Below are 56,028 nucleotides of genomic sequence, written 5' to 3' on the forward strand. Positions count from 1 at the left end.
GCCAGCACCTCACCGACGATCCTGAAGGCCATGGAAGGGGCGTAGCCCTTCCGTGCCAGCATCGACGCCAGACGACGGGTGTACTTGTCCCGTTCCGCGCGATCAGCCAGATCGACGCCGGGACGCAGCTTGCGTTGAACAAGCTCACGGGCCGCCAATTCTTCATCCTGATCGCTGAGCTGCGACAGTGCTTCTTCGGCCGCGTCCAGTTCGATTCCCTTGTCCGCCAGTTCGCGACGAAGTGCGCCTTTGGCAAGCTTCTTGCTCTGCGAACGGCTACGGACCCACATCCTCGCAAACTCAGCGTCATCAATCAGCTGAACCTCTTCGAATCGGTCCAGGACTGCCTCGGCGACGTCCTCGGGCACATTGCGTTCCGCAAGCTTGCGGGAAAGCTGGAGCCGGCTCCGCGGCGCCATCGTCAACTGCCTCAGGACGATGGCACGCGCCACGGACTCCGGATCAGGCTCGGGATCGGCGGATACGGACGACTCCGGATCCGGCCCTCTCCTAACCGTCAACGGCCTTCAGCTTTGGGGAGTCTTCCTCCGGCTTGACGCCAACGCCAAGCTTCTCCTTGATCAAGCGCTCCAGCTCCTGGGCGAGCTCAGGGTTATCCCGGAGGAACCGCCGCGAGTTCTCCATGCCCTGGCCCAGCTGATCGCCATCATAGGTGAACCAAGAGCCCGATTTCTTGATGATGCCGTGCTCGACGCCCATATCAATGATGCCGCCCTCACGGGAGATGCCCTGGCCGTAGATAATGTCGAATTCCGCAATCTTGAAGGGCGGCGCCATCTTGTTCTTGACGATCTTGGCCTTGGTGCGGTTACCTACGGAGTCCGCGCCTTCCTTCAAGGTCTGGATACGACGGACATCGATACGTACCGAAGCGTAGAACTTCAGGGCCTTACCACCGGTGGTGGTTTCCGGGGAGCCGAAGAAGACACCGATCTTCTCACGCAACTGGTTGATGAAGATCGCTGTGGTTTTGGTCTGGCTGAGCCGGCCGGTGATCTTACGCAGGGCCTGGCTCATCAGGCGGGCCTGCAGACCCACGTGGGAGTCACCCATTTCGCCTTCGATTTCAGCACGGGGTACCAGAGCGGCCACGGAGTCGATGACGACGATGTCCAGGGAGCCGGAACCCACCAACATGTCCATGATCTCCAAAGCCTGTTCGCCGGTATCCGGCTGCGAGACCAAGAGCGCATCCGTATCCACTCCGAGCTTGGCAGCGTAGTCCGGGTCCAGGGCGTGCTCAGCGTCGATGAAGGCCGCAATGCCGCCGGCGCGCTGGGCACTTGCAACGGCGTGCAGCGCAACGGTGGTCTTACCCGAGGATTCCGGTCCGTAGATTTCCACCACGCGACCACGGGGCAGGCCCCCAATACCAAGGGCGATGTCCAGGGCAATGGAGCCGGTAGGAATGACCTCGATGGGAGCCCGGGTGTCATCACCCAGGCGCATGATGGATCCTTTGCCGAACTGCTTGTCGATCTGGGCAAGCGCTGCTTCGAGCGCCTTTTCACGATCCGGGGTTGCCGCCATGGTTCACACCTCTGATGCTTTCTCGCTGTGGAGTGGCCCTAAGAGCCGCTTTCCTGTCATGTCAGACGCTATTACGACGTGCTGACATTTTTATGAGCCGAATCCGGCTATGTGGACAACCGGGCAATCCGGATGCTCGGGAATGCGGCCTTCGGGATCAATTTTCCTCTCAAAGGAGCATATCCCCATCCGAACAGATATTCGAACAATGGTCCGGCGTGTCCCCTGTCGAGGCAGCAGTGCAACCCTCAGTTGGAGGCCGGTTTGATGTCCCGCCCCAGCCTGCGTTCGGCCGGAACATCCTGGACTTCGCACACAGCCAGCCACACCTCGCGGGGGTGGTATCCGGAGGCCAGGGCCTCAACGGCAGTCCGCCCGCCCACGCCTGCGAGTACCAAGGAGCCGGCGAGGACCCGGGAATAGCCTGCCCCGAACTCATCGTCCATCAATCGCCAAAAGTCACTTGCCCTCACGGATAGAGTCTCTCACGGAGCCGGACTCTAGAATGGTTGCCATGAGCAATCCTCTCCAGAGCACGCCCGGTCAGGCCGTGCCAGGCGACGCCGTAGACGACGCCCTCCAGCAGGTGGAACACCAGCTGAGCCTGCTCTGGCGCCGGGCCCGGTCAATCTCCCATCAGTTGTCGCGCCAGGTGCATCCGGACATGGAACCGGCCGCCTACGGGCTGCTGACCGTCATCCGGAGGGAAGGACCCATCAGGCTGACCGACCTGGCTACGTGCATTGGCGTGGGCAAGCCGTCGGTGAGCCGGCAGATCGCTTTCCTGGAAAGCATTGGCCTGGTCTACAAGGAAGCGGACCCACAGGACGGACGGGCACAATCCATCCGCCTGACGGACAAGGGCGAGGACAAGATGCACCAGGTCCAGGATGCCCGGCGGCAGGTATTCCGCGAACGCCTGGGCGAATGGCCGCTTGAAGACGTCCAGATCCTGGCCGACTACATGGGCCGGCTCAATGCGATCTACGGCGACGGCGTCCTCAAGGACGTGACCCTGCGGGAACCGGACACTGCCGCCGACCCCGGCAAGCCTGACGACGCCTGATCCGCCAGGGCTCCCGTCCCTCCGTCCATTTCAACGAACACCAAAAGAAGGTCCCCAGCCGATGGCTGGGGACCTTCTTCCAATTCTGGTGGAACGGTTACCGGGCTCCGGAGAGCATTCCCTGCGGGAAGTCGTCCGTGAGGTCCAGATCGCGACCGTAACGCTGGGAGAATTCCTGCGGAACGGTGTCCGGCACGGCCACTCCCTCAGCAACGGCCACACGGTCGCTGACTTCGCGGAGCATGTGGGACAACGGAACATCCAGGGCTGTGCAGATAGAAGACAGGAGCTCGGAAGAAGCCTCCTTCTGGCCGCGTTCAACTTCACTCAAGTAACCAAGTGAGACGCGGGCGCTGTGCGAAACCTCGCGGAGGGTACGGCCCTGACGCTGGCGGACATCGCGCAGTACATCACCGATCTCGTGGCGTAGTACAACCATTTTGCGCTCCTTCTGTTCGCTCTGTGCCTGATCAGCCAAGCCCACATCCTTCCAGCGGACAACGCCGTTTACGGATACGGGCTGCTTTACCATCTGTATCGCCTTGCTCCCTCAGTCATCCGGTTCGCTGGTGGGCGGACCGGGTTGGTTTCTACATCCTAGGCGCCCCGGCTCTTCCGAAGCGACTCAATGACACAACTATTGGCAATCAGTTTTTGTTCCCGGCTACTTTACGAGCGGTAACCATGCCCCTCCAGCACGGCAAGCAGACGCCCCAGGGCCGCCTCGCAGGCCTGCTCGCGAATGGACCGGCGGTCCCCCGTGAAGCTGAATTCGAAGGCTTGGGTTCCGGCATCGGCAGCGATTCCAATGAACACTGTGCCTACGGCTTTGCCATCGTGGGGATCAGGTCCGGCCACTCCGGTAGTGGATACTCCTATGCTGGCACCGCAAGCACGCCGGGCACCGTCGGCCATGGCTTCCGCAACAGCACCGTCAACGGAGCCGACGTCGGCAAGCAGCTCTTCCGGGACGCCCAGGACACCGGCCTTGACGGAGTTCTGATACGCAACGACTCCACCCTGAAGCATCCCTGAAGCGCCGGGAGTATTGGCCAGGGCGGCCGCCACCATCCCAGCGGTCAGCGACTCGGCCGTGGCCACCGTGAGGTTCTTGGCGATCGCTGCGGCGACCACCGTCGTCGACGTCCCTGCTGCGGCGTTGACGACGTCACCGGAGGTCATGCGCGACGCCCCGCTGCCCGCAGCTTGAGGGCTTGGATGACGTATTCGACGCCGGTCCACAGGGTGATGGCAAGCGCCAGCATCATGACCCAGAAGGCAACGTCGCCCAGCCAGGGGGCGATCGCTTTGAGGGGAAGGACGTACAGGAAAATGGCCACGGTCTGGACCACCGTCTTCAGCTTTCCGCCCTTGGAGGCGGGCATGACCCCGTACCGGATCACGACAAACCGAAGGGCGGTAATCCCCCACTCGCGAACGAGGATGAGGATGGTGACCCACCACGGCAGTTCCCCCAGGATGGACAGGAGCACCAGCGCGGAGCCGATCAGCAATTTGTCGGCGATGGGATCGGCGATCTTACCGAAGTTGGTGATCAGGCCGCGCGCCCTGGCGATGTCGCCGTCGAGCTTGTCCGTGTAGATGGCTACCGCGAAGGCCACTACGGCTGCCCAGCGCCACAGACCGTACTCGCCGTTGTCGGCCAGCAGGAACCAGATGAAAAAAGGGACCAGGACGATGCGGAGCATCGTGAGGATGTTGGGCAGGTTCCAGACATCGGAGTTGCTGGACGTCGCGTTATCACCCTCGGCTGTAGTCACCCCTCTAGGCTACCGTCTTTGGGCTGACGCCTTTGAAGCTAGCGCCCCGTCAGCGACCAGGCGTCTTCGCCGCCTTCGTCGTCGTCATCGGGACCGTCAGCGCCATCGTGATACTCAATGGCCTGTGTCCGGTTGTCCAGGTCTGCCTGCACCAGGTCCTCCGCATAACCGCCGACGGCGATATTCGAGTTCGCGTTGTCGCTCAGTGCCGCCGTGTGGGCGTCGGGGGAAGCAGGCGATTCCTGGCCCTTCATCGCCGCCAGGACGGCCGCGAGGTCGTCCGGCTTGACCAGGACATCGCGGGCCTTCGAGCCCTCCGAGGGCCCCACCACGCCGCGGGATTCGAGGAGGTCCATCAGCCGCCCGGCCTTGGCGAAGCCCACCCTGAGCTTGCGCTGCAGCATCGACGTGGAGCCGAACTGGGTGGTCACCACCAACTCGGTGGCCTGCAACAGGACCTCGAGGTCGTCTCCGATGTCGTCGTCGATCTGCTTCTTGGGGGCTTCGGCAGCAACGTCGTCGCGATAGACAGCCTGGAGCTGGCCCTTGACGTGCTCCACCACCTTGTGGATCTCGGATTCCGTCACCCAGGCACCCTGGACACGCATTGCTTTGGACGCACCCATCGGCAGGAAGAGCGCGTCACCCTGGCCAATCAGCTTCTCCGCACCCGGTTGGTCCAGCACAACACGGGAGTCCGTCACGGACGAGGTTGCGAAAGCCATGCGGGAAGGCACGTTCGCCTTGATCAGGCCCGTGACTACATCTACGGACGGGCGCTGGGTGGCCAGGACCAGGTGGATGCCGGCAGCACGCGCGAGCTGGGTGATGCGGACGATCGAGTCTTCGACGTCGCGCGGAGCCACCATCATGAGGTCGGCGAGCTCATCCACGATCACCAGAAGGTAAGGGTAGGGCTTGATGACCCGTTTGGAGTCCACGGGCGGCACCACTTTGCCGGCACGGACAGCCTTGTTGAAGTCATCGATGTGCTTGTAACCGTAGTTGGCGAGGTCGTCGTAGCGGGCGTCCATCTCCCGGACCACCCACTGCAGGGCCTCCGCGGCCTTTTTGGGATTGGTGATGATGGGCGTGATGAGGTGCGGGACGCCTTCGTAGGCGGTGAGCTCCACGCGCTTGGGGTCCACCATGACCATGCGGACTTCATCCGGAGTGGCCCGCATGAGGATGGAGGTGATCATGGAGTTCACGAAGCTCGACTTACCAGCACCAGTGGCCCCGGCCACCAGCAAGTGGGGCATCTTTGCCAGGTTGGCCACCACGTAGCCGCCCTCGACGTCCTTGCCAACGCCCATGACCATGGGGTGGTCGGTCCGGCGGGCGTTCTGGCTCCGCAGCACGTCGCCCAGGGAAACCGTTTCGCGGTCCGTGTTGGGAATCTCGATGCCAATCGCGGATTTGCCGGGAATGGGGCTCAGGATGCGGACATCGCTCGATGCGACCGCATAGGAAATGTTCTTGGACAGCGCCGTAACGCGCTCCACCTTGGTACCGGGAGACAACTCGATCTCATAGCGCGTCACAGTGGGACCACGGCTGAAGCCAGTCACGGCAGCGTCCACATTGAACTGTGTCAGGGTGTCCGTCAGGGCGGCGACGACGGCGTCATTGGCCTCCGTGCGCTCCTTCGGAATGGAGCCCGGCGTCAGGTAATCCGAGGCCGGCAGTGTGTAGGTGACATCCCCGGCGAGAGACAACTGCTCCGTGCGCTGTGGGATGGGCGTTTGCGGGAGCGGCGCACCGGCAGGCTTCGCGGGGACCTGGGCAACGGTGGGCGCGGGCACGGTCATGTCGGGAGTGATGACCGGAATGGCTTCGGTGGGGTTGTCGATGCCGGGCGCAGCACCCAGGCCCTGGGCGGCCTTGATCTTCCCGACGGCGATCTCCGCCTGGGTCGGGCGACGCACCCCCGGCGGAATGCGCGGTTCGGACGCGGCGGGAGTTTCGTCGTCGTCGACTATTGCATGTTCGAACGCTTCGTCCCCGACGTAGCCCTCCAGGCCTGTCTCGGGTTCCTCGTCCTTGCCAAAGAAGCGCATGCGCTTCTTCTTGGGCTTGGCAGGTGCGTCGTTCTCATAGAGATAACTGCGGTCATGGGCGTCCTTGGCGGAACCGTCCATGAGGTCCACGCCCATAAGGTGCTCATAGGCACCCCGGATCCGCGAGGGAATGGCACCGAACGGGGTGGCGGTGACGATCAGGAAAGAGACGAACGCCAACAGGCTGTAGAGGACCACCGGCACTGCGACGTGGAGTGCGGCCAGAGGGGCGGCGGCGAGGAATCCCAGCATGCCGCCTGCCCTGCGCAGGCCATCGAACCCATCGGCCACGGTGGGCAGGCCGCCAATGACGTGGGCCAAACCCGAGCCGGCAAGGGTCATGATCATAAAGCCAATGCCCACACGGTTGTTGCCGCGGCCGTCCTGGGGTTTCCGGAACAACCGGAAGGCACAAACAAACAGCATGAAAGGCAGGATCAGGCTCATCCAGCCAAACGTCCCGTTGACCACGCTGTAGACAACGTCCGGCAGCCACCCTGTCAGGCCCCACCAGGCGAAGGTGGCAATCGCGATGCCCAGCACCAAATTGAACAGGGCTGCGCCGTCACGGCGATCCGCGGGGTCGAGGTCGCTGACGTCGTAACCAATGCGGCGGACCCCGGCACCGACCACATGCCCGATCCCCTGCCAAAAACCCGAAAGCATGCGCAGGGGCAGCGGAGCCTGGGGCACGACGGCGGCTGCCTGCTTGGTGCGGGCAGTACTGCCACGCCCGCTTTTGCCCGCGGCGGCACTGGTTTTGGATGTGGCTGCGCTCCGGCCTGTGCCGCCGGATTTACTGCTGGAGCTGCCACGTGGCGTGGAGGTAGTACGGGTCGCCATAAGTGCCACGGTACCGCAAGGGGGCCTGAAATCCGCGGATTTCAGGCCCCCTTGGGTGTGTATGTTGCCCCCAGGGCTACGCCTCCAGGACCACCGGAATGATCATGGGACGGCGGCGGAGCTTGCGGTTGACCCACGTGCCGATGATCCTGCGCACCACCTGCTGCAACTGGTGGTTGGTGTGGTCTGCGTGGTTAAGCACAGCGTCTTCCAGCGCGGCGTTGATCTTGGGGATGATCTCGTCGAAGACTGAATCATCCTCAGCAACACCGCGGGCATGGATTTCCGGGCCGGACACGATCTTGCCGGTAGTGCGGTTGATGACCGTGATGATGGAAATGAAGCCCTCGTCCCCGAGGATGCGACGGTCCTTCAGGTCTGCGTCAGTGATCTCACCCACGCTGGAGCCGTCCACGTAGACGAAACCTACCTCCACCTGGCCAACGACGTTGGCTTTGTGATCCTTAAGGTCGATCACTGTGCCGTTGTCGCTCAGGATGATGCCCTCGGACGGAACACCGGACTCCCGTGCGATGTTGCCGTTGGCAATAAGGTGACGGGTTTCGCCGTGCACAGGCATGGCGTTGAGCGGCTCCAGGATGTTGTAGCAGTACAGGAGCTCCCCTGCCGCTGCGTGCCCGGAGACGTGGACCTTCGCAGTGCCTTTGTGGATCACGTCCGCGCCGAGCTTGAGGAGTCCGTTGATGATCCGGAACACGGCATTCTCGTTGCCCGGAATCAGGCTGGAGGCCAGAATGACGGTGTCGCCGGGTCCAACCACTACGCGGTGGTCGCCGTTGGCCATCCGTGACAGCGCCGCCATCGGCTCGCCCTGGGAACCGGTGGACATGAGGACCACGCGGTCATCGGGCATGTTGTCGATGTTCTTGATGTCCACCAAAATGCCGGCCGGCACATCGAGATACCCCAGTTTGGAGGCGATGGCCATGTTGCGCACCATGGAGCGTCCCACGAAAGCGACCTTGCGGCCATGCTTCTCTGCGGCATCAAGGACCTGTTGGACACGGTGAACGTGGGACGAGAACGACGCGACGATGAGGCGTTTCCTGGCTTGGCCGAACAGGCGGTCCAGAGTGGGACCAATCTCCTTTTCGGCCGTGGTGAACCCAGGGACATCCGCGTTGGTGGAGTCGGCCATGAAAAGGTCCACGCCCTCTTCGCCCAACCGGGCGAAGTGGCGGAGGTCGGTGATGCGGCCATCCAGCGGCAACTGGTCCATCTTGAAGTCGCCTGTGTGCAGGACCGTGCCACCCTCGGTCCGGATGAAAACGGCCAAGGCATCAGGGATGGAGTGGTTGACGGCGATGAACTCGCACTCGAACGGGCCGAATTGCTCCACTTGGCCCTCGGTAACGGTGAGGGTGTACGGCTTGATCCGGTGTTCCTGAAGCTTCGCTTCCACCAAGGCCAGGGTGAGCTGGGATCCGATCAGCGGAATGTCGGCCTTAAGGCGCAACAAGTAGGGAACCGCACCGATGTGGTCCTCGTGGCCGTGGGTCAGCACGACGCCAACTACGTCCTGCAGCCTGTCTTCGATGTAGGAGAAATCGGGCAGGATGAGGTCTACGCCGGGCTGTGTCTCTTCGGGGAAGAGCACGCCACAGTCAACGACCAGCAGCTTGCCGTCGATTTCGAAGACGGCCATGTTGCGGCCGATCTCTCCCAGGCCACCGAGCGGAACAATCCGCAGCGTGCCTTTCGGCAGTTTCGGCGGCGTAACCAGTCCGGGAAGGGCGGTTTGGGTCATATTGTGCTTCTTTCCGGCGGAACCGGCCTAGACGTTGAAGTCCATTCCGGCTTCCGCCAAATCCCCGCGGATGATGTCGATCTCGGCTGCGTCCGGCTCCACGAGGGGCAAACGGACAACCGAGTTGGGCAGGACTCCCTGCCACTTGAGAATCTGCTTGGCGGCTACTGCGCCTTGGACCCGCGTCATGGTTGCGCGAATGACGGGTTCCAGTTCAAAGTTGATGGCCCTCGCAGTGGCGAGGTCGCTGGCGTTCACGGCGTCGATCAGTTCGCGGAAGCGACGCGTGGCCACGTGGGTGGTGACGCCCACCAGGCCGACGGCGCCGAGCGCCATCCACTGGAGGGTCAATCCGTCATCACCGGAATAGAAGACCAGGTCGGTCTCAGCCATGACCCGGGTCGCGGCGGCAAAATCTGCCTTGGCGTCCTTGACCGCCACGATGTTCTGGTGCTTGGCCAGGCCGATCATGGTCTCAGGAGCAATCGCAATGGAGGAGCGGCCCGGGATGTCATAGAGCATGACGGGCAGATCCGTTGACGAGGCAATGGTCTCGAAGTGCGCCCGGACGCCTGCCTGGCTGGGCTTGTTGTAGTAGGGCGTGACGATCAGGAGACCGTCCACGCCAACCTCAGCCGCGCGCTGGGAAAGGTGCACCGAGTGTGCGGTGTCGTTGGTGCCGGTTCCGGCAATGATGGCAGCCTTGCCGCCCACGGCTTCTTTGACCGCCCGGAACATACCAAGGTTTTCGTCGTCTGTAAGGGTTGAGGTCTCCCCGGTGGTGCCGGTAACCACAAGCCCATCGCAACCATCCTGGACAAGCTTCTCTGCCAGTACAGCGGCTTGGTCGTAGTCCACCTTGCCGTCCTCGGTGAACGGGGTGACCATCGCGGTCAGGAGGGTACCAAGGGCGGGAGTGTGGGCGCGCAAGTCAGACATAAGAAAAACGTTACCCTGTCACGGGCTTGTTACAAGAATGGGTTCCGCGTGATGGTCCTCATGCCCCTGCTGTGGATCTGTAGGCGGCAAGGCGGGACCGGTCCAATGACACCATGGCGACTTCCGTCCCGGTGCCGGCAACCCGGACCAGGGCAGTACCATCGGGACCCCACCCTCCGCTGAGACCGCAGGAGGGGCCCAAGGGCGTTTCTCCTCCAAGGTTCGCCAATAATCCGAACATCCGGTGGTCCATGGAGCGTGCGCCCAAATGCAGTCCAAGCCTGAGTTCCTCGCCCCGCGTGTACAGCGCAGACACTGCATACACATCGGCCCCCGCTTCCGCCGCAGCACCGGCGTGGGCAGGATGCGCGGCGTCAGCACAGACGGCAAAGGCAACCCGCCATCCGTCAACATCAACCACTACCGGGCCGCTGCCAGAGACAAAAAGCTCCCGCTCCGGCCCGTGCAAGTGAGTTTTGAAGACCGGTTTCACGGAACCGTCCGGGCCAACGACGAGCGAGGCCAGCCGGGGCGTCTGGTCCGCCTCCCGCCAACCCGCCCCAACAACAGCAACCGTCCCGGTGCGGGCACAGACGTCCTGGAGGGGTTGGAGCCGAGGGTCACCGGCGGTCAACCACGGCGAAGGCTGACTGCCCGGGGAAGGCTGTATGGCTTGCGAAAGCCATCGGGCTCCGCCGGGGACTTCGAAGGCAGTCAGCTCATAGCCCGTCAAGGACAGCTCGGGAAAAAGCACCAGGCGTGCGCCACGGCTGTGGGCCAGCTCCACCAGCTCCACATGGGCCGCGACATTTGCCTCCACAGCCACTCCCCCTGCACCGGGCAGCAACGCTTCATACTGAACGACGGCGGCGCGAAGCATCGCCGGGCCATCCGGTTCTTCCCCTGGACGCGGCCCGGCGACCACGCACGCGGGCCCAGCGGACGCGGTGTCAGCGAGCCGGCTCTCGACGGACGGACTCACCTGAGACATGGCATCCAGCGGTTGGGCCGGCCTTTGGGTGGGGACCTGCGGGGGTGTCGGAGTCACCAGCCCATCCTATTCCGGAGCAACTGCGGAATGTTGCAGGTCAGGCCGAGAAGCCAAACGGGCCTTCTCTCTCAGTCCGGGCAGGCCCCGGTTGGCTAGGCCGGCCCAGGCGTCCGCGCGGGTTGATCCGAACAATAGTGCGCCACGGCCCGCTCCTTGAGGTGTTCGGCCCAGGTCACCAGCCGCTGGGAAGCGCGAACGTACTCGAACAGTTCCAGCGGCGTCAGGGAATCCAGGTCCGCTTCGGATAGCCGCCGGGCCAGTTCAGCCCCTGGCGGCTGCTCGGCCAACACTGTTCCTTCGCGGCGCCACTGGGTGTCTTCGGGGGGTTCGCCCGCCACGAGTTGCCTGAACAGGAAGTCGACGACGCCGGGGCTCATCGCTTTCATGGGTCCGGCGAGACCTTCGGGTGGCGTGGGAACATCGTTCATCCTGCCATGCTATTCGAACATATATTCGAAGACAAGGGCCGGGCCCGCGTCGGCCGCCGGCCGCAGCACCCCAGATGCCCGGTCAGCCGTGCGCGTTGGCGACAGCCGCCAGCTGTGGGCCCAGCCTCTCAGCCATGAGCCGGTAGCCGGCATTGTTGGGATGCAAGGTATCAGGCATCAGCGCCGCAGCCTCCGCCGGGGTGAACACCCCTTCGCCATCGAGCAGGTGAGTGCGCGTATCCCCCCGCTCGCGGACTAACCGCACCACATCTGCCACGGCCTTCCTGTAGTCCGCGAGCGTCCACCCGGCCGCATTGGGCGCCTCCTCGCGGGGAAGGGAAAGAACCGGAGAGATGACCGCGATGGGCACCTCCGGGTGTGCCCGCCGGATAGCGCTGAGGAAGCCCAACACCTGGCTCGTGAAGGTCCGGCCCGAGAAGGCGGCCACGTTGTAGGTGTTGATTCCCAGGCATAAGGAGATGAAGTCTGCCGGCAGCTGGCAAATGGTGCTCTCCGCCGCCGGGTCCAAGTGGCATTCACCGCCGAAACCCAAGGACTGTAATTGCCAGCCGTATTGCCTGGCCACCACAGCAGGCCACGCCTCCGATGGACCATCGGCCTGCCTGCATTGGGTGATGGAGCTGCCGTAGGTGATCCATCGTTTGCCCGATCCCCCGGCAACGTGAACGTCCTCGCCCTTCAGCGACACCTCCAGCACCCTGAGGAAACCATACTGTGGCAGCCATAGCTGAACAGTTGATTGCGGCGGCATGGAGCCAAGATCGAGGTCATGACTGACACGGCCGGCGCCCGACACGCGATGCCGGAGGACGCCGTTCACCAGGACATCGAAAGGCGATCCGTCCTCGGGGCCTTCGGCTTCGATGACCAAATGCCCGGACGTTGCCAACCAGCCCGCATGGATCCCTGCGCACATCCTGGCCCGCTCTTCCAGGCCATCTGTGGCGGGCGGCATGAAGAGTTCGCCGTCAAGGCGTCGGAACTGCTGCCAGCCATCGGCGTCGTTGATGATGGTGAATGCTCCGGCCCATTGGGCGTTGACGGATTCCATGGCATAGGACTCTACCGTCGGCCCAGCTCACAGTTGGCTGTGAGACCATCGCAGCATGACTTCGCAAGAGACTGCCCCTCCGCGGAAAGCGCGCGACGGCGGCCAGGTCTCCTCCCGGCTCACAGGGATCGACGCCGCCAGGGGTGCAGCGTTGCTTGGCATGATGTCCACGCACCTCCTGCCAACGTTTGGGCCCTCCCCGTCGTGGGAGCCGACCTTCGTGGGACTGGTATTTTCGGGCCGTTCTGCTGCGCTCTTCGCTGTCCTTGCCGGCATTGGACTGGCGCTGGGTACGGGTAAGCAGGAACCCCGCACAGGCAACGATCTTTGGTCCGCCAGGGGCGGTGTGGCCATGCGCGCGTTGGTGATTGCCGTCGTCGGCCTCAGCCTGGGAGGGCTGGACGTCAACGTCGCCGTCATCCTGGTGCATTACGCCGTACTTTTCCTGTGCGTCCTGCCGTTCCTTGGCCTTCGGCTCAAGGCACTGTGTTTCTGGGCGGCGGGCTGGGTTCTTCTATCTCCACTGCTGGCCTACCTGGTCCGGCCCTTGATGCTGGACGCCGTCCCTCCCCTGCAACTGGGCCACAACCCCAACGGCGAGGACCTTGGGACGCCGTCCCGCCTCCTCGCAGACCTCTTCTTCACTGGTTACTACCCGGTGTTCCAGTGGATCTCCTATCTGCTGATAGGACTGGTGATCGGCCGGTTGGCGCTCACGACGGCGAAGGTGCAGTTGCTGCTGTTAAGCGGCGGAATCGCTGTGGCTGCGGCGGCGAAGCTGGGTGGGTTCCTTGCGATGGAAGCATGGGGCGGCCGGGCCGCTCTGGAGGCGCTCCCCGGAACGCGCGGGTACCCTCTGGAAAACATGCTTCAGGTTAATCTGACCGGGTTGGAGCAGACCGGCTCGTGGTGGTGGTTGGCCACGGCATCCCCCCATGCTGGAACTACGCTGGACCTGCTGCACAGCAGTGGAACAGCTGCCGCAGCAGTGGGTTTCTTCCTGCTGCTGGGCACGGTGGCTGAACGCATCAAGGTCAATTTCCTGATAGTGCTCAGCGGGCCGGGAGCCATGACGCTCAGCCTCTACTCTGCCCATGTGTGGGTGGTTTCGGGGTTCACCAACCAACCGCTGCCTGCAGGATGGACGGAAGAGGGCATGTACTGGACCCAGGCACTGTGTGCCGTGGCAATCGGCGTGTGCTTCGCCTTGCTCAGGCGCCGCGGACCGCTGGAGTGGGTGGCCCATACGGCGTCGAAGCTGGGCAGCTACCGACCCGCAGCGGTGGGCTGAGAGCGGAACAACTTCACGGCGTCGCGCATTGATGCCCGGGCGCGCTTGCGGTCCCCCGAGGCGTCATAGGCGCAACTCAGCCGGAACCAGGAACGCCAATCCTCCGGTGCGGCCTCTGCCTCGGCCCGGTACTTCTCGAACTCCGCATCCGCGGCGGCCCGGACGATCCGCCCACCTGGCGTACGGGGCAGTGTGTCTTCGGGCAAACCGCCTTCAGCTTCCAGGACCTTGGCCATCTGCTCGGTGCGGGCGCCAAACAGCAGCTCGCGGATCAGCGCCCAGGCACCGACGATCGGCAGGACCAGATAGGCCGCTCCAATGCCCTTCGCTACCAGGTTGGGGTCACCGAGGAGGAGGAACGAGCGTTGGACGGATACCACCAGGTAGAGCACCAACAGCAGGGTGATCGCGCCGACCCAGATCTTGGTGCGGTTCTTCTTCAAGGAAGTCCAGAAATTTCCCATGTACCTAGAGCCCCAGGTCCAGGTAGCCGTCCAGGCCAACCGTGAGGCCGGGGTGCCCTGCGACCTTGCGCAATCCGAGCAGGACGCCAGGCATAAAGGAGGCCCGGTCAAAGGAGTCATGGCGCAACGTCAGCTGCTCACCCGGACCGCCGAAAAGGACTTCCTGGTGGGCTACCAGACCGCGGAGCCGGACACTGTGGACGCGGACACCCTCCACGTCACAGCCCCTGGCTCCGTCCAACGACGTTTCAGTGGCGTCCGGACTTGCTGGAACTCCGGCTGCCTGCCGTGCATCAGCGATCAGCTGCGCCGTACGCACAGCGGTGCCGGAGGGTGCGTCCACCTTGTTCGGGTGGTGCAGCTCGATGATCTCAACGGACTCAAAGTACTGTGAGGCTTTGGCCGCGAAAGCGGAGGCCAGCACCGACCCCAGGGCAAAGTTCGGGGCGATCAGGACGCCGGTGTCCGGTTTCTGCTCCAGCAATGCACGGAGGGACTCCAGCCTGTCGGCATTCCAGCCGGTGGTACCCACAACAGCGTGGATGCCATGCTCCACGGCGAACCGGACGTTGGTCTCGGTAGTGTCCGGGACGGTGAGGTCAACAACATACTGTGCGCCGGCGTCGAGCAGTGTTTCCAGGGAATCGCCGCGACCCAAGGCGGCTACAAGCTTCATGTCATCAGCTGCTTCCACAGCTTTCACGGCTTCAATTCCCATGCGCCCGTGGGCGCCCAGCACTGCAACAGCAAGTTGTTCGGTCATGCCGTTAACCCTACCGCCGGGCCGGGGCACGGCAGGAACCGTGACTCAGGCCTACTCCCCCGCGCCAACCCACTCGACAGTGCCGTCGGAGAAGAACTGTTCCTTCCAAATGGGAACCTGCGCTTTGACCCTGTCCACCAGCTCGGAACAAACAGCAAAGGCCTGTCCCCGGTGGGCCGCCGCGACGGCACAGACCAGCGCCGGGTCACCGATCTCCAGCATCCCGATCCGGTGCGCCGCCCAGATGCGGACGGGCTGATCGGCTTCGCCTGAGTGCTCAGCGACCAGCTGGGCCACGACGTCTGACATGACCTGGTGCGCCGTGGGATGGGCGCTGTAACTGAGCCGGTCCACAGCCTTGCCGGAATCATGGTTCCGGACCACGCCACTGAAGCTGACCACAGCCCCGGCAGTGTCCGATTCGACCGCAGCGATGGCCTGGTCCACCGAGATGGGTTCCGCGCTGAGGACGGCGCTGACTACTTCGAAATCTGTTTCAGTGCCCATGGCTACCTTCCATTTGTTCGCACAAGTGCCCGATCACGGGGTCCAGGACAGCCAATCCATCCATAACGCCCTTCGGGGATCCCGGCAGGTTGATGATGAACGTCTTTCCCGCAGCTCCCGCGTGGCCGCGGCTCAACATGGCCATGGGGGTTTTCGCAGCGCCCGCGCGCCGGATTCCTTCCATGATGCCCGGTATTTCGCGGTCCAGGAGCGGAAGCGTCATCTCCGGTGTCTTGTCATCCGGGCTCAGGCCCGTTCCGCCGCTGGTGATGACGACGGCGGGGTCCTGGGTCAGGAGCGCCCTGAGGGCAGCGCCCACCGGCTCTCCGTCCGGCACCACCATGGTGGGGAACGTCTCGAAGCCGTGCTCATTGAGCCAGTCGAGGATGATGGGCCCCGTCTCATCGGCGTAGATTCCGGCAGCTGCCCGGGTGGAGGCGATCACGACACCGGCCTTGCGAACACTGTTCGGCTCGCAAGCACTCATTTGCCGGCCTCCTGGACTGGTTCCCCGGAGACGTCCCAGTCCCCGCTCTTGCCGCCACTCTTGGCCAGCACACGGATGTCGGTCAGCACGGCATGCTTGTCCACGGCCTTGATCATGTCGTAGACACTCAGCGCCGCTACGGAGGCCGCCGTCAGGGCTTCCATTTCGACGCCGGTCACGCCCTTGGTCTTGACGGTCGCCTGAATGTCAACTGAGCCGGCGCGCAAGTGGAAATCCACGGTGACTTTGGAAATCGGCAACGGATGGCACAAAGGGATGAGCTCGGGTGTCTTCTTTGCCGCCATAATGCCTGCCACCCGGGCCACGGCGAGCGCGTCGCCTTTGGGCAACTCACCGGCGCCCAAGAGGGCCATCACGTCCGGGGTTGTGAGGACGGTTGCCGTGGCGGTGGCCTCGCGTGTGGTCACCGCTTTCGCGGAGACGTCCACCATCTGCGCAGTGCCGTCGTGCCTGAGGTGTGTCAGGCCGCCGGCATGTTCTGTTGTCCCGGGAGTTTCATTCACAGCATCCATACTTCCACCTCGGCTCCTGCGGTGAGTTCCGTGACGTCCCCTGGGATCTGGACCAACGCGTTGGCACGGGCCAGGGCATGGACCAGATGTGATCCGGCGCCGCCTTCCATACGAAGGATGCCGTCCCCGGCCACAGTGCCCCGCCGGACCTGGTGCTTGCCGTCAGGGGAGGAAAGTGGTTCAGCCAGGTGTACCTTCTGCACGAGCCGTGGCGCAGGGGTTCCCATGACCTCCGACAGGGCAGGCCTGAGGAACATCTCGAAGGAGACGAGGCAGCTGACTGGATTTCCGGGAAATCCGAGAAACGGAACGCCATTGAAGGTCCCCAGCCCCTGCGGCCCGCCTGGCTGCATTGCCACGGGGAGGAAATCAACGGGCTGGCCGGCCATCGCCTGGCGCACCACCTCGTAGGCGCCCTTGCTCACTCCCCCGGTGGTGACAATGACGTCCACGGGATGGTCTGCCTCCCGGGTGAAAGAGTCAAGGACGGCCAGGAGTTCCGCGGGATCGTCGTCCGAGATACCCGTACGAACAACATCCAGGCCTGCCTGGATCATGGACGCTTCAAGCAGCGTTCCATTGGAGTCGAAAATCTTGCCGGGCGTGAGTTCTTCCCCCGGTTCCACCACCTCGTCTCCCGTGGTGACCAGGAGGACACGCAGCGGTTCAGGGACCTCGACTGTTGCCAGGCCCAGGGCAGCCAGCAGGCCGAGCTGGGCCGGTCCCAGCAGGGTACCTGCTGCCAGGGCCAGGGCACCCTTGTGGATGTCGCTTCCGGTGTTGCGCACGTAGGTACCGGGTGCCACCGCGGGAAGGTCGACGACGGCATCCCTGGCGGTGGGGTCGGGGAAGGTACCGGGGCTCGCCTTCTCGATGGGTACGACGGCGTCGGCCCCCTCTGGAATCATGGCCCCGGTCATGATCGGGGCTGCGTAGCCGGCCTTCAGCGCTGTTGGTGTCGCACCTGCCGGGACGGGCGCCGCCACCCGGAGCTGCCCGCCGTCGTCGGGGATGTCTTGTGACCGGACGGCAAAGCCGTCCATCTGGGAGTTGGCGAACGGCGGCAGGGAGAGGGGCGCATGGACATCGACGGCCAGCGGCTTTCCCAGTGCGTCGAGCAACGGCACACGGCGGTTTCCCTTGATGGTGGCAGCGCCTGCCAGCAGTTCCACCACTGCCTGGCGATGGTTTGCAACTGATCTGGGCACGGACAACCTCCTGTTGTGGCACGCTGGCTTCCGGGAATTTCTCGGACGTACCCAGACTAGGGCCTTAGCCCACCTTGACGCTGATGGTGTGATAGCCCGTGGCGCCGTCCGGAGCCACCGGGGCTTTGTCCTCGGTCTGCGGCTGGCCGGTGGAGTCGGTGGCCCGCACTTGGACCTCGTAGTCGCCGGGGGTGAGGTCCACGCCCAGCTGCCACTGATACCAGGTGTCGGTGGAAATCCCGTCCGCCAGGTCAGCCGGCTGCCAGGACCCGCGGTTGACACGAATCTCCACCTTGCTGATGCCCCGGTGCTGGGCCCATGCCACTCCCCCGAAGTGCACCGTGCCCGCCCGGACTGTCCTGCCGCTGCGGGGTACGTCGATGCGTGACTGCGTCTTGATGGGTCCGTGATCGCTCCAGCCCCGGGGAGTCCAATAGGCGGTGTCGTCTGCGAAGCGTGTAACTTTCAGTTCGGTCAGCCATTTGGTGGCCGAGACGAAGCCGTAGAGCCCGGGAACGATCATGCGGACCGGGAAGCCGTGCTCCAACGGGAGCGGTTCGCCGTTCATGCCGACAGCCAGGAGGGCGTCGCGATCGTCGGTCAAGGCCTCCAACGGCGTGCTTGCCGTCCAACCGTCGTTACTGGTGGACAGCACCATGTCTGCGCCGGCTTTGGGACCGGCCATGGCAAGAAGTTCGCGGATGGGCCAGCCCAGCCAGAGAGCATTGCCGATGAGGTCGCCGCCGACGTTGTTGGACACGCAGGCGATGGTGATATGCCGTTCGATCATGGGTTTGGCGAGGAGCGTGACGAAGTCGACCTCGATTTCCCGCTCCACCATTCCGGTGACCTTCAGCTTCCACGCCGGCGGGTCGATGGCAGGTACCGTCAGTGCCGTGTCGATTCTGTAGAAATCCGAGTTCGGGGTCACCAAGGGGCTGATGCCATCCACGGCCAGCGAAGCCCCGGCGGGTATGACCTGTGGTGGCGTAACGGGTTCCGGGAGCGTCATGGAACCGCGGAAACCTGACGCCACGGCGGTTGCCCGGGTGAGTACCGCAGTGACGGTTCCGACCACGACCGCGGCGAGGGAAGTGCCGCCGAGTGCATTCAGGAAAGTTCGCCGTGCCAGGGGTGCGGGATCATGCCCCTGCAGTTCCTCATGCGTGGCCATGGGCGCCCAGGTGATGAGTCGCCGAATGAGGGTACGCAACAGCAGCATCGTGACGATCGCAGCGACGATCGGGGCCAGGGCCGCCTGCGGGCTTGCCTGGGCACGCGTTACGACGGCGGTCAGGCCTGCAGCTCCAGCCAGCCCGGCCAGCGCCAGCCCCCAGCCGGTGCGGCGATGCTCCAGAACGCCGGCCAGCGCTGCCAACAACCCCGCGACGAGCCCGATGCTTGCAATCAACACGATCTTGTCCGCTGTGCCGAACAACTGCACGGCCAGGTCCTTCACTCCGGGAGGCACTGCATCAATCACAGCGCCGCCCAGGGCCGTGACAGGGGAAACCAACGGGCTCAGCAAGCCGGCGGACAGTTCACCGGCTGCGATCCCCGCACCGCCCGCCGCTACACCGGCCGCGGCAGCCCACAGACGCGGGCTGAGCTGAAGCCGGCCGTGTGATGGCGTGGAGGCCCGGATTTCCGGCGTGTCCACCCTGCTGTGCGTGCTCATGATGCGCCTCCTGCGCGTTCGTCGGCTGACGTCCCGGATGTGGCCGGGAAAGAAGATGGCTGGAGAACGTCTGCCGGACCGGACGCCGCCTGCCCGGACTCAGCCGGGACCGGTCCCGCCGGAAGGGACAGCGCAAACCGGCAGCCGCCGTCGACGTTTTCCACGGTGACCGATCCCCCGTGGGCCTTGACGATGCCGGCCACCATGCTCAGTCCGATGCCCGCGCCACTGTAAGTGCCCTGCAGTCCCTCAGTGGTGCCCCGGGCGGGGTCTTTCTGCCAGCCCGTCTCGAACAGATGCGGCAGGTCCTCGCTGCGGATGCCCCCGCACTGGTCCTGCACTGCGACCACGGCGTTTCCGCTGTGCTGCCCCAAGCCGTCGCGTCCGACGCTGACGTGGACCTCAGTATCGGGCCGGCTGTAGATAATGGCGTTGAGCAGGATGTTCCGCACGGCCCGGGCGAGGCTGGGTCCATCGGCGACGGCCATGCACTCACGGTCCCCGCCGCCGTCGAGCGTGATGCCGCGTTGAGCGGCCAACGGTGCGAGGTCCGATAACGCATCGCTGACAAGGTCGTAAAGGTCCAGGGGTTCGGCACGGAGACGGAGAGTGCCGGCCTGGATCTTGGACAACTCCAGGAGGTCATTGACCATGGCGGTCATCTGCTCCGTCTGTCCGATGATCTTCCGGTAATAGCCCGGCACATCGGACGCCATACCGTCTTCAAGGGCCTCGGTCATCGCGCGCATGCTGGCCAACGGGGTCCGGAGATCATGCGAAATCCACGACACCAATTCCCGCCGGGCAGTCTCAATGGCGGCTTCACGTTCCCGTGACTCGGCGAGGCTGCGGCTGCTGGCCTCAAGTTCCTTGGCCAGTTCGGCAAGTTCGGACGTCATGGCGGGGGCTCTGCCCCGCCCTTCCGCGTCGTCCAAGGTCTCACCACGGCCCAGGCGCCGCGCGGCAACCACCAACCGCGCAGCGTTACGGGACACGCCCGCGCCCAGCATGAGTGACAAGGCAACGGCCACCGCTGATGCCACGGCCAGGATGTACCACATGACTTCCAGGTCCCTGGCAGAGATGAACATGGCATTGAACGCACTGACCATGCCGGCCACAAGGACCGCAACCGTAGCTACCACCACCAGGCAGATCTGCGCCAGGACCGAGGCCCGCCGCAGGAGTCGCAGGCCTAACAAAGTTGCGGCGCCGATGAGGACAGCCCAGGACAGGACCCAGGCCAGGATGGTCCACAGCTCACTGCCCTCCATGGCCACTCTCACCGCCGTCGGAGTGCTCCGGCGCGTTGCCGGCGGCGGAATCGAAGCGGTACCCCACGCCCCAGACCGTCTTGAGCAACTCCGGCTTGGTGGGGTTGGCTTCAATCTTTTCCCGCAGGCGACGCACGTGCACTGTGACTGTTGAGAGATCGCCGAAGTCCCAGCCCCACACGGCCTTGATGAGTTCCTCGCGGCTGAAAACCTGGTGGGGCCGCCGCATCAGGAAAGCCAGCAGGTCAAATTCGCGCACCGTCAAGGCCAACGGAACTCCATGATGCGTCACTGTCCGGGACCCGGGATCGAGTTCGAGGCCCGCGGCCTCCACCGGTGGTTCCGGCGTGAACTCCTTGATGCTTCGCCGGAGCACCGATTTCACCCGGAGAACCAGCTCCCGCGGGGAAAAGGGCTTGGTGACGTAGTCGTCGGCGCCCATTTCCAGGCCCAGGATCCGGTCATCTTCGGTTCCCAATGCCGTGACCATGATCACCGGTACGCTCATGGTTCGACGCAGCCGGCGGCACACCTCCACGCCGTCCAATCCAGGCAGCATGCGGTCCAGGATCACCAGGTCGGGTTGGCGGGCCGCTGCCAACTGCAGGGCGGTAAATCCATCACCGGCCATGTCCACCTGGAAGCCCGCTTGCAGCAGGTAGTCGCGGACCACATCGGCGATGGTCTGTTCGTCTTCCACCAGGAGGATGCGGCGATTCCCTGGTTCCGTTGATGATGCCGTAGGTGTGGTCACGCTTTCAGCATAGGTTTGCCGGCGGTCCCCGGCACCCGATTCAGGCATCCGCGGTGCAAGTGTATGGAATCCGTAAGAACTGTTTGACTGTAATGGGTGTCACTGATCCTGCCACGGTGGCGTAGCCTGAATTTATGAGTGTTCAGCTGGGAATGCCGGTGCCCCCTTCGGGTGGTGCCGCAGGCAGCAAGGAAAGTGGCGTCGCGGTACCGCCGCCGCGCCCCGCAGGAACGCCTGCGGGCCTGTGGGACCGCTATGGCCGGCGGGCTACGGACATGCGGCTGTCCCTGACGGACAAGTGCAACCTGCGCTGTACCTACTGCATGCCGGCCGAGGGTTTGGAATGGCTCTCGAAACAAGCCGTGATGACCAGAGACGAAATTGTCCGGATTGTCCGCATCGGGGTCACCGCCCTGGGCGTGCGGGAACTGCGCCTCACCGGCGGCGAACCCTTGGTCCGCGCCGACCTGGTGGACATCATCTCCGGCATCCGCAGCGACCACCCGGACCTGCCGATCTCCATGACCACCAACGGTGTTGGCCTGGACAAGAAGGCGGCGTCGCTGAAGGCTGCGGGCCTCACCCGCATCAACGTCTCGCTCGACTCACTGCATGAGGAAACCTTTACCAAACTCACGCGCCGGCCGTTCCTGGATCGCGTCCTGGCCGGCGTTGATGCCGCCTGGGCTGCGGGCCTGGGGCCGGTCAAGTTGAATGCCGTGCTGATGCGCGGGATCAACGACGCCGAATCGCCGGACTTGCTCGCCTGGGCACTGGGCCGTGGCTACGAGCTTCGCTTCATCGAACAAATGCCACTGGACGCCGATCACGGGTGGACCCGCCGCAATATGATCACGGCCGCGGAAATCCGGGATCTGCTCTCCCGCGACTTCGTGCTGGCGCACGACCCACGGGAACGGGACGGTGCCCCGGCCGAACGCTTTGAAGTACGACGCCGGGACACGGCTTCCGGGGAAGCTGAAGGTCCGGTCCTCGGAACAGTCGGCATCATCGCCTCGGTCACCGAACCGTTCTGCGCCGACTGCCGACGAACGCGCATCACGGCCGAGGGAAAGATCATGAGCTGCCTCTTCTCCCGCGAAGAATTCGACCTTCTGGGCCTGCTTCGTGACGGGGCCACAGATGATGAACTGGCATCGCGGTGGCAGGACGCCATGTGGGTCAAACCCAAGGCCCACGGCATGGACCACACAGGTCTCGGCGCAGCGGATTTCGTCCAGCCGGACCGCAGCATGAGCGCAATCGGAGGCTGAACCCTTGCTTGTCCGTTACTTCGCTGCCGCACGCGCGGCGGCCGGTGTCGAAGAAGAACGTCACGTCCTCCCGGAAGGCACCAGCCTCGAAGCGCTGCTGGAAGCCGCCCTCGCCGTCGAACGTCCACTGCCTCCAGAAGGCACTCCGACGCTGGAACGGATCGTGGCACGGAGCAGTTTCCTCCGCAACGAGGTAGCTGTGCGGGACCGTTCAGCGCCGCTTGGAGCCCAGGACGTCATCGATGTCCTGCCGCCCTTCGCCGGAGGCTGAATCTGAGTCCAAGGCTAAGGCTCAGGCCTTACGGAAGACGCTCTTCAGCAACGGGCTGAAGTCCGGTGTCCCTTCCAGCCGAAGATCGGCCGTGTGCACCAGGACGCCGTCCTCGACGCGGAAGGTGTGCCTGGCGACGCCGTCGGCAGTCCTCCTGTCCAAGGTCAGGGTGCCTGCATTCCACGCTCCCCTGACCGGGCTGGCCGGCGACCTCCCCAGGCTGTCCACGTAGTACCACAGGGTGTCCCCGTGATCCCGGTCCACAGTGAACATGCCATGCCCTTCAAAGTGCGTGCCGTCCGCCTCGCGGTGCCGGTAGCTCTGGACAACGGCATACCCGCCGGCAGCCTTGGTGAAAACCACTTCCGCTTCAGCCGTCCGGGCGCTCCCCCACGGCGACGTGGCAATCTCCGTGATACCCCGCCAGTGACCGATGAAGTCCTGCAGCAGCTCCGCGGCCTGGCCGCTCGAGGGCAGATCCATCACGTCTCCAAAATCGTCAGGGCAGCATCATCACCGTGTGATCATGCTGCCCTGTTGACAGTGCGTGAGTAAAGAGGCCTAGAGGCCGAAAGTCTCGGTTTCCTCGAAAGGACCCACGACAGTGATGGTTCGGGGTGCTGCTGCGAGTTCGCGGGCCAGGTCCTGCACTTCTTCCACCGTGACAGCCTGGATGCGGGCAAGGGTTTCGTCAATGTCCTGGAATTCTCCGGAAACCAACTCTGCCCGGCCCAACCGTGACATCCGTGATCCCGTGTCTTCCAGGGCAAGGACGATTCCACCGCTGAGCTGTCCGACGGCCTTTCGGAGTTCTTCCTCCGTGATGCCCTCCTTGGCAAGCTTCTCCAGCTCGACGCCCAGGAGGTCCAGCACCTGGCGGACCTTGGACGGCGTGCAGCCTGCGTACATTCCGAAATAGCCGGCGTCAGCGTAAGCCGCGGTGAAGGAGTACGTGGAGTACACCAGGCCCCGCTTCTCGCGGATTTCCTGGAACAGCCTGGAGGACATACCGCCACCCAGGACAGCGTTGAGCACGCTCATGACGAATCGTCGGTCATCGGTTGCCACAATCGTTGGGCAACCCATGATGATGTTGGCCTGCTCCACGGGGCGCTTGACCACGTGGAGCCCGGACGTTCCGCTGATGACGGCGCGGTCCGTCCCACGGCGGTTGACCGGGTTTGCCTGGGGGTCGAGCTTCCAGCCCGCGGCCGTCAGCGCGTCGAGGACAAGGTCGCAGACGACGTCGTGGTCCAGGCCGCCTGCAGCGGTGATGACCAGTTCCTCCGGGCGGTAGTAGCGCTGATAGTGCGCCCAGACCGCGTCCCTAGCCACAGCCTTGATGGCCTCAGGGGTTCCACCAATGGGACGGGCCAGGGGGTGGTGGCCGAGGACGGCCTCCACAAATTTCTCGTGGGCGACATCCGTGGGGTCATCGCTGTCCATTGCGATTTCCTCAAGGATGACGTCGCGCTCCTGCTCCAATTCAGCAGGATCGAGGACGGCGCCGGTGATCATGTCTGCAATGACATCGATGGCCATGGGCAGGTCTGTGTCCAGGACCCTGGCGAAGTAACAGGTGCTTTCCTTCGCGGTGGCGGCGTTCGATTCGCCGCCTACTTCGTCAAAAGCCGACGCGATCTCCAAGGCGGTGCGGCGCTTGGTGCCTTTGAACAGCAAGTGCTCAAGGAAGTGCGTTGAACCGTGCTGGCCGTCCGCTTCATCGCGCGAACCCACTGCCACCCAGAACCCTATGGTGGCCGAACGCTGGCCGGGCATTGCCTCGGTCAGGACGCGCACGCCGCCGGGAAGGACCGAGCGCCGTACGACGGAACCGCCCTCGGCACCATGGATCAATTCGCCGCCGGGAAGAGTTTGCTCCAGCGGCAAGGGTACGACAGTCATCAAGGCCTTTCAGGTTTTCGGGTTAAGGCCGGAAGGGCCGGTGGTGCTTTTTCAAGCCCACCGGCCCCGCCGGGTGTACTGCTTACAGACTACTCTGCGGACTCTTCAGCGGCCTCAGCCGGAGCGTCCCCGGCAGCTGCGCCGTCTTCCTCGGCGACAACCGGGGAGAGGGAAAGCTTGCCGCGGTCGTCGATCTTGGTGATCTCGACCTGGACCTTCTGACCCACGGAGACTACGTCATCAACGTTGTCCACGCGCTTGCCGTTGGCGAGCTTGCGGAGCTCGGAGATGTGCAGCAGGCCGTCCTTGCCCGGGGTCAAGGAAACGAAGGCGCCGAAGGTGGTGGTCTTGACGACCGTACCCAGGTAGCGCTCACCGATTTCCGGGACCTGCGGGTTGGCGATGGCGTTGATGGCGGAACGTGCTGCATCTGCAGACGGACCGTTGGTAGCGCCGATGTAGACCGTGCCGTCATCTTCGATGGAGATGTCCGCGCCCGTGTCTTCCTGGATCTGGTTGATCATCTTGCCCTTGGGGCCAATGACCTCGCCGATCTTGTCCACGGGGATCTTCACGGCGATGACGCGCGGAGCGAACTCGGAGAGCTCATCCGGGGTGTCGATCGCTGTGTTGATGACCTCGAGGATGTGGAGGCGGGCTTCGCGGGCCTGCTTCAGTGCCGCTGCCAGCACGGAAGCGGGGATGCCGTCGAGCTTGGTGTCCAGCTGGATGGCCGTGACGAACTCGGACGTACCGGCAACCTTGAAGTCCATGTCGCCGAAAGCGTCTTCGGCGCCGAGGATGTCAGTCAGCGCTGCGTAGCGGGTCTGGCCGTCAACCTGGTCGGAAACCAGGCCCATGGCGATACCGGCAACTGCTGCCTTCAACGGCACACCGGCGTTGAGCATGGAAAGCGTCGAAGCACAGACCGAGCCCATGGACGTCGAGCCGTTGGAGCTGAGGGCCTCGGATACCTGGCGGATGGCGTACGGGAACTCTTCACGCGTCGGCAGAACCGGAACCAGGGCGCGCTCTGCAAGAGCACCGTGGCCGATTTCGCGGCGCTTCGGGGAACCGACGCGGCCGGTCTCACCGGTGGAGTACGGCGGGAAGTTGTAGTTGTGCATGTAGCGCTTGCGCGTTACCGGCGACAACGAGTCGATCTGCTGCTCCATCTTGAGCATGTTCAGCGTGGTGACACCCATGATCTGGGTCTCGCCGCGCTCGAAGATGGCCGAACCGTGGACGCGGGGAAGAACCTCTACCTCGGCGGTGAGCTGGCGGATGTCCGTCAGGCCACGGCCGTCGATGCGGATCTGGTCCTTGAGGATGCGCTGGCGCACAACCTGCTTGGTGACAGAGCGGAAAGCTGCGGAGAGTTCCTTCTCGCGGCCTTCGAAGTTACCGGCAAGCGCGCCCAGGACTTCGTCCTTGAGCTCGTCGGAGGCGGTATCGCGGTCCTGCTTGTCAGCGATCTGGAAGACAGCAGCCAGTTTGTCGGCAGCTGCAGCTTCAACAGCGGCGTAAACATCGTCCTGGTAGTCCAGGAACACGGGGAACTCGACGGTGGGCTTGGCAGCGCGTGCAGCCAGGTCCGCCTGTGCTTCACAGAGTGCCTTGATGAACGGCTTTGCAGCCTCGAGGCCCTCGGAGACAACCTCTTCGGTGGGAGCCGTGGCGCCCTGTTCCTTGATGAGGTTCCAGGAGTTGTCTGTGGCTTCGGCTTCAACCATCATGATGGCGACGTCGTCACCCGTGATGCGGCCGGCTACAACCATGTTGAAGACGGCGTTCTCAAGCTGGGAGTGCTTGGGGAAAGCAACCCACTGCGAACCCTGTTCGTCGGCGATGAGGGCGACGCGGACGCCACCGATCGGGCCGGAGAACGGGAGGCCGGAAAGCTGGGTGGACATCGAGGACGCGTTGATGGCGACGACGTCGTAGAGCTCATCGGGGTTGATCGCCAGGACGGTGACCACGATCTGGACCTCGTTGCGCAGGCCCTTGACGAACGCGGGGCGCAGGGGACGGTCCATGAGGCGGCAGGCCAGGATGGCCTCGGTGGACGGGCGGCCTTCGCGGCGGAAGAACGAGCCCGGGATACGGCCGGCAGCGTACATGCGCTCTTCAACATCAACCGTCAGCGGGAAGAAGTCGAAACCTTCGCGCGGCTGCTTGCCTGCGGTGGTTGCGGAAAGCAATGCGGTGTCTTCGTCGATGTAGACCATCGAAGCGCCGGCTGCCTGCTTGGCAAGGCGGCCGGTTTCGAAGCGAATGACGCGCTTGCCGAAACGACCGTTGTCGATAATGGCTTCGGAGAACTGGATTTCGGGACCCTCCATAGAGAGTCACCTCCGTTTCTGTTAGCGGAAGTCCGCCGCATCAACCCAGGCCTCTTCTTTATTCCTGGCCTGTACGACACCCGGTCATCGATCGAGATCCACGGGGCAATCGTCGCCGATTGTTCCCGGGAATCACTACCGAGGACCGCGAATGCGCGATGCGGTTGATTCCTGTTTTTAGTTGTTGGTGAAGAAGACGGCCCGTTCCACGAGGGACCGGGCCGCCCCCAAAGTCAGACTAGCGACGCAGGCCGAGGCGCTCGATGAGCGCACGGTAGCGGGCAATGTCGGTGTTCTTCAGGTAGGAAAGCATGCGCTTGCGACGACCAACCATGGCCAGCAGACCGCGCTGGGTGTGGAAGTCGTGCTTGTGCTCCTTCATGTGCTCAGTCAGATCCTTGATCCGCTGGGTCAGGACTGCAACCTGCACCTCGGGCGAACCGGTGTCGCCTTCAGAGGTTGCGTATTCCTTGATGATGGACTGCTTTACAGCGGCTTCAAGTGCCACGTGAACTCCTAGAGTTGTGCCGTGCCTCCCGGTGCAGCGCCTCGCTGACGGGTTGCCTTTGGTGCGTCGCCGCACACAAAAACAGGTCCAGCCGCCACGGACTGCAGCCGGATCCACTGACCAGTTTACCGGCAGGCCGGCAGTGTTGTCGAAATGCGCCTAGCTCCGGCCCAGGAGCTCGTGCGCCTGGGCGACATCCAGGCACATTTGCTCGACCAATGCCTCGGGTCCCCGGTACGCCACCATGCCCCGAAGACGCTGGGTGAATTCAACGGCTACGGTTTGGCCGTAGAGGTCGAAGTCCTCCACATTTTCCTCGGGACGATCGATCACATGGGCTTCCACCTGACGGCTGACGCCATCGAACGTGGGGTTGGAACCCACGGATATGGCAGCAGGCCACCGGGTTCCGGACTGGTCGATCAACCAGCCGGCATAAATTCCGTCCGCAGGAACATAGCCGGTGGAATCGTGGGAAAGGTTGGCAGTGGGGAATCCGAGGTCACGGCCACGGGCAGCGCCATGGACAACTTCCCCGCGCATGCGGTGAGGGCGCCCCAACACTGCGGCGGCAGTCACTACGTCTCCCTCGGACAACGCTTCCCGCACCCAGGTGGAGGAACAGCGGCGGTCTGCATCGCCGTCGTCGTGGACCGGGAAGCCTCCCGCGCCGTACTCATTGACCACCTGAACACTGAAACCGAGCTGGTCGCCCAGCTCCTGCATGGTGACGACATCACCGGCATTGCCGGCACCGAAACGGAGGTCATGCCCCACCACCAGGTGCGCGGCGTGCAGTCCGTCCAGGAGGATCCCGCGCACAAACTCCAGCGGCGTCATGGCCGCCAGATCCAGGGTGTACTTCATGACCAGCACGGCATCGACGCCGGTGTCCGCCAAGGCATCCAGCTTGTCCTGGAGCCCCATGATCAGTTCCGGGGCAGAATCCGGCCTGTGGACCAGGGCGGGATGCGGATCAAAGGTCACTGCTACCGACGGGATGTTGTGCCGCTTGGCGGTATCAGTCAGTTGCGCCAGGACATGCTGATGTCCGCGATGGACACCGTCAAAGTTTCCGATGGTGACGACAGTAGCTCCGAAGTCCTTGGGGACTTCAGTGGGATCGTTCCAGATGTGGACCATCAACCTCGCCTTTTACTGCAGATATTCGTTCCGCCCGGCAACCTTCCGGCGCCGGAACATTCTAAGGTTACCCGTCAGGGCAGCTGGCTCAGGACGGCCTGCGTTTGTTGAGCCACAGGAGTCCGAGGATCGGCAGGACCAGGGGGACGAATCCGTAACCGCGTCCGAACAGCGACCAGACGGTGTCATGCGGGAAGGCGACGGGATCGAAGAGGCTGATGGCCCCCACCACCAGCACGCCCACAAGCTCCGTCAGCACGGCGGCGAGGGAAACCTTGAACCACGTGCGGCCAGGCTTGGCCAACGAAATGGTGGCCACGATGTACACGACGGCGGCGAAGGCCGAAAGGATGTGCGCCAAGGGAGCTTCGGCAAACTTGGTGGCGATCTGGTAGCCCGCACGTGCCGTTGCCGACAATGCGAAGACTGCGTAGACCGCGATCAGCAGGCGGCCCGGACCAGTGTTGCGGGTGTCCTTCTGCTGCGGGTTTGCCGGGTTGGTCTCGGTTCCAGTCACGTCGTGTTCTTCCTTCAAGGTCAGTACCAGATCTGGTTCATGCGGGCACCCATGACGAGCACGGTAACGCCCACTGCAGCCAGGACGAAGTTGCTCCAGCGGGTTCGTTCAAGGATGGCCCAGTAAACAGCACCCAACGGGATCATCAGGGCCGTCACCAGGTAGCCCCAGAACTCCCAGGCCTCACCGGCAATCTGCTCGCCCATGGCCACCCGGACGATCGAACCGACCAAATACACCAGGAGGACCAGCTCAACGGCGAGCACGGAGAAGATGGTGGGATCGTCGGGTGCTTTCTTCATCAGGCCTGCCACGAGGCACATGATGGTGGACACCAATCCGACGATCAGGATGGCATAGAAGTATCCGTCCATGGTTACTGCGCCTGCCCGGTTCCGGGCCCTGTTCCCGGAGCGAAAACCAACACCGGTTTCGCGAAGCTGCCGGCATCGGCCAGCAGTGCAACCAGCTCCCCCGTCGGCGAGAACGCAGCTGCGGGGTTCTCAGCCGTAGCGGCCGAGGGCGTCCCTGCTCCGGGGCCGGCAGCAATACGGCGGCCGAAGGAGATCTCGGTGGTTTCTTCCTCACTGAGCTCCCGGTTGGGCATCAGGGCCCTGGCCGCCAGGGACATCTCCAGCACGTTGAGTTCTTCTGCCTGCTCTTCCAAGGTGCGGGCCTGGTCAAGGCTGTACGGACCAACCTGGGTCCTGCGCAGGGCAGTAAGGTGGCCACCAACGCCCAGGCCATTGCCGAGGTCGCGGGCCAACGCCCTGATGTATGTGCCCGAAGAACATTCCACGGTGACGTCAACGTCAACTACCCTGCCGCCGTCGACCCTTGTGATGGCGTGGACATCGAAACGATGGATGGTGACCGGGCGTGCGGCGAGCTTGACTTCCTCGCCGGAACGGACGCGGGCGTAGGAACGTTCGCCGTTGACTTTGATGGCACTGACGCTGCTGGGAACCTGCTGGATGGGTCCTGTCAGCGCGGCCACCCCGGCGGCGATGGCGTCATCGGTGACCTCCGCGGCGGTGCGGGTTTCGGTGACCTCGCCCTCGGCATCATCGGTGATGGTGGTCTCGCCCAACCTGATGGTGGCGGTGTAGGTCTTGGAAGTGCCCACAATGTAGGTCAACAGGCGCGTAGCCTTGTTGATGCCGAGCACCAGCACGCCGGTGGCCATGGGATCCAGCGTTCCCGCATGCCCCACTTTCCGGGTACCAGCCAGCCGCCGCATCCGGCCAACCACATCATGGCTGGTCCATCCCTGCGGTTTGTCAACGATTACCAGTCCAGAAAGCACGCTTACCAGTATATGGGTGGCTAGGATGGCTCCCATGCCTGAGCTTGCCGCACATGTCCGCGACGTCCCCGTGAACCAGATCCGCGAAATCACTGAAGCCGCCTGGGCTACCCCCGGAGCGATCGTGCTCAGCATCGGCGAGCCGGGCTTTGCACTGCCGCGGCACGTCTTGGACGCCGGCATTGCCTGCCTGGACCGGGATGAGACCAATTACACACCGAACGCCGGGATTCCCGCGCTCCGTGAAGCCTTCGCAGCGCGCTTCCGCGCGCAGCAGCACGTGCAAATCGGCGCGGAGCGGGTCTATGTGGTGGACGGCGCGCAGCAGGGCCTGCACTTCGCGATGAGCCTCCTGCTGGCTCCCGGCGACGAGATCCTGATCCCCAATCCCGGCTACCCGACATTCGCCATGACAAGCCGTCTCCTGCACGCAGTTCCAGTCGAGTACCCGCTGTATCCAGAGAACGACTTCCAGCCCCACATCGAGGACATCGAAGCACTCATCACGCCACGGACGCGCGTCATCATGCTGAACTCTCCGTCCAATCCTCTGGGCGCGGTCATCAGCGAAGAAGCCACGCGGCAGCTGGTGGAGCTGGCGGTCCGCCACGACCTCTGGATTATTTCGGACGAATGCTATGAAGCCTTCACGTTCGATGTCCCCCATGTCAGCCCGGCGCGCTACGACAGCGACGTTCCCGGTGAAGCCCGGGTGTTTACCTCCCTGACGCTGTCCAAGACTTACGGCCTCACGGGCCTGCGCATCGGTGCCTTGGTCTGCCCGCCAGGACTGGAACAGAAGATGAACAACGTCATGGAGTCGATCGTGTCCTGCGTCGCGTCGCCCTCCCAATACGCCGCGCTGGCCGCACTCACAGGCCCCCAGGACTATGTTTCCCACGCCCGCGACCACTACCGGAGCAACCGGGATGCGGCCTCGGCGGTGCTGTCGGGGAAGGGAATTCCCTATCTGGGAGCACAGGGTGCGTTCTACTTGTGGGCCGACGTCTCCCATGTCACCGATGGCGATGTCCGCACGTGGGTGCGAAAGTTCCTGGCTGACGCCGGAGTGTCCTTCGCGCCGGGAACGGCGTTCGGCTCAATCGGTGAGGGATGGATCAGGATTGCCCTCTGCGGTGGGCAACAGGACCTGCTCGACGGCGTCAGCCGACTCCCGGCCAGAGTCTAGTTGCCGGGGACATCAGGGAGTGGGCGCTTCGGCAGGCGCCCCGGCCTCAGTAGGCAGTCCGGCGGGAGTGGTTCAGCCAGGCGTCGAAGGGGTCACCTGACGCGGGCAACTCAGCGTGCTCTACCGGCAGCAACCCAGGCCTGGCACCAGCGAAATATTCGTAGAACACGGCGTCATCAAATCCGGCCCGGGCGGCACCATGCCTGTCCGCCGCGAAGTAGACATGGCCGATCCTGGCCCACAGCGCGGCCGATAAACACAAGGGGCACGGCTCACAACTGGCGTAGAGAACCGATCCACTGAGGTCGAACCGTTGCGTTGCGGAAGCGGCCCGGCGGATCGCCACGACTTCCGCATGGGCCGTGGGGTCATGGTCACGGGTGACCCGGTTGACACCCTCATGGACAGTTCCGTCCGGGGTGACCACGACGGCGCCGAAGGGACCGCCGCCGTCGGAAACGTTCTGCACCGCCAGGTGGATGGCACGGTTCAGGTATTCATCACGTTGCTGAGCAGTGTGCGCCGACATGCACTGATCCTAACGAGTTTGAGTACAGCTAATGCCCCTAAAACGCAGTCTTAGGGGCATTAGCTGTACAAAAACGCTGAGGTTTTAGCGGTTGGCGTCTTCGTCGGGTTCTTTATCTCCGGAGAGGTCAGTGTCCTCTTCGTCGAAGTCGTCCTCGTCGATGTCCTCAGGGGCATCGCCCTTGTAGGGGTCGGCCTCGCCGGCGTGCTTGGCACTGGCAGCCAAAGCGGCTACCTCGGCATCGCGACGCTTGGCTTCGCGCAGCAACTCCTCAAGGTTCGAGGCGTTGACCGGAATCTGGTCCGCAACAAACTCGAGTGTCGGGGTCAGCCGGACGGTGATGTTGCGGCCAACTTCCTGCCGAAGCACACCCTTGGCCTTCTCCAAGGCGCGGGCAGCATCAGCGTGGGCTACCTCGTCACCGAAGACGGTGTAGTAGATGGTGGCGTGCTGAAGGTCGTTGGTGACGCGGGCGTCGGTGACCGTGATGGACTCGACGCGCGGATCTTTGACCCGACGACCGAGGGCCTCAGCGACGACGACCTTAATCCGCTGTGCCAGCTTGGCAGCGCGTGCGGGATCAGCCATGACTTCCTCCTGGAAAGTAGAAACGGGGACGGAACGGGTCCGCCGGGGCTACCCGACGGACCCGTTCCAAACGGAACCTAGACGCGCGGCTTTTCGCGCATTTCGAAGGTCTCGATGATGTCGCCTTCAGTGATGTCGTTGAAGGAGCCAAGACCGATACCACACTCGAAGTCGGTACGGACTTCGGTGGCGTCATCCTTGAAGCGCTTGAGCGTCTCAACGGTGAGGTTGTCACCGATGACCTTGCCGTCGCGGCTGACACGTGCCTTGGTGTTACGGCGGATGATGCCCGTGCGGACGATCGAGCCTGCGATGTTGCCGAACTTGGAGGAACGGAAGACTTCGCGGACCTCGGCAGTACCGAGCTGGACTTCTTCGTACTCCGGCTTGAGCATGCCCTTGAGAGCCATCTCAATGTCATCGATTGCTGCGTAGATGACCGAGTAGAAGCGCATGTCCACGCCTTCACGGTCAGCAAGTTCAGCAACGCGCTCGGCCGGCTTGACGTTGAAGCCGATGATGATGGCGTTGTCCACCGTGGCGAGGTTGACGTCGTTCTGCGTGATGGCACCCACACCGCGGTGGATGACACGGAGCTGAACGTCGTCGTCTCCGACGTCGATCTTGAGCAAGGCGTCTTCGAGGGCTTCCACAGCACCGGACACGTCACCCTTGAGGATGAGGTTGAGGGTGTCGATCTTGCCTTCGGCAACGGCCTGGTCGAAGTCTTCCAGGCTGATGCGCTTGCGACGCTTGGCCAGTGCGGCGTTGCGGTCGGCAGCTTCACGCTTCTCAGCGATCTGGCGGGCCGTACGCTCGTCCGGGGTCACCAGGAAGGTGTCACCTGCACGCGGCACGTTGGACAGGCCGAGGACCTGGACCGGACGGGACGGCAGTGCGACATCGAGTGCCTCGCCGTTCTCGTCGAACATGGCGCGGACGCGGCCGTGAGCCGTACCGGCCACGATCGTGTCGCCCACGGCCAAGGTACCGGACTGGACCAGGACGGTTGCAACAGCACCACGGCCCTTGTCGAGGTTCGCTTCGATGGCAATGCCTCGAGCGTCCTTGTCCGGGTTGGCGCGCAGATCCAGTGCGGCATCGGCCGTCAGCAGGACGGCGTCGATCAGTTCGTCGATGTTGAGGTTCTGGCGGGCAGAAACCTCAACGAACATGGTGTCGCCACCGTATTCTTCCGGAACCAAGCCGTACTCGGTCAGCTGGCCCTTGACCTTGTCAGGGTTGGCGCCTTCCTTGTCGATCTTGTTCACCGCGACGACGATCGGCACATTGGCCGCCTGGGCGTGGTTGAGCGCTTCGACCGTCTGCGGCATAACGCCGTCGTCGGCTGCGACAACCAGGATCGCGATATCGGTGACCTTGGCACCACGTGCACGCATGGCCGTGAAGGCCTCGTGACCGGGGGTGTCAATGAAGGTGATGTCGCGGGCAGTGCCCTCGTGGACGTGGCTGATCTGGTAGGCACCGATGTGCTGGGTGATGCCACCGTGCTCGCCGGCCACAACGTTTGAGTTGCGGATGGCATCCAACAGGCGGGTCTTACCGTGGTCAACGTGACCCATGACGGTGACAACCGGCGCGCGGGCCTCAAGAACGTCGTCGCCTTCGGCGTCGAGTTCATCCTGGATGTTGATGTCGAACTGATCCAGCAGCTCGCGCTCTTCATCTTCAGGGGAAACCACCTGGAGCTTGTAGCCAAGTTCGGCGCCAAGCAGGCCAAAGGTGTCTTCGTCGAGGGACTGCGTAGCCGTTGCCATTTCACCGAGGTGGAAGAGCACGGTCACCAGTGATGCGGGGTTCGCATCGATCTTCTCGGCAAAGTCCGTAATGGACGAGCCGCGACGCAGGCGGATGATGGTCTCGCCATCACCGCGGGGTACCGATACGCCGCCCAGCGACGGAGCACTCATCTGCTCCAGTTCCTGGCGCTTTGCACGCTTCGACTTGCGCTGCTTGCCACGACCGGCGCCGCCCTTGCCGAAGGCACCCTGGGTGCCACCGCGACCGCGGCCACCCTTGCCGAAGCCACCGCCGGCGGGAGCGCCGCCACCGGTACCTGCACCAGGTGCGCCACCGGGACGACCGGGGCCGCCACCGGGACGGCCTGCGCCACCCGGACGGCCTGCGCCACCGGGAGCCGGACGCTCAGTGCGGTTGGGCATCATGCCCGGAGTAGGACGGTTTCCGGCACCGGGACCGCCAGCGGGACGCGGAGCGCCCGGACGGGGTGCACCCGGACGCGGAGCGCCCGGACGGGGACCACCGGTGCCTGCGGCAGGACGGGGACCGCCTGCGCCGGCAGCGGGACGGGGACCACCGGGCCGTTCGCCGTCGTTGCGGCGTTCGCCACGGGGCATGCCCTGGGACGGAGCGAACGGGTTGTTACCCGGACGCGGCGGACGATCTCCGTCGCCACCACGGCCCCGGGGCATGCCCTGGGAGGTAGCAAACGGGTTGTTGCCCGGACGGGGACCGCCGGGACGGGGAGCCTGGCCACCTTGACGTGCTGGAGCCGGAGTCTCTGCCTTGGGAGCAGGACGGGCGCCGGGCTTGGCCGAAACCGGAGTGGACGCGGCGGGAGCAGCAGGTGCTGCCGGAGCCGAAGCTGCGGGGGCCGCAGGTGCTGCCGGAGCCGGGGCTGCCGGAGCGGGGGCTGCAGGTGCCGGGGCCGGAGCCTTCGGTGCTGCGGGGCCCGGAGCCGGAGCCGCCGGACGGGATGCTGCGGGTGCTTTGGGGGCTGCAGCGGGAGCGGCGGCCTTGGCAGCGCCGGCACCCGGGTAGGCGTCGCGAAGCTTCTTCACGACGGGGGCCTCGATTGTTGACGAGGCGGAGCGAACGAATTCGCCCAATTCCTGCAGTTTGGTTACTGCATCTTTGGAAGTAATACCGAGCTCTTTGGCGAGCTCATGTACGCGGACCTTGGCCACATTTCTCCTGTCTCGGTCCGCACCGAGCCAGGCACGAACCGTCTACTTCTTACTGCGGGCCTTCGCCGCTTGCGCGAATGAAAGGCCCATTGCAGAGCGCAACAAAGTTGTCATCGTTACGCACTCATCGCTGGGAACTCATCGGGTTTCCATCAGTTTTCTGACCCGCTTTCAGGTTTGGACGGTTTTCCTGTGACGGCCGGGGCCTCCACAAGTGGCGTGCCCTGCATCAGGTAACGTTCGACGGCGTCCGTTTCGGCAGCGCCCGCAAGGGCCCTTCCGAAAGCGCGCCGCTTGATCGCCAATGCCAAGCACTTTTCGCTGGGGTGCAGCCACGCACCCCTGCCGGCCATCCGGCGGCGGACATCCACCAGGACGGCGGACGAACCGCTGCCTTGGGCGACCAGCCGGACAAGCTCGGACCGGGAGCCTTGCTTCCGGCATCCGATGCACGTGCGAACAGGCCCGTGGCCGTGTTCAAGCAGTTCAGCCACGACGTGTCCAACCTGCCTTACGTTACTGGCGCCCGACGGGCCCCGGTCCTGCACACGCAGCTGAGGCACGCCAAAGCGCGCGGATACCGGACGTAAGCCCGGTTCCATCTAGTCTAGCCCCCCGGCCCCGCACTCCCGAAACCAGGGGCGCCGCAAGCGCGGCGCGGAACCGGCGGCATCAGCCGCCGGTTGAACCGCTAGTCGACCTTGGCCGGAGCGGCGTCGGAGACGATATCGATCCGCCAGCCAGTCAGCTTTGCTGCGAGCCGGGCATTCTGGCCTTCCTTGCCGATGGCCAGCGAAAGCTGGTAATCGGGAACCACCACGCGGGCCGAGCGGGTTGACTCGTCCGTGATTGTGACGGAATTCACCCTCGAGGGCGACAGTGAGTTGGCAATGAAGGTTGCCGGGTCGTCACTGAAGTCGACGATGTCGATCTTTTCGTCGTTCAGTTCAGTCATGACAGCCCGGACGCGCGAACCCATTTCACCGATGCAGGCACCCTTGGCATTGATGCCGGGGGTGTTGGCCTTGACGGCAATCTTGGTGCGGTGGCCTGCTTCCCGGGCAAGCGCGACGATCTCCACGGAGTGGTCGGCGATTTCCGGAACTTCCATTTCGAACAGCTTGCGGACCAGTCCGGGGTGCGAACGGGACAACGTGATGGAAGGACCTTTTGCGCCACGGTGTACATCCACCACGAAAGCACGCAGGCGGCTTCCGTGGAGGTACTTCTCACCGGGAACCTGCTCGGGCGGCGGCAGCAGTGCCTCTACGGCCCCCAGGTTGACCTGAATCATGTGGGGGTTGTTGCCCTGCTGGATCATGCCGGCAACAAGTTCGCCTTCACGGCCCTTGAACTCGCCCAGCACGTTGTCATCCTCCACGTCGCGAAGACGCTGGAGGATGATCTGGCGGGCCGTGCTGGCTGCGATGCGGCCGAAGCCGGCCGGCGTGTCCTCGAACTCGCCGATGGGCTCGCCGTCGTCGTCAATTTCGGTGGCCCAGATGGTCACGTGGCCGCTCTTGCGGTCCAACTCTGCGCGGGCCTTCTCGAAGGCGCCGGGCGTCTTGTGGTACGCCACCAACAGCGCTTGCTCGATGGTGGGAATCAGGAGATCCAGCGGGATTTCACGCTCACGCTCCAGTAGTCTCAGTGCGCTCATGTCAATATCCATTAGGCCTCCTCAGAAGGTCCGTTGTGCTCGTCTGCCAGCGCAGCCTCGTGGAGGTGGCTGAATTCAATCTCGACTCTTCCTTGGCGGATCCTGTCGAAAGGAATAGTGATGGGGTCGCCTTGCTTGGGCTTCATGCCCTTCTTGACCTCGTGCTCGGGGATCAGCGTCACGCCGTCATCCTCCACCGAGGCAATGCGGCCCAAGAGATTGTCCCCCTGGATCACGTTGACCCGGACCATGCGTCCGCGGGCCCGGTGCCAGTGGCGCGGTTCGGTCAAAGGGCGGCTGACGCCCGGCGAAGAAACCTCAAGGTCATACGGGCGTCCGTCGTCATGGGGGTCGTTGTCCAGAATATCGGACAGCCCGCGTGAGACCTCGGCGATGGCGTCAAGGCTGACACCGCCGGTTTCCTCCTGCGGCAGGTCCACGACGACGTGGACCGTGCGGTGTGAACCGGCAACGTGGATGGAAACATCCTCGAGGTAGAGCCTGCTGGCAAGGACGGCCGGTTCAAGCAGCGCCTTAAGCCTGCTCTCTTCCGGGTTGTGGATGGTGGCCGTTGAGTTGGATTCAGAACGGTGTGTTGAAGTCGTGGCTTCCGAGTCACTCACGTTGCCCGCCGCCTCCCGATAGATGTTGTTGTGACTACTAGCCTAACGATTTTCCCGGGAACATGGTGCACGGACTTTGCCACCCACGTGACACCATGGTCTGTTGTGAGCGGGCAGACAAGCGAAAAACGACGAACACCACCCTGGGGCCGGGTCCTGCTGGTTGCCGTGGTGGCATTGCTCGTCGCAGGCACCGGAATAGTGCTTATTCCGCGTGATTCCGCCACTCCCCCGCCCGTCCCCTTCTCCGAAACGGCCCGCGCCAGGGCGCTGGAAGACACGCTCCAGCTTCGCGGATCGGCTGGGGCCCTGTCCTCGGCTGCCGGCCAAGGCGCAGCACAGCCTGCCCTCCAGGACGCTGTGACTTTGCTGACAACGCAGGCCCGCGCCCTCCTGGTTCCGTCGGAAGTGGCGCCCTCCGCCTCCGCGCCCCCTGCCGGCGCAGCGGACACCACCACGCGTGCAGCCTTTGTTGCCGCTTTGTCCGCGAGCGGAACCCAGCGCCTGGCAGACGCCAATGAGGCAGACGGCGGCATGGCCCGGCTCCTCGCCGCGGTGGGATCCGCCCAAGTGCTGGAAGCCGAAAAGCTGGCTGGTGCCTGGCAGTTGCCGGCCCCGAACGATGCCGCCGCTTCCAAGACCAAAATGCCCGCCGGCACACCGTCGACGGCACCGTGCCCCTCGGTCAGCCCCACGCCCGAGCCAACGTCCGCCACCACAGACGCAGCCTTGGCAGCTACGGTCCGCACACATCAGGAAGCCGTCTACGCGTACCAGGTGGCGCTCAAACGACTGGACACTGAGGCCGCCGGCACCGCGGCCAAGGGCCTTGCAACCCACGAACTGCTGCTCCAGCAAGTGGAGGCGCTGACCCGGGCCAACTGCGGGGACATACCTGCCAGCGAAGCCGGCTACCGTCTTCCGGGACAGTTCGCGCAGGACCCCGCCGCTGCCCTGGCCGCCCTGGAATCGTCGGCTCTTCCGGTGTTGGGGGACTTGGTTGCCCTGTCCACGGGCGAGACCCGCGCATGGGCGGTGGACGGCCTCCTGGCCGCTGCCCGCCGGAGCCAGGCGTGGGGCGCGGACGTGCCTGCCCTGCCCGGTCTGACGCTCGACGCCGGGGAGTTGCCGCCGCTGCCGACGCCCGCTTCAGCGACGGGTACAGTGACCACCACGTCCGGCTCCACCCCTTCCCCCGCCGGATAGGCCAGCCTCACCATGCTGGTCAAGACCCTCCCCCGGTGCTTGGCTTGGACTATGGTTTCCCCGGACACTGCCACCGTGCACGAGAACGAACCCCACAGGGATGACCTGGCCCACCGGTTGAACTGGTTGCGGGCCGGGGTCCTGGGCGCCAATGACGGCATCGTGTCCGTTGCTGCGATCGTGGTGGGCGTGGCAGGTGCCACCACCAGCACCGGCAGCATTCTTGCCGCCGGCACCGCGGGCCTGGTGGGTGGCGCCATTTCCATGGCCTTGGGTGAATATGTCTCCGTCAGCAGCCAGAGCGACACCCAGAAGGCGCTGATCGAGAAGGAACGCCTGGAACTGGCCCAGCAACCAGAGGACGAACTCAACGAGCTGGCGGCCATCTACGAGTCCAAGGGACTCAGTGCCAAGACCGCACGGACGGTTGCCGAGGAGCTCACGGAACACGATGCCCTGGCCGCCCATCTCTCTGCGGAACTGAACATCCATGAGGACGACATTGTGAGCCCATGGAACGCGGCGTTGGCATCCGCCGTGGCGTTCACCTTGGGTGCCATACTGCCCCTGTTGGCCATCCTCCTGCCTCCCCCGGAACTTCGGGTACCGCTGACCTTCATGGCGGTACTGCTTGCCTTGGCGATCACGGGAGCTGTTGGCGCCTGGATCGGCGGCGCTTCCCGGTTCCGTGCGGCCTTCCGGGTGGTGCTGGGCGGCGCGTTGGCCCTGGCTGCCACATTCTCCATCGGAACGCTCTTGGGGGCCAGCGGCGTTTTCTAGGGGCCGCGGCTTCCCTCAGAGTTAGGCTGATCGCGTGACCCTTCACGCGATGATTCCCATTCCGGGCGACCTCCACGCCCGGTACAACCGCGACTCCGCGGGACGCGACTGGCTGGCCAGCCTTCCGGGAGTTATCTCCGATGCCCTGGAACGGTGGCAGCTCTCCGTTGACCTGGCACCCGGCACCGAACCATGGAACGGCCATGGAGCACTGGTGGTCCCCGTCCTCCAGAACGGCATCCCAGCAGCCCTGAAGATCGCATTCCCGCACGATGAAGCCCAAGTGGAACGCCACGCCCTGGCACTGTGGGATGGTCACGGCGCGGTCCGCCTGCTGGAAGCGGATGCTCCCAGTTGCACCATGCTCCTTGAACGGCTGGAGGCCTCCCACTGGCTCCAGGATGCCTCCATGGATCACGCGAGGGACTCCTGGGGCACCATCCTCCGCCAGCTCTCCATCGAACCTGACGAGCGTCTGGAGTGGCGGGCCTTGGACCACGTTGCGGCAACAGCCGAGCGATGGAGCGATGAGCTGCCGGCGGAGTGGGAACGCCTGGACCGGCCGTTTCCCAGGTGGCTGCTGGAAGCGGCATTGGAAGTCTGCCAGACGCGTGGCGCCGTGGGACGCCGCTCCGGGACGGATGTCCTGGTTCACACGGACCTCCACTTCATGAACATCCTTGCTGTCCCCAGTGGCAACCGGCAGCTGCGTGGCGACTACCTGGCCATCGACCCGCAACCACAGATTGGTGAGGCCGAGTTCGCCGTGGCGCCGGTTTTGTGGAACCGGATCCACGACCTCTCCCGAACGGCCCCGGAGGCAGCGTTGCGGGAGCGTTGCCACGACTTCAGCGTCGCTGCCGGGCTCGATCCCGAGGCTGCCCGGCAATGGAGCGTTGCCCGTGAGGTGGACAATGCCCTGGGGTACGCGGGAACTCCGGGTCACGGCGGAGACTTTGCGCGTTCTTTGTGGGTTGCCAGCACCCTTGCGGGCCGGACACTTGATGACCTTCCACGGGCCCATGAGCTCCCTGATCCCGGCGCGACTGCGCAGTAGGCCATGACACTCACCGTTGCCCTGATCGGGTCCGGGGCCATCGGCTCGAGGATCGTGGAACTGCTCGACGCCGGGACTGTCCCGGGCGTCAGGCTTGCCGGAGTTGTGCCGCACGGCAACGCCGGGACAGGGTTCAGCTTCGAAGAGGCACTGGAGGTGGCCGATGTGGTGGTGGAGTGCGCCGGCGTTGCCGCCGTCGCGGAATTCGGCCCCCGTACCGTAGCGGCAGGCAGGGACCTGCTGGTCACCTCGATAGGCGCCTTGTGCGAGGAGTCACTGCGGACAAAACTGCTCGACGACGGTCCAGGCCGGACGTTCCTGACCACCGGTGCGCTGGGCGGACTGGACGCGATCACAGCGGCCGGCGCCGGCGGCACCATTCACCGCATCACCCTGGAGTCCCGGAAACTGCCCGCCTCCTTGGTGCAGCCGTGGATGGACGGGGAAACCAAGGAACGGCTGCTCACAGCGACCCTGCCCGTGGAGCTTCTGCGGGGCGGCCCCGGGGAGTTGATCAAGGCCTTCCCCAAATCCACCAACGTGGTGTCCGCGCTTGCCTTGGCAGCCGGCAACTGGGACGTGGTGGAGGCCGTGCTCATCGCAGATCCGGGCGCCCGGCATACGGCTCATCACGTGGTGGCGGAGACCAGCCTGGGTACGTTCGATATCTGCGTCACCAACGAGGCCTCCCCCGGAAACCCGGCGTCCAGCGCACTGGTGCCGCACGCCGTCGTCCGCGGTTTGAAGTCGCTGGCCAATGCCAGCGGCAGTTTTATCTGACGCCTGCGTGGGAATCAGGCAGCGAAGTTCTCATTCCAGACGTCAATGCCGAGCTTGATGATCAACGCCGCAACAACAATCAGGAACACAATGCGCACAAAACCGCTGCCCCTGGCCACCGCGGTGCGGGCGCCCAGATAGCCGCCGGCCATGTTGGCCAGCCCGAGGACCAGCCCCACGCCCCACATCAGTGAGCCGTGCGGAAGGAAGAAGATCAAGGCTCCCGCGTTGGTGGCCATATTGACGATCTTCGCCTTGGCACTGGCTTCGAGGAAGGCATAACCCATGGCCGAAACAAGCGCGATCACCAGGAAAGATCCGGTGCCGGGGCCGATCAGGCCGTCGTAGAAGCCAATCACGGCGCCAATGAGGCACGCCACCACGTAGTGCTTGTGGCCGTCGTGGCGGAGGGCGGTCAGCTCTCCGGCCCGGGGGCGCAGGGCAGTGAAAATGGCGACGGCGATCAACGCCACCACGATGATCGGCTTGAACACGCTGGCCGGCAGCGAAGCGGCCAGGATGGCCCCGCCGAAGCTCCCCGCCAACGCGATGACCGCCATGGGCACAGCCGTCTTGAGATCGGGTCCCACGCGCCGGTAGTACGTGACGGCACTGGTGGTGGTGCCGAAAATGGACCCCATTTTGTTGGTGGCCAAGGCCTGCACCGGCGTGATGCCGGGAACCAGCAGCAGGGCGGGGAGCTGGATCAGTCCCCCGCCCCCTACTACAGCGTCCACCCAGCCGGCGGCGAATCCAGCCACCACAATCAGGATGAGAGTGGTGAGCTGGATTGATTCGAAGCCGGAAATCACCGGTTTCGTACAGCGTTGACCACGTAATCCACGGCCTTGTCCACCGCAACGTTCTCGGCTTCGCCGCTGCGACGATCCTTGATTTCAACGACGCCCTCTACAAGTCCCCGGCCAACGGCCAGGATGGTGGGCACGCCAACCAGCTCGGCGTCGCCGAACTTCACGCCGGGAGAAACCTTCGGGCGGTCGTCGAAAATGACGTCCAGGCCGGCAGCTTCAAGCTCAACGGAGAGCTTTTCAGCAGCCTCGAAGATCTCATCACCACGGCCGACGGCCACCACGTGGACGTCCGCCGGTGCCACGGAGCGCGGCCACACGAGACCGCGGTCGTCATGGTTTGCTTCAGCCAAGGCAGCCACGGCGCGGGTGACACCAACGCCGTAGGAGCCCATGGTCACAACCTGCTGCTTGCCGTTCTGGTCCAGCACCTTCAAGTCCAAGGCCGCGGCATACTTGCGGCCGAGCTGGAAGATGTGGCCCATTTCGATGCCACGGGCGGTTTCCAGCGGACCGGATCCGTCCGGGGCGGGGTCGCCTGCACGCACCTCGGTGCTTTCAATGACGCCATCCCAGGTGAAGTCGCGGCCGGCGACCAGCCCGAAGACATGCTTGCCTTCGGCGTTGGCGCCCGTGACCCAGCTGGTGCCGGAGACGACACGGGGATCCACCAGGAAGAGCACCTTGGACGAGCCCTCGAGGCCCAGCACAGGCTGGTCCAGGGACAGGCCGGGGCCGATGTAGCCCTTGACCAGCCACGCCAGCTTCTTGAGGTCCTCTTCGTTGGCAGCCTCGAGGCCGATCTCGCCGGCAATCGGCAGGTGGGAACCGATGTTGGCTTCCACGCGCTTGAGGTCCACTCCGCGGTCACCGGGGACACCGATCACCACGATCTGGCGCTCACCCGTGGGCAGCGTCACGGCAAGGACAACGTTCTTGAGCGTGTCAGCGGCAGTCCAGGCGCCGCCGTCGGCCTCGCTGCGCGGAGCCAACTGGTTGGCTGCGGCCACCAAAGTATCAATGGTGGGAGTGTTCGGGGTGTCCAGGACCTGCGCGGCGGGTGCGTTGCTGAAATCGATCTCGTCCGGGACAACAGTGGTCACGGCTTCGACGTTGGCGTAGTAGCCACCGGCCGAGCGTACGAACGTGTCCTCGCCGATCTCGGTGGGGAACAGGAATTCCTCGCTCTTGGAACCACCCATGGCACCAGCGGTGGCGGCAACAGGGATGACTTCCAGGCCGAGGCGCTCAAAGATCTTCAGGTATGCGGCGCGGTGGGCGGCGTAGCTGGCATCCAAACCGGCGTCGTCAATGTCGAAGGAGTAGGAGTCCTTCATGATGAACTCACGGCCACGGAGGAGGCCCGCCCGCGGACGTGCTTCATCGCGGTACTTGTTCTGGATCTGGTAGAGGCTCAGCGGCAGGTCCTTGTACGAGGAGTACAGGTCCTTGACCAGGAGCGTGAACATTTCCTCGTGCGTGGGGGCAAGGAGGTAGTCCGCGCCCTTACGGTCCTGGAGGCGGAACAGGCCTTCGCCGTATTCGGTCCAGCGATTGGTGGCCTCGTAGGGCTCGCGGGGCAGCAGCGCCGGGAAGTGGACTTCCTGGGCGCCGATGGCCGACATTTCCTGGCGGATGATCTCTTCGACCTTGCGCAGGACGCTCAGTCCCAGCGGCAGCCACGTGTAAATGCCGGGTGCAGCGCGGCGGATGTAGCCGGCGCGGACCAGGAGCTTGTGGCTGGCGACCTCAGCGTCAACGGGATCTTCACGCAGGGTGCGCAGGAATAACTGGGAAAGGCGAAGGACCACGGGTACGTATCCGTTTCTATGGCAGATGTGGCAAAAACAACTGTCTACTAATCTACCGGGTGCCCACACACAGAAGAGCCACGCCGTCGCGTGTGGAAGCCCCTGGCCCCGACGGGCTGGTCATCCTGCGATGGCGTGGCTCAGCGGCCGGCCGGCCGCAGACTCTGTCCTGGGACTAGATCACCGTTCCCTCCAGCGGAACGGGATCATCTGCGGCTGGGAAGCATGGGTCACTGCCGAGCTCACGGGTGGTGTGGGCGCCAACGACGCCTGCCAAGGTCCTGATCATGAGTCCCCCCGATACCACCCGCACCCCAACGACACGGCTTGGGTAGAACCTATGTGATAGCCAACACATTTTCAAGGTTGGGCGGCATACTGCACGACAGCAGCGTTGACGCTGCTTAAGCTACTTAATCAGTGCTGCGGCCTGGTCCATGAGTGCCCCGGCAGCTGCTGCGCCGCCGTTTTCGGCGTTCTTTCCCGAGGCCGTGGCGGAGATGAGGACGCCGTCCTTGATGGCAGCGGCCATCAGTGTGGACTGTGTCTGGCCGTCCGGCAGGGTCATGGTGGTCTTGATGCCCAGGGTTCCGGGTACTGAACCGATGCCGTCAAACTTTTCCGTCTTCATGGTCATGGTGGTGCCGGACATGGACATCGTCATGGTGGCGCACGTGGTGATCTGGTCTTCGTTGCTCTTGACGTTGTTCTCCAACACGTCCTCGGAGACGCCGGATGCAAGGGTCACGCTCGAAATGACTCCGGAAGCAGCGTCAATTTTTGCACCGCTGGCGCCTGTGGCACCTTCGATCGGCTGCGAAGCACCGGCCATGGCCAGGTCCTTGCACTCGGCCGGCTCGATGTTCATGGAGCCCAGGAGCTCCTTGAGGGGATCCTGCTGGCCGGCGAGGTCGTCGACGGAGGAAATCATCAGCTCCGTCCCGTCGGCAGCCTTGATCTGCTTCACCAGAGCCGTGAGCTCCTCAGTGGTGTACTGCTTTGCCTGGGCAGGCGCAGGTGCCGGCGTCTCACTGGCAGGAGCTGATGCAGCATCCGTGGAGGTACCGGCGCCGCCGCACGCGGTGAGGCCCATGACCAACAGTCCTGACACGGCAAAACCGCGCAGCGCATTCTTCTTCATTTTTTCCCCAAGGAAGTTCGAGTGACGGTTGGCGTGCGCCAACCGGGACAAGACTACAAGTTCCCGGCGGGAGGCTAAAAAAGGACCGTTGCGAAGGTGCCCACTTGCTCGAAGCCCACCCGTTCGTAGGTGGCGCGGGCTTTGGCGTTGTAGTCGTTGACGTAGAGGCTGGTCACCGGGGCAAAAGTTTTTGATAGATTCACGACGGCGGCCATGTAGCCGGCGCTCTGGCCGCGCCCCCGGAGTTCCGGATTCATCCACACGCCCTGGACCTGGGTCACGTCCGCCGTGACAGCACCAAGTTCAGCTTTGAAGACCACCGTGCCTCCGGCATCAATATGGACCAGGGAATGCCCCTGCCGGATCAGGCCGGCCACCCGCCTGCTGTAGAACTCCTGGCCTCCGAGGAAGGGGGAATAACCAACTTCTTCCTCGAACATGGCCGCGCAGGCCGGAAGGATGCGGTCGAAGTCCTCCATGGCACCAAAGGTCAGGGCCGGATTGGCGCCGATGGCAGGTCCTCCGGAGATGGTCAGGAGGGGTTGGCGGGACCTTATTTCGTGGGCCGCGTGGCCCAGTTGTTCAAAGCGCGAGTAGAGGGCCAGCACGGTGTCGGCAGGGCCAAAAATGGAAGCGTAGCGGCGTCCCGTTTGGTGGGCCGCCGTGGCTGCATAGCCTGCCAAGGCTGGATCCAGCTGCACAGGAACAAGGTTGGCTCCGGCCCAGCAGGCACCCAGGAGTGTTTGATCGTGGAACACGCCAAAAATACTGGCTCCACCGCTGGTGGGCGCAGCCGTCCCTGTGCTGTCCAGGTGGGCCAGGATGAAGACGTTGGCCACCACATCTTCGCTGGCCAGCGCGCGCAGAGCCAGGGTGTCGGCTTTGCCGAGCACCCTGACTCCCAAGCCGTTCTCGTTACGAGACGCTAACCACGGGGCTACCCTTGACAGCATCTTCGCCATCGGCCTCCCCCATCTCTTCGGCGATGCGCATGGCCTCTTCGATCAGTGTCTCAACAATTTCGCTTTCAGGCACAGTCTTGATGACTTCGCCCTTCACGAAAATCTGGCCCTTGCCGTTTCCGGAGGCCACGCCGAGGTCTGCTTCACGGGCCTCACCGGGTCCGTTGACGACGCAGCCCATGACGGCCACGCGCAGGGGAATCTCCATGCCTTCCAGCCCGGCCGTTACCTGCTCCGCCAGCGTGTACACATCAACCTGCGCACGGCCGCAGGAGGGGCAGGAGACAATCTCCAGCTTGCGGGGGCGCAGGTTCAGCGACTGCAGGATCTGGTTGCCCACCTTGATTTCCTCCACTGGCGGCGCCGACAACGAAACACGAATGGTGTCACCGATGCCGCGGGACAGGAGCGCACCGAAAGCCGTTGCCGACTTGATGGTGCCCTGGAATGCCGGCCCGGCTTCGGTCACGCCGAGGTGCAAGGGCCAGTCACCCTTCTCTGCCAGCATCTCGTACGCGGCCACCATGATGACGGGGTCGTTGTGCTTGACGGAGATCTTGAAGTCATGGAAGCCGTGTTCCTCGAACAGGGACGCTTCCCACACAGCGGATTCCACCAGGGCTTCCGGCGTTGCCTTGCCGTACTTCTTCATGATGCCCGGCTCCAGGGAACCAGCATTGACGCCGATCCGGATGGACGTGCCGTGGTCCCTTGCCGCTGCCGCGATTTCCTTGACCTGGTCATCGAATTTGCGGATGTTGCCGGGGTTCACACGAACAGCCGCGCATCCGGCCTCAATGGCCGCGAAAACGTACTTGGGCTGGAAGTGGATATCGGCGATCACGGGGATCTGGGACTTGCGGGCGATGATGGGAAGCGCTTCGGCGTCGTCCGCCGAAGGACAGGCAACACGCACGATGTCGCAGCCGGATGCCGTCAGTTCAGCAATCTGTTGAAGAGTGGCGTTGATATCCGTGGTGGGCGTCGTGGTCATGGACTGAACGCTGATGGGCGAATCAGAACCGACACCAACGGACCCAACCTTGATCTGCCGCGTCTTACGGCGCGGGGCAAGGACGGGGGGTGGGGCGGCTGGCATTCCCAGGCTGACCGAGGTCACGTGGACTCCTTGGATTGGGGTGGATCGTTGTGGTGGAGGACGCCCGGCTAGGACGCGTGGGCTGCCAGGACCCCGATGTTGGGGGTCCATTCGGTGGTGCGGATGCCGGCAATCACGCCTGCTTCGGCAAACGGATCCTGCTTGAGGAGGTCGTTGAGCCCGGCTTCATCCGCGGACTTGAAGAGCAGGAGGGCACCGGCACCGTCACCGTACGGGCCGCTGGCAAGGAGCTTGCCTTCCTCGGCCAGTTCGCCCAACCAGGCACGGTGTGCGGGGCGGGCTTCGTCGCGGAGGGCGCCGGAGTCGGCGACGTATACGTACTCAACAGCGAAAACAGTCATGGTGCTAGCCTATCCCGCCTGCTCCGCCTGAAATATTCATGCTCTGCCGAAAATGTTCTTGGCTCAGCCGAAGATGTTCACGGGTTTCACGATGTCCGCGTAGATCAGCAGGGCACCCATGGCCATCAGCAGCGCAGCCACCACGTAGGTCAGCGGCAACAGTTTCGCGATGTCGAACGAACCCGGATCCGGTTTGCCCCTCAACCTGGCCACTTGCCGCCGCGCACCCTCATACAAAGCTCCGGCCACATGGCCGCCGTCGAGGGGAAGCAAGGGGATGAGGTTGAAAATGGCCAGCGCGAAGTTCAGCCCTGCAAGCAGCCCGATCAGGGTTCCGATGCGGGCCTGCATCGGCACCTGTTCCATAGCCGCGACTTCGCCGGCGACCCGGCCAACGCCCACTACGCTGATGGGACCGTTCGGATCCCGGGGCTCCTCGCTGAAGGCTGCTTTCGCCACCCCGGCTACCCGGGCCGGCAGGTTGAAGATCACACCTGAAATTTGTTTGATGTTCTCCCCCGCCATGGGGAGAACGGCCGACGCCGGTTGGGGAACCAAGGCGCTTTGGGCGCCGATTCCGAGGAAGCCGACTTCCTGGTATTGCAGGACTCCGTTGGCGTCCTGCGCCTGGCGTCCATCGGAGCCAATCACGGGACGGGAAGAGAGTACCGGGGTTACTGTGGTCTCCACGGGGGAACCGTTGCGCTGCACGGTGACGGCCACATCCTTGCCTGCCGAGGCACGGATCCAGCCCGTCAGTTCATCCCAACTGGTGACGGTCTTTCCGTCAAAGGACGTGATGGTGTCGTTCGGCTGCAGTCCTGCGGCTGCTGCCGGTGTGGGTTTGCAGTCCGCTGAGTCCGGGTCCACGGTTTCGCCCGCGGCAACCTGGCATTTGGAAACGTCCGCGATGGTGGTGGTCGCCTGCGCCGTGCCGAAGCCCATGAGCAGGACGGCCAACAGGATCAACCCGATGATCATGTTCATGGCGGGGCCACCGAGCATGACAATGATCTTTTTCCACACGGGCAACTTGTAGAAGACGCGGTTTTCGTCCCCCGGCCCGACTTCTTCGTGCGCCATGGAGCGCGCTTCCGTGGCCAGCGTTTGGAACATCCCCGTGCTGGAAGGGCGGACAGCGCCGTCCACCTTGTTGGGTGGGTACATGCCGATCATGGAGACGTATCCGCCCAGTGGAAGGGCCTTGAATCCGTACTCCGTCTCGCCCTTCTTCCTGGACCATAGGGTGGGACCGAAACCGATCATGTACTTGGTGACGCGGACTTTGAAGAGCTTCGCCGGCACCAGGTGGCCTACCTCGTGCAGCGCGATGGAAACGGCGACGCCGATGGCGACGAAGACGACTCCGAGAATGAAGAGAAGGACGGGACTCATGCCGGTGGGACTGCTTCCATAAGGGTTCTGGGCTACAGGGCGCTGCTGGCTAAACGATCAAGGGTGCGGGCGCGTGCCCACTTCTCAGCATCCAGCACGGACTCCACCGTTAGCTCGGAGGAGCCTGAATGTTCACTGAGGACGGACTCCACGGTATCCACGATGTCCGTGAAGCGGATACGCCCGGCGTGGAAGGCCTGGACGGCCTCCTCATTGGCGGCGTTGAATACCGCTGGGAAGGTGCTGCCTTGCTTGGCGGCGTCCTTGGCCAGGTCCACGGCAGGGAATGCCACGGTATCCAAGGGCTCGAACGTCCAGCTGGTGGCCTTGGTCCAGTCGCAGGGCGTGGCAGCACGCGGGACGCGATCCGGCCAGCCCAGCCCCAGCGCGATAGGCAGGCGCATGTCCGGCGGTGATGCCTGGGCAATGATGGAACCGTCGACGAACTGGACCATGGAGTGGACCACCGACTGGGGGTGGACCACCACCTCGATCCTGTCCAGGGGAACATCGAACAGCAAGTGCGCCTCAATGACTTCCAGGCCCTTGTTGACCAGGCTGGCGGAGTTGGTGGTGACCATCAGGCCCATGTCCCAGGTGGGGTGGGCCAGCGCTTCCTGCGGTGTGACCCCGTGAAGCTGATCGCGTGTGCGTCCGCGGAACGGACCGCCGGACGCGGTCAGGATCAGTTTCTCCACTTCCTGCTCGGTCCCGGACCGCAAGCACTGGGCAATGGCGGAGTGCTCGGAGTCGACGGGCACTATCTGTCCCGGCCGGGCGGCGGCCTTGACCAGGGCGCCACCTACGATCAGTGACTCCTTGTTGGCCAGCGCCAGCGTTGCGCCGGTGCTGAGCGCGGCCAAGGTAGGTGCCAGGCCAATGGAACCGGTGATGCCATTAAGGACGACGTCGCACTCAATGGCTGCGATCCGGGTGGAGGCATCCGGGCCGGTGAAGATTTCCGGCGCAAAATCCGGCACCCCCGCGGCCGAGGCTGCCGCGTCAATGAGTTGCCGCAGGATCGATGGATCTCCCTGGGCAATGCCCACAGCCTGCGCCCGGGTATGGACCGCCTGCCGGGCGATGAGTTCCAGGTTCCCTCCACCTGCGCTGAGTGCCACCACTTCAAAACGGTGCGGGGCAGCATCGACGACGTCAATCGCTTGCGTGCCGATGGAACCTGTGGACCCGAGGATGACGATCTTGCGCGGCTGCATTCTCCAAGTATCCCAGCCAGCAACACGAGCGGCGAACGGAGCAGGGACGATGCCGGGAAAACCAGGATCGCTTGACCATCCGCACCCCACGCGTACGGTGGAAAGGTGGAGTGGCTGTCCTGGTTTGATGCGCGGGACTATGAATTCGCCCGGCAGGTGTTGCAGCGCGGCACGGCTGCGCTGTATCTGGTTGCCTTACTTTCCACCATGAACCAGTTCCCGGCACTCCTCGGCGAGCGCGGGCTGTTGCCGGTGCCGGCTTTCCTGGACATGGCCCGCAGACTGGCCAGGCCCACCCTCTTCCGTTGGCATTACTCCGATGCTCTCCTCAGATCGGTGTGTTGGACGGGGATCATCGTGGCTGCCTTGCTCGTGATCGGCCTCCCCCAAACGGGCCCGCCATGGCTGCCCATGCTGGCATTCCTGATCCTGTGGTTCCTCTATATGTCGATCGTCAACGTCGGCCAGACGTTCTACGGCTTCGGCTGGGAGATCCTGCTTCTCGAGGCCGGATTCACCGTGGCCTTCCTCGGCTCGGACCAGACTCCCCCGCCCACCACCATCCTGATCCTCATTGTGTGGCTGGTTTTCCGGCTCGAGTTCGGCGCGGGCATGATCAAGATCCGTGGGGGCCGCGAGTGGCGCGACATGACAGCCATGTTCTACCACCATGAGACCCAGCCCATGCCTGGCCCGCTCAGCAGGCAAGCACATCTGCTGCCGCGCCCGTTGCATAAAGTAGAGGTGGCGGGCAACCATTTCGCGCAGCTGGTGGTGCCGTTCTTCCTCTTCGCGCCACAGCCCCTGGCCGGCATTGCGGCAGGAATCATCATCCTCACCCAGCTGTGGCTGGTAGGCACCGGGAATTTCGCCTGGTTGAACTGGGTGGCCATCGTCCTTGCCTTCGCGGCCGTCAGCGACCCCCTCGCCCACGCGGTCTTTCCGTTCATCCCGCTGGAGTGGCACCAAGGCGCCGATACGCCGGTGTGGTGGCTCGCCGTCGTCGTGCTGGTGACTGTGGTGTTGCTGGTGTTCAGCTACCGGCCGCTCCTGAACCTCTTCTCCAGCCGGCAGCTGATGAATGCCAGCTTCAACCGTTGGCGCCTGGTCAACGCCTATGGGGCGTTCGGGACGGTCACCAGGCAGCGGATCGAAATCGTGGTGGAAGGCACGCTGGCCTGGGAGCCGGACGCCGCGGATGAGCACTGGCTTGAATACGGCTTCAAGGGCAAGCCCGGCGACGTGCGGCGGCTGCCGCGGCAGTGGGCGCCGTACCATCTACGCCTGGATTGGCTGATGTGGTTCCTGCCTCTGCGGACTGTCCACGAGGACTGGTTCTACGCTTTCCTGGACAAGTTGCTGGAGGCGGACAAGCCCACGCTTGGGCTGCTTCGCCATGACCCGTTCGACGGCGAACGCCCCCGTTGGGTGCGCGCACGCAGCTACCTGTACCGTTTCGCCAGCCGTGAGGAGTTCCGCGGGAACGGCGAGCGCTGGGTGCGGGTGCTGCTGTCTGACGCCATTGGACCCGTGCAGCTAAACCCGCGACGCCGCTTTCTTTCGTGAGCCCAGGTCCACGGGGGGTGCCGTGGATTCCCGGACCACCAGGTGGGTTGCCAGTTCCACGCGCCGGGAGTCGATGTCTTCGCCCTGCATCTGGCGAAGGATGAAGTTCAGCGCCGACCGCCCGATCTCTTGAAGCGGCTGGCTCACGGACGTGAGGGGCGGTGTGGATTCTTCGGCCTGGTAGGTGCCGTCGAACCCCACCAGGCTCATCTCCTCGGGAATCCGCACGTCCTGCCTTCGGGCCTCGGCCAGCACCCCCATGGCGATGCTGTCGCTGCCGGCGAAGACTGCCGTGGGCGGATCCTCCAGCGCCAACAGGGCCTTGAAGGCGGCGGCCCCGGTCTCGGGGCGGAAAGGGCCTGCCGAAACGTATTCGTGCTCCACCGTGATATCTGCGGCCATGAGCGCGGCCATGTAGCCGTGCAGCCTGGCCTGGCTGCATTCGGCGGTGGCAGGGCCACCGATGAAGGCAATCCGTCGGTGCCCCAGCCCCAGGAGGTGCGTCGCGGCGGCTTTCCCGCCGGCCCAGTTGCTGGCGCCTACGCTGAACAGGTCAGCCGGGGGCGGGTTGAGGGGGTCGATCACCACAATGGGAATCTGACGTCGCTGGAAGGCCTCCAAGTGCGCAGTGCCAAAGGCTGAGGTCACCACGATCATCCCGCTGCGGCCTTCATCGACCATGCGTTGAGCCCGTTCTTCCGGTCCCAGTGGAGGCGCCGCCTGGAGACCGGTCACGGACAGGATCACTTCCATGTCGGAGACGTTTGCCTGCTCCATGATCCCCTTGAGGACTTCCATGTTGTAGGCCGAATTGAGGGAATCAAAGACCGCTTCGACTGTCCGCTGCACCGGGTTGCTCTTGCGCTGGAGGGGAGATTTATAGCCTGTGCGCTGCAGTGCCGCCAGCACGCGGGCCCGGGTTGCCTGCGCTACATCCCCGCGCCCGTTGACCACTTTGGAGACCGTGGGCACAGATACTCCTACCTCCTGCGCGACGGCAGAAAGGGTCATTTTGGAGGGTCGATCATCGATGCTCACGGTTATCGCTTTCGAAAAGTTTCGGTTGCAGACAGTGTGCATTGTCATCGGCACGCCCGTCAACATGGATCTCACAGGGTTTACATTCCGGGAAATTGGCTCTTGACGGTGACCTGCCTCACGGCTAAGTTTGGTGGGCACTTCCGAAAGGACCTTCGAAACATTTCGAAAAGTCAGCGGAAACGGTCGATCGAAGCTGATCCCCACCACCGCGGAGTGCGGCTTTTACACGAACAACCGGGCCATCAGCGTCGAGCCCGAAGGACGAATGGAAACTGCACATGAATAGTCTCAAGTTGCGCACCGCCGGAATGGCCGTTTCTGCAGCCGCATTGTCGATCGCACTCGCAGCCTGCGGGTCCTCAGGGCCGGCCGGAACAGGAGCCTCCGGAGATTCGGCAACCATGTGGGGCCTCACTGGCGGCGACCAACCCGTAGTCCAGGCAGCCGTGGACTCCTGGAACAAAGCACACCCCGATTCGGCCATCAAGCTCGACTTCTTCGCCAACGATGCCTACAAGACCAAAGTCCGCACCGCCGTCGGAGCCGGCCAGGGGCCCACCCTCGTCTACGGCTGGGGCGGCGGAGTCCTCAAGTCCTACGTTGATGCCGGCCAGGTGGATGACCTCACGGGATTCCTCAAGGAAAACCCGGAAGTCCAGAACCGCTACCTTCCCTCCATCCTGGAAAGCGGCGTGATCGACGGCAAGACCTACGCCCTCCCCAACAACAAAGTGCAGCCTGTAGTTCTCTACTACAACAAGGAAGTCTTCGACAAGATCGGCGCCGAGGCACCAAAAACCTGGGACGACCTCATGGCACTGGTGCCCAAGTTCAAGGCCGCAGGCGTAGCACCCTTCTCCTTGGGTGGGCAGTCCAAATGGCCGGACCTCATGTGGCTCGAATACCTGGTAGACCGCATCGGCGGCCCGGAAGTGTTCGCCAACATTGCCGCCAACAAACCCGGCGCCTGGTCTGATCCCGCCGTGATCGAAGCACTGACCAAAATCCAGGAATTGGTGGATGCAGGCGGCTTCATCAACGGGTTCTCCTCCATAGCCGCGGACAGCAACGCCGACCAGGCCCTGCTCTACACCGGCAAGGCCGCCATGATCCTGCAGGGCAGCTGGATCTACCAGGGAATGAAGAAGGACGCAGCGGACTTCGTCACCAGCGGCAAGCTCGGATACACCCCCTTCCCCACCGTCGAGGGCGGCAAGGGTGACCCGGCCAACATCGTGGGCAACCCCACCAACTTCTGGTCGGTTTCGTCCAAAGCCACCGAAGAACAGAAAAAAACGGCCCTTGAGTACGTCAAGGACGGAATGTTCACCGACGAGAACGTCCAAGGCCTCATCGACTCAGGAGCCGTACCCGTGGTCACCGGTATTGAAGACAAGCTGGCGGCATCCCCTGACAAGGACTTCCTGACCTACGTTTATGGGCTCGCCAAAGATGCACCGGACTTCACCCTGTCCTGGGACCAGGCCCTCAGCCCCGCGCAGGGCGATGCCATGCTGGCCAACCTGGACCAGATCTTCCTGAAGAAGATCACCCCGGAACAGTTCGCTTCCACCATGAACGCAACGATCGGAAAGTAGCCCGGTGTCGTCCACTACTGCGCACCGCCGGACCGCCCGGGTACAGCCGTCCCGACGAACCCTCGAGAAGGGTCCGTCGGGGTGGCTGGCAGCCCCGGCGCTCGCGTTCTTCATGCTGTTCGCCATCCTCCCGCTCCTGGGAGTGCTGTTCCTGAGCTTCACCCGCTGGGATGGGCTGGGCGAGATCAAGCTCGACGGCCTGTCCAGCTGGAACACCGTCCTGGCCGACCCTGTGACGGGCAACGCCTTGCTGGTGACCGCCAAGATCATGTTCTTCTCCTTCATTGTCCAGGCACCCATCAGTCTCCTGCTGGGCGTCTTCACCGCCGCGAACCAGAAGTACCGTGCCGCGTTGGCCGTCCTGTACTTCGTTCCATTGCTGCTCTCTTCTGCTGCTGTGGCCATTGCCTTCAAGGCCCTGCTGGACCCGAACTTCGGCCTCGGCCCCGGCTTGGGTTTGCCGTTCCTGGCGCAGGACTGGCTGGGCAACTCCGATCTGGTCCTGTTCGTGGTGGTCTTCGTCATCGCGTGGCAGTTTGTTCCGTTCCACACCCTGATCTACCAAGGCGGCGTCCGGCAGATCCCCGCTTCACTCTACGAAGCCGCGCAGATCGACGGCGCCGGCCGCATGCAGCAGTTCTTCAACATCACGCTCCCCCAGTTGAAGTACACCGTCATCACCTCCTCCACCCTCATGGTGGTTGGATCCCTGGCGTACTTCGACCTTGTATTCGTGCTGACCGCGGGAGGCCCCGGCTATTCCACGAGGCTGTTGCCGCTGCACATGTACCTCACCGGCTTCAAAGCGAACGACATGGGCGCGGCCAGCGCGCTGGGAGTGATCCTGGTGGTCATCGGGCTGGCCCTGGCATTGTTCCTTCAA

At 64.0% G+C, this 56,028-nt stretch carries 57 protein-coding genes (2 of these 57 cut by a window edge); 13 read left to right on the plus strand and 44 right to left on the minus strand.

Translation table 11 applies throughout. From position 1 onward, the window contains the following. From ACIQLI_RS20535 to ACIQLI_RS20545, 3 genes are all read right to left on the minus strand, one after another. A protein-coding gene (locus ACIQLI_RS20535; RefSeq protein WP_354232418.1) for a regulatory protein RecX crosses the window boundary here: on the minus strand, positions 1–521 show its 5' portion. It extends 22 nt beyond the left edge of the window; 521 of the gene's 543 nt are visible here — the first part of the coding sequence; it begins with the start codon at positions 519–521; its stop codon lies beyond the left edge, outside the window. Beyond that, complete coding sequence (gene recA / locus ACIQLI_RS20540; protein WP_089594401.1) at positions 511–1,551, minus strand: recombinase RecA; 1,041 nt, start codon at positions 1,549–1,551, stop codon at positions 511–513. Before recA ends, ACIQLI_RS20535 begins: the two co-directional genes overlap by 11 nt. A gap of 248 nt (positions 1,552–1,799) precedes the next feature. Next, entirely contained in the window at positions 1,800–1,997 is a 198-nt protein-coding gene (locus ACIQLI_RS20545) for a DUF3046 domain-containing protein (protein WP_354232486.1), read from the minus strand. Positions 1,998–2,065: 68 nt separating this feature from the next. Here ACIQLI_RS20545 and ACIQLI_RS20550 point away from each other — a divergent pair, with 68 nt between their 5' ends. Further along, a complete protein-coding gene (locus ACIQLI_RS20550; protein WP_400391856.1) occupies positions 2,066–2,617 on the plus strand; it encodes a MarR family winged helix-turn-helix transcriptional regulator in 552 nt (183 codons plus the stop codon). A 97-nt stretch (positions 2,618–2,714) separates the two neighbouring features. On the opposite strand, the gene ACIQLI_RS20555 is transcribed toward ACIQLI_RS20550, so the two are convergent. From ACIQLI_RS20555 to ACIQLI_RS20595, 9 genes are all read right to left on the minus strand, one after another. Further along, positions 2,715–3,149: a helix-turn-helix domain-containing protein gene (locus ACIQLI_RS20555; RefSeq protein WP_014921288.1), complete on the minus strand. Its 435-nt coding sequence runs from the start codon at positions 3,147–3,149 to the stop codon at positions 2,715–2,717. Between the two features lie 137 nt (positions 3,150–3,286). Next, positions 3,287–3,799 (minus strand): CinA family protein, encoded by a 513-nt coding sequence (locus tag ACIQLI_RS20560; protein WP_400391860.1) that lies wholly within the window; start codon positions 3,797–3,799, stop codon positions 3,287–3,289. Then, positions 3,796–4,398, minus strand: coding sequence for a CDP-diacylglycerol--glycerol-3-phosphate 3-phosphatidyltransferase (pgsA, locus tag ACIQLI_RS20565; RefSeq protein ID WP_354232412.1), 603 nt, complete (start codon positions 4,396–4,398; stop codon positions 3,796–3,798). Before pgsA ends, ACIQLI_RS20560 begins: the two co-directional genes overlap by 4 nt. A gap of 38 nt (positions 4,399–4,436) precedes the next feature. Next, complete coding sequence (locus ACIQLI_RS20570; RefSeq protein ID WP_400391864.1) at positions 4,437–7,301, minus strand: DNA translocase FtsK; 2,865 nt, start codon at positions 7,299–7,301, stop codon at positions 4,437–4,439. Between the two features lie 76 nt (positions 7,302–7,377). Further along, positions 7,378–9,069, minus strand: a complete 1,692-nt coding sequence (locus tag ACIQLI_RS20575; RefSeq protein WP_400391867.1) for a ribonuclease J — start codon at positions 9,067–9,069, stop codon at positions 7,378–7,380. 27 nt (positions 9,070–9,096) lie between these two features. Then, positions 9,097–10,008: a 4-hydroxy-tetrahydrodipicolinate synthase gene (gene dapA / locus ACIQLI_RS20580; RefSeq protein WP_089594395.1), complete on the minus strand. Its 912-nt coding sequence runs from the start codon at positions 10,006–10,008 to the stop codon at positions 9,097–9,099. 58 nt (positions 10,009–10,066) lie between these two features. Continuing rightward, complete coding sequence (locus ACIQLI_RS20585; protein ID WP_400391870.1) at positions 10,067–11,056, minus strand: carbon-nitrogen hydrolase family protein; 990 nt, start codon at positions 11,054–11,056, stop codon at positions 10,067–10,069. 95 nt (positions 11,057–11,151) lie between these two features. Further along, the gene (locus tag ACIQLI_RS20590; protein WP_280627653.1) at positions 11,152–11,487 is read right to left on the minus strand and encodes a hypothetical protein; all 336 of its coding nucleotides are present in this window, start codon (positions 11,485–11,487) and stop codon (positions 11,152–11,154) included. 82 nt (positions 11,488–11,569) lie between these two features. Beyond that, positions 11,570–12,559 carry a GDSL-type esterase/lipase family protein gene (locus tag ACIQLI_RS20595; protein WP_400391873.1) on the minus strand — a complete coding sequence of 330 codons (990 nt, stop codon included), beginning with the start codon at positions 12,557–12,559 and terminating at the stop codon, positions 11,570–11,572. Between the two features lie 55 nt (positions 12,560–12,614). Here ACIQLI_RS20595 and ACIQLI_RS20600 point away from each other — a divergent pair, with 55 nt between their 5' ends. After that, positions 12,615–13,850, plus strand: coding sequence for a heparan-alpha-glucosaminide N-acetyltransferase domain-containing protein (locus ACIQLI_RS20600; RefSeq protein ID WP_400391876.1), 1,236 nt, complete (start codon positions 12,615–12,617; stop codon positions 13,848–13,850). Here ACIQLI_RS20600 and ACIQLI_RS20605 read toward each other — a convergent pair. Genes ACIQLI_RS20605 through ACIQLI_RS20645 form a run of 9 tightly spaced genes read right to left on the minus strand, consistent with a single transcriptional unit; the run spans position 13,826 to position 21,518 of the window. Further along, entirely contained in the window at positions 13,826–14,314 is a 489-nt protein-coding gene (locus ACIQLI_RS20605) for a hypothetical protein (protein WP_207597021.1), read from the minus strand. The two genes, ACIQLI_RS20600 and ACIQLI_RS20605, sit on opposite strands and share 25 nt — an antisense overlap. Positions 14,315–14,318: 4 nt before the next feature. After that, positions 14,319–15,077 carry a 4-hydroxy-tetrahydrodipicolinate reductase gene (gene dapB, locus ACIQLI_RS20610; RefSeq protein WP_354232397.1) on the minus strand — a complete coding sequence of 253 codons (759 nt, stop codon included), beginning with the start codon at positions 15,075–15,077 and terminating at the stop codon, positions 14,319–14,321. A 51-nt stretch (positions 15,078–15,128) separates the two neighbouring features. Beyond that, the gene (locus ACIQLI_RS20615) at positions 15,129–15,584 is read right to left on the minus strand and encodes a molybdenum cofactor biosynthesis protein MoaE (protein ID WP_354232395.1); all 456 of its coding nucleotides are present in this window, start codon (positions 15,582–15,584) and stop codon (positions 15,129–15,131) included. Then, on the minus strand, positions 15,574–16,071 hold the full coding sequence (locus ACIQLI_RS20620; RefSeq protein WP_400391881.1) for a molybdenum cofactor biosynthesis protein B: 498 nt from the start codon (positions 16,069–16,071) through the stop codon (positions 15,574–15,576). The genes ACIQLI_RS20615 and ACIQLI_RS20620 overlap by 11 nt, the downstream gene beginning before the upstream one ends. Beyond that, positions 16,068–16,604, minus strand: a complete 537-nt coding sequence (gene moaC / locus ACIQLI_RS20625) for a cyclic pyranopterin monophosphate synthase MoaC (RefSeq protein ID WP_400391884.1) — start codon at positions 16,602–16,604, stop codon at positions 16,068–16,070. Before moaC ends, ACIQLI_RS20620 begins: the two co-directional genes overlap by 4 nt. Continuing rightward, complete coding sequence (gene glp / locus ACIQLI_RS20630; RefSeq protein WP_400391887.1) at positions 16,592–17,818, minus strand: gephyrin-like molybdotransferase Glp; 1,227 nt, start codon at positions 17,816–17,818, stop codon at positions 16,592–16,594. The genes moaC and glp overlap by 13 nt, the downstream gene beginning before the upstream one ends. A gap of 58 nt (positions 17,819–17,876) precedes the next feature. Next, entirely contained in the window at positions 17,877–19,490 is a 1,614-nt protein-coding gene (locus ACIQLI_RS20635; RefSeq protein ID WP_400391890.1) for a molybdopterin-dependent oxidoreductase, read from the minus strand. Continuing rightward, positions 19,487–20,764 (minus strand): sensor histidine kinase, encoded by a 1,278-nt coding sequence (locus ACIQLI_RS20640; protein WP_400391893.1) that lies wholly within the window; start codon positions 20,762–20,764, stop codon positions 19,487–19,489. Before ACIQLI_RS20640 ends, ACIQLI_RS20635 begins: the two co-directional genes overlap by 4 nt. Continuing rightward, positions 20,751–21,518 carry a response regulator transcription factor gene (locus ACIQLI_RS20645; protein WP_400391895.1) on the minus strand — a complete coding sequence of 256 codons (768 nt, stop codon included), beginning with the start codon at positions 21,516–21,518 and terminating at the stop codon, positions 20,751–20,753. Before ACIQLI_RS20645 ends, ACIQLI_RS20640 begins: the two co-directional genes overlap by 14 nt. A 134-nt stretch (positions 21,519–21,652) precedes the next feature. On the opposite strand from ACIQLI_RS20645, the gene moaA reads away from it, so the two are divergent. Both moaA and ACIQLI_RS20655 read left to right on the plus strand, forming a co-directional pair. After that, positions 21,653–22,792, plus strand: a complete 1,140-nt coding sequence (moaA, locus tag ACIQLI_RS20650; protein WP_400391898.1) for a GTP 3',8-cyclase MoaA — start codon at positions 21,653–21,655, stop codon at positions 22,790–22,792. 4 nt (positions 22,793–22,796) lie between these two features. After that, on the plus strand, positions 22,797–23,063 hold the full coding sequence (locus tag ACIQLI_RS20655; RefSeq protein ID WP_400391901.1) for a MoaD/ThiS family protein: 267 nt from the start codon (positions 22,797–22,799) through the stop codon (positions 23,061–23,063). Between the two features lie 21 nt (positions 23,064–23,084). Here ACIQLI_RS20655 and ACIQLI_RS20660 read toward each other — a convergent pair whose 3' ends face one another. The 8 genes from ACIQLI_RS20660 to truB all read right to left on the minus strand — a co-directional run bounded on the left by ACIQLI_RS20660 (position 23,085) and on the right by truB (position 30,784). Next, positions 23,085–23,546, minus strand: coding sequence for a DUF1579 family protein (locus ACIQLI_RS20660; RefSeq protein ID WP_400391904.1), 462 nt, complete (start codon positions 23,544–23,546; stop codon positions 23,085–23,087). A gap of 78 nt (positions 23,547–23,624) precedes the next feature. Next, positions 23,625–24,968, minus strand: a complete 1,344-nt coding sequence (locus ACIQLI_RS20665) for a M16 family metallopeptidase (protein WP_400391907.1) — start codon at positions 24,966–24,968, stop codon at positions 23,625–23,627. An 89-nt stretch (positions 24,969–25,057) separates the two neighbouring features. Then, a complete protein-coding gene (locus ACIQLI_RS20670) occupies positions 25,058–27,310 on the minus strand; it encodes a polyribonucleotide nucleotidyltransferase (protein ID WP_400391910.1) in 2,253 nt (750 codons plus the stop codon). Between the two features lie 238 nt (positions 27,311–27,548). Beyond that, on the minus strand, positions 27,549–27,818 hold the full coding sequence (gene rpsO / locus ACIQLI_RS20675; protein WP_089594382.1) for a 30S ribosomal protein S15: 270 nt from the start codon (positions 27,816–27,818) through the stop codon (positions 27,549–27,551). Positions 27,819–27,977: 159 nt separating this feature from the next. Next, positions 27,978–28,961: a bifunctional riboflavin kinase/FAD synthetase gene (locus tag ACIQLI_RS20680; RefSeq protein WP_400391914.1), complete on the minus strand. Its 984-nt coding sequence runs from the start codon at positions 28,959–28,961 to the stop codon at positions 27,978–27,980. Positions 28,962–29,049: 88 nt separating this feature from the next. Further along, complete coding sequence (locus ACIQLI_RS20685) at positions 29,050–29,496, minus strand: hypothetical protein (RefSeq protein WP_089594380.1); 447 nt, start codon at positions 29,494–29,496, stop codon at positions 29,050–29,052. Positions 29,497–29,498: 2 nt separating this feature from the next. Next, the gene (locus tag ACIQLI_RS20690) at positions 29,499–29,852 is read right to left on the minus strand and encodes a hypothetical protein (protein WP_400391917.1); all 354 of its coding nucleotides are present in this window, start codon (positions 29,850–29,852) and stop codon (positions 29,499–29,501) included. A 2-nt stretch (positions 29,853–29,854) separates the two neighbouring features. Further along, entirely contained in the window at positions 29,855–30,784 is a 930-nt protein-coding gene (gene truB, locus ACIQLI_RS20695) for a tRNA pseudouridine(55) synthase TruB (RefSeq protein ID WP_400391920.1), read from the minus strand. A gap of 34 nt (positions 30,785–30,818) precedes the next feature. Between truB and ACIQLI_RS20700 the strand changes: the two genes are divergently transcribed. Further along, entirely contained in the window at positions 30,819–31,973 is a 1,155-nt protein-coding gene (locus ACIQLI_RS20700; RefSeq protein WP_400391923.1) for a pyridoxal phosphate-dependent aminotransferase, read from the plus strand. 46 nt (positions 31,974–32,019) lie between these two features. Here the strand turns inward: ACIQLI_RS20700 and ACIQLI_RS20705 are convergent, their stop codons facing one another. The 4 genes from ACIQLI_RS20705 to ACIQLI_RS20720 all read right to left on the minus strand — a co-directional run bounded on the left by ACIQLI_RS20705 (position 32,020) and on the right by ACIQLI_RS20720 (position 36,445). Then, positions 32,020–32,502 (minus strand): nucleoside deaminase, encoded by a 483-nt coding sequence (locus ACIQLI_RS20705; RefSeq protein ID WP_400391926.1) that lies wholly within the window; start codon positions 32,500–32,502, stop codon positions 32,020–32,022. Positions 32,503–32,586: 84 nt separating this feature from the next. After that, positions 32,587–33,090: a 30S ribosome-binding factor RbfA gene (gene rbfA / locus ACIQLI_RS20710; protein ID WP_400391929.1), complete on the minus strand. Its 504-nt coding sequence runs from the start codon at positions 33,088–33,090 to the stop codon at positions 32,587–32,589. Between the two features lie 77 nt (positions 33,091–33,167). Beyond that, complete coding sequence (infB, locus tag ACIQLI_RS20715; protein ID WP_354232364.1) at positions 33,168–36,038, minus strand: translation initiation factor IF-2; 2,871 nt, start codon at positions 36,036–36,038, stop codon at positions 33,168–33,170. 152 nt (positions 36,039–36,190) lie between these two features. Continuing rightward, positions 36,191–36,445 carry a YlxR family protein gene (locus tag ACIQLI_RS20720; RefSeq protein ID WP_354232484.1) on the minus strand — a complete coding sequence of 85 codons (255 nt, stop codon included), beginning with the start codon at positions 36,443–36,445 and terminating at the stop codon, positions 36,191–36,193. Here ACIQLI_RS20720 and ACIQLI_RS20725 point away from each other — a divergent pair. Continuing rightward, the gene (locus ACIQLI_RS20725; protein WP_400392002.1) at positions 36,365–36,628 is read left to right on the plus strand and encodes a hypothetical protein; all 264 of its coding nucleotides are present in this window, start codon (positions 36,365–36,367) and stop codon (positions 36,626–36,628) included. The two genes, ACIQLI_RS20720 and ACIQLI_RS20725, sit on opposite strands and share 81 nt — an antisense overlap. A gap of 101 nt (positions 36,629–36,729) precedes the next feature. On the opposite strand, the gene nusA is transcribed toward ACIQLI_RS20725, so the two are convergent. Further along, entirely contained in the window at positions 36,730–37,710 is a 981-nt protein-coding gene (gene nusA, locus ACIQLI_RS20730) for a transcription termination factor NusA (protein WP_089594374.1), read from the minus strand. Then, positions 37,710–38,321, minus strand: coding sequence for a ribosome maturation factor RimP (gene rimP, locus ACIQLI_RS20735; protein ID WP_400391933.1), 612 nt, complete (start codon positions 38,319–38,321; stop codon positions 37,710–37,712). Before rimP ends, nusA begins: the two co-directional genes overlap by 1 nt. A gap of 105 nt (positions 38,322–38,426) precedes the next feature. Between rimP and ACIQLI_RS20740 the strand changes: the two genes are divergently transcribed. Genes ACIQLI_RS20740 through ACIQLI_RS20755 form a run of 4 tightly spaced genes read left to right on the plus strand, consistent with a single transcriptional unit; the run spans position 38,427 to position 42,144 of the window. After that, entirely contained in the window at positions 38,427–39,527 is a 1,101-nt protein-coding gene (locus ACIQLI_RS20740) for a DUF4439 domain-containing protein (protein WP_400391936.1), read from the plus strand. 51 nt (positions 39,528–39,578) lie between these two features. Continuing rightward, a complete protein-coding gene (locus ACIQLI_RS20745) occupies positions 39,579–40,307 on the plus strand; it encodes a VIT family protein (protein WP_400391939.1) in 729 nt (242 codons plus the stop codon). A 34-nt stretch (positions 40,308–40,341) separates the two neighbouring features. Next, positions 40,342–41,364, plus strand: a complete 1,023-nt coding sequence (locus tag ACIQLI_RS20750; RefSeq protein WP_400391942.1) for an aminoglycoside phosphotransferase family protein — start codon at positions 40,342–40,344, stop codon at positions 41,362–41,364. 3 nt (positions 41,365–41,367) lie between these two features. Beyond that, positions 41,368–42,144 carry an aspartate dehydrogenase domain-containing protein gene (locus tag ACIQLI_RS20755; protein ID WP_400391945.1) on the plus strand — a complete coding sequence of 259 codons (777 nt, stop codon included), beginning with the start codon at positions 41,368–41,370 and terminating at the stop codon, positions 42,142–42,144. A 14-nt stretch (positions 42,145–42,158) separates the two neighbouring features. Here ACIQLI_RS20755 and ACIQLI_RS20760 read toward each other — a convergent pair whose 3' ends face one another. From ACIQLI_RS20760 to dxr, 8 genes are all read right to left on the minus strand, one after another. Continuing rightward, positions 42,159–42,956 (minus strand): sulfite exporter TauE/SafE family protein, encoded by a 798-nt coding sequence (locus ACIQLI_RS20760; protein WP_400391947.1) that lies wholly within the window; start codon positions 42,954–42,956, stop codon positions 42,159–42,161. Beyond that, complete coding sequence (locus tag ACIQLI_RS20765) at positions 42,953–44,764, minus strand: proline--tRNA ligase (RefSeq protein WP_400391950.1); 1,812 nt, start codon at positions 44,762–44,764, stop codon at positions 42,953–42,955. Before ACIQLI_RS20765 ends, ACIQLI_RS20760 begins: the two co-directional genes overlap by 4 nt. A 409-nt stretch (positions 44,765–45,173) precedes the next feature. Continuing rightward, positions 45,174–45,905 (minus strand): hypothetical protein, encoded by a 732-nt coding sequence (locus ACIQLI_RS20770; RefSeq protein WP_400391953.1) that lies wholly within the window; start codon positions 45,903–45,905, stop codon positions 45,174–45,176. Positions 45,906–45,979: 74 nt separating this feature from the next. Further along, the gene (locus tag ACIQLI_RS20775) at positions 45,980–46,858 is read right to left on the minus strand and encodes a GNAT family N-acetyltransferase (protein WP_354232482.1); all 879 of its coding nucleotides are present in this window, start codon (positions 46,856–46,858) and stop codon (positions 45,980–45,982) included. After that, complete coding sequence (gene ispG / locus ACIQLI_RS20780; RefSeq protein WP_011774258.1) at positions 46,821–47,987, minus strand: flavodoxin-dependent (E)-4-hydroxy-3-methylbut-2-enyl-diphosphate synthase; 1,167 nt, start codon at positions 47,985–47,987, stop codon at positions 46,821–46,823. Before ispG ends, ACIQLI_RS20775 begins: the two co-directional genes overlap by 38 nt. Before the next feature lie 47 nt (positions 47,988–48,034). Beyond that, a complete protein-coding gene (locus tag ACIQLI_RS20785) occupies positions 48,035–48,328 on the minus strand; it encodes a YciI family protein (protein ID WP_354232340.1) in 294 nt (97 codons plus the stop codon). A 63-nt stretch (positions 48,329–48,391) separates the two neighbouring features. Continuing rightward, a complete protein-coding gene (locus ACIQLI_RS20790) occupies positions 48,392–49,723 on the minus strand; it encodes a site-2 protease family protein (RefSeq protein ID WP_354232338.1) in 1,332 nt (443 codons plus the stop codon). 32 nt (positions 49,724–49,755) lie between these two features. Then, a complete protein-coding gene (gene dxr / locus ACIQLI_RS20795) occupies positions 49,756–50,940 on the minus strand; it encodes a 1-deoxy-D-xylulose-5-phosphate reductoisomerase (protein ID WP_354232336.1) in 1,185 nt (394 codons plus the stop codon). Positions 50,941–51,045: 105 nt separating this feature from the next. On the opposite strand from dxr, the gene ACIQLI_RS20800 reads away from it, so the two are divergent. Next, on the plus strand, positions 51,046–52,506 hold the full coding sequence (locus ACIQLI_RS20800) for a lipase maturation factor family protein (protein WP_400391958.1): 1,461 nt from the start codon (positions 51,046–51,048) through the stop codon (positions 52,504–52,506). Here ACIQLI_RS20800 and ACIQLI_RS20805 read toward each other — a convergent pair. Next, complete coding sequence (locus tag ACIQLI_RS20805; RefSeq protein ID WP_400391960.1) at positions 52,477–53,544, minus strand: LacI family DNA-binding transcriptional regulator; 1,068 nt, start codon at positions 53,542–53,544, stop codon at positions 52,477–52,479. The two genes, ACIQLI_RS20800 and ACIQLI_RS20805, sit on opposite strands and share 30 nt — an antisense overlap. Before the next feature lie 281 nt (positions 53,545–53,825). On the opposite strand from ACIQLI_RS20805, the gene ACIQLI_RS20810 reads away from it, so the two are divergent. Together ACIQLI_RS20810 and ACIQLI_RS20815 are read left to right on the plus strand one after the other, a co-directional pair. Continuing rightward, positions 53,826–55,145 carry an extracellular solute-binding protein gene (locus ACIQLI_RS20810; protein WP_400391962.1) on the plus strand — a complete coding sequence of 440 codons (1,320 nt, stop codon included), beginning with the start codon at positions 53,826–53,828 and terminating at the stop codon, positions 55,143–55,145. Between the two features lie 4 nt (positions 55,146–55,149). Beyond that, positions 55,150–56,028, plus strand: partial view of a carbohydrate ABC transporter permease gene (locus tag ACIQLI_RS20815; protein WP_400391965.1) — the 5' portion only. 48 nt of this gene lie beyond the right edge of the window; the window shows 879 of its 927 coding nt (coding positions 1–879); its start codon is at positions 55,150–55,152; its stop codon lies beyond the right edge, outside the window.

It is taken from the genome of Paenarthrobacter sp. NPDC091669 (assembly GCF_044756725.1).
Lineage (GTDB): Bacteria > Actinomycetota > Actinomycetes > Actinomycetales > Micrococcaceae > Arthrobacter > Arthrobacter bambusae_C.

What these genes read in the sequence shown, in the direction of transcription:
- ACIQLI_RS20635 (WP_400391890.1), bottom strand. Translation starts at nt 19,490, where the DNA reads ATGAGCACGCACAGCAGGGTGGACACGCCGGAAATCCGGGCCTCCACG.
- ACIQLI_RS20555 (WP_014921288.1), bottom strand. Translation starts at nt 3,149, where the DNA reads ATGGTAAAGCAGCCCGTATCCGTAAACGGCGTTGTCCGCTGGAAGGAT.
- ACIQLI_RS20770 (WP_400391953.1), bottom strand. Translation starts at nt 45,905, where the DNA reads ATGAAGAAGAATGCGCTGCGCGGTTTTGCCGTGTCAGGACTGTTGGTC.
- ACIQLI_RS20560 (WP_400391860.1), bottom strand. Translation starts at nt 3,799, where the DNA reads ATGACCTCCGGTGACGTCGTCAACGCCGCAGCAGGGACGTCGACGACG.
- ACIQLI_RS20570 (WP_400391864.1), bottom strand. Translation starts at nt 7,301, where the DNA reads ATGGCGACCCGTACTACCTCCACGCCACGTGGCAGCTCCAGCAGTAAA.
- dapA (WP_089594395.1), bottom strand. Translation starts at nt 10,008, where the DNA reads ATGTCTGACTTGCGCGCCCACACTCCCGCCCTTGGTACCCTCCTGACC.
- ACIQLI_RS20690 (WP_400391917.1), bottom strand. Translation starts at nt 29,852, where the DNA reads ATGGACGGATACTTCTATGCCATCCTGATCGTCGGATTGGTGTCCACC.
- ACIQLI_RS20705 (WP_400391926.1), bottom strand. Translation starts at nt 32,502, where the DNA reads ATGTCGGCGCACACTGCTCAGCAACGTGATGAATACCTGAACCGTGCC.
- dapB (WP_354232397.1), bottom strand. Translation starts at nt 15,077, where the DNA reads ATGACCGAACAACTTGCTGTTGCAGTGCTGGGCGCCCACGGGCGCATG.
- recA (WP_089594401.1), bottom strand. Translation starts at nt 1,551, where the DNA reads ATGGCGGCAACCCCGGATCGTGAAAAGGCGCTCGAAGCAGCGCTTGCC.
- ACIQLI_RS20545 (WP_354232486.1), bottom strand. Translation starts at nt 1,997, where the DNA reads ATGGACGATGAGTTCGGGGCAGGCTATTCCCGGGTCCTCGCCGGCTCC.
- dxr (WP_354232336.1), bottom strand. Translation starts at nt 50,940, where the DNA reads ATGCAGCCGCGCAAGATCGTCATCCTCGGGTCCACAGGTTCCATCGGC.
- ACIQLI_RS20600 (WP_400391876.1), top strand. Translation starts at nt 12,615, where the DNA reads ATGACTTCGCAAGAGACTGCCCCTCCGCGGAAAGCGCGCGACGGCGGC.
- ACIQLI_RS20680 (WP_400391914.1), bottom strand. Translation starts at nt 28,961, where the DNA reads ATGGTCCACATCTGGAACGATCCCACTGAAGTCCCCAAGGACTTCGGA.
- ACIQLI_RS20785 (WP_354232340.1), bottom strand. Translation starts at nt 48,328, where the DNA reads ATGACTGTTTTCGCTGTTGAGTACGTATACGTCGCCGACTCCGGCGCC.
- rbfA (WP_400391929.1), bottom strand. Translation starts at nt 33,090, where the DNA reads ATGGCTGATCCCGCACGCGCTGCCAAGCTGGCACAGCGGATTAAGGTC.
- ACIQLI_RS20700 (WP_400391923.1), top strand. Translation starts at nt 30,819, where the DNA reads ATGCCTGAGCTTGCCGCACATGTCCGCGACGTCCCCGTGAACCAGATC.
- moaA (WP_400391898.1), top strand. Translation starts at nt 21,653, where the DNA reads ATGAGTGTTCAGCTGGGAATGCCGGTGCCCCCTTCGGGTGGTGCCGCA.
- ACIQLI_RS20670 (WP_400391910.1), bottom strand. Translation starts at nt 27,310, where the DNA reads ATGGAGGGTCCCGAAATCCAGTTCTCCGAAGCCATTATCGACAACGGT.
- moaC (WP_400391884.1), bottom strand. Translation starts at nt 16,604, where the DNA reads ATGGATGCTGTGAATGAAACTCCCGGGACAACAGAACATGCCGGCGGC.
- ACIQLI_RS20755 (WP_400391945.1), top strand. Translation starts at nt 41,368, where the DNA reads ATGACACTCACCGTTGCCCTGATCGGGTCCGGGGCCATCGGCTCGAGG.
- ACIQLI_RS20775 (WP_354232482.1), bottom strand. Translation starts at nt 46,858, where the DNA reads ATGCTGTCAAGGGTAGCCCCGTGGTTAGCGTCTCGTAACGAGAACGGC.
- ACIQLI_RS20665 (WP_400391907.1), bottom strand. Translation starts at nt 24,968, where the DNA reads ATGACTGTCGTACCCTTGCCGCTGGAGCAAACTCTTCCCGGCGGCGAA.
- ACIQLI_RS20575 (WP_400391867.1), bottom strand. Translation starts at nt 9,069, where the DNA reads ATGACCCAAACCGCCCTTCCCGGACTGGTTACGCCGCCGAAACTGCCG.
- ACIQLI_RS20745 (WP_400391939.1), top strand. Translation starts at nt 39,579, where the DNA reads ATGGTTTCCCCGGACACTGCCACCGTGCACGAGAACGAACCCCACAGG.
- nusA (WP_089594374.1), bottom strand. Translation starts at nt 37,710, where the DNA reads ATGGATATTGACATGAGCGCACTGAGACTACTGGAGCGTGAGCGTGAA.
- ACIQLI_RS20605 (WP_207597021.1), bottom strand. Translation starts at nt 14,314, where the DNA reads ATGGGAAATTTCTGGACTTCCTTGAAGAAGAACCGCACCAAGATCTGG.
- ACIQLI_RS20790 (WP_354232338.1), bottom strand. Translation starts at nt 49,723, where the DNA reads ATGAGTCCCGTCCTTCTCTTCATTCTCGGAGTCGTCTTCGTCGCCATC.
- ACIQLI_RS20615 (WP_354232395.1), bottom strand. Translation starts at nt 15,584, where the DNA reads ATGGGCACTGAAACAGATTTCGAAGTAGTCAGCGCCGTCCTCAGCGCG.
- ACIQLI_RS20640 (WP_400391893.1), bottom strand. Translation starts at nt 20,764, where the DNA reads ATGGAGGGCAGTGAGCTGTGGACCATCCTGGCCTGGGTCCTGTCCTGG.
- ACIQLI_RS20595 (WP_400391873.1), bottom strand. Translation starts at nt 12,559, where the DNA reads ATGGAATCCGTCAACGCCCAATGGGCCGGAGCATTCACCATCATCAAC.
- ACIQLI_RS20590 (WP_280627653.1), bottom strand. Translation starts at nt 11,487, where the DNA reads ATGAACGATGTTCCCACGCCACCCGAAGGTCTCGCCGGACCCATGAAA.
- ACIQLI_RS20620 (WP_400391881.1), bottom strand. Translation starts at nt 16,071, where the DNA reads ATGAGTGCTTGCGAGCCGAACAGTGTTCGCAAGGCCGGTGTCGTGATC.
- ACIQLI_RS20550 (WP_400391856.1), top strand. Translation starts at nt 2,066, where the DNA reads ATGAGCAATCCTCTCCAGAGCACGCCCGGTCAGGCCGTGCCAGGCGAC.
- ACIQLI_RS20660 (WP_400391904.1), bottom strand. Translation starts at nt 23,546, where the DNA reads ATGGATCTGCCCTCGAGCGGCCAGGCCGCGGAGCTGCTGCAGGACTTC.
- ACIQLI_RS20810 (WP_400391962.1), top strand. Translation starts at nt 53,826, where the DNA reads ATGAATAGTCTCAAGTTGCGCACCGCCGGAATGGCCGTTTCTGCAGCC.